Here is a 57,671-nt window from a genome sequence, read left to right on the forward strand (position 1 = left end):
GCCAGCTTCCCAAGCTGGACGTCGCCGGTTCGAGCCCGGTCGCCCGCTCTGTGAGGAACAACGTTTTGGGTTTGGCGCCGAACGTCCAGTAAGGCGCTCGAAACGCTCCGGTGCGAGGTCGCGCCGGGGCGTTCTTCGTTTTGATAGGGGCGTCTGGGGCACACGCATCCCGCCCGCTCGTTACTGTGGTACACGTGCCAGAATGAACCGTCGGCTCAGCACTCGCCGGTCGTACGACCGCCTTTCGATCCCTCCCGTGGAGTCGTCGCCATGAATCCCTTTGGCATTCTGCTGGGCCTCGGTGCCCTCGCGCTTTCGTTGCTGACTCCCGCGCGCTCCGAAGCGCAGGGCTCAGCGCATGGGGCCAACGTCCAGGCCGCGGTTTCGCGCGCGACTGGCGCGCGCCTTGTTCCGTTCGCCGATGTCACCGACTCGCTGCGCCTCTACTATGTGGGGCGCCCAGTGGGGTGGGAGCGCTATACGTGGGCAACTCACGACGAAGGGACGCGACTGGTTGCGGACTTTGACTACGTCGACCGCGGTCGCCGGAATCACATGGGCGCGACGCTCTCTCTTGGCGCCGATATGCAACCGCAGTCACTCGAGGTTGCGCGCGTGACCGACAGTGCGCGCACCGTGACGGTGCGGGTGGATGTGCAGGGCGATCGGGCCACGGTGCTCCATAACGGCGCGATCACGCAGGCCACGTTGCCCGCTGTCTCGTTTGCGCTCGCGCCATATCAGCCCGTGTCGCAGCATCTGGCGCTCGTGCGGTATTGGCTGTCGCATGGCCGTCCCCTGCGTCTGGCTGTGGTGCCTGGCGGTCCGCTGAACGCGGTCACGATCAAGCGCAGCGGCCTCGACACGCTGGCGAGCGCGGGCGCGCCCCTTGTGCTCACGCGGTATTCCATCGATGGCGTGGTGTGGGGACTCGAGCATCTCTGGCTCGACGCCGATGGCCGATTGGCGATGTTCGCCTCCGCCGCTGGTGGACTGTCGTTCAAGGCGGTCCGTGCCGCGTTGGTACCGAGCGTGGAAGCGTTGATGGAAGTTGCGTCCCGTGCCGCCATGGTGGATCTCGTTGCCGTCTCGCACCGCACGTCGCCCATCGCGCGCGGCGCCGTAGCGTTTGTAGGGGCCACGCTCGTCGATGGCACTGGGAGCGCCGCGGTACCGAACGCGACGGTGGTGGTGGTGCAGGGACGGATTGTGGCGGCGGGCCCGAGTGCGGGCATCACGGTACCTGTCAACGCTAGACGCATTGATGTGCGCGGCAAGACGATCATTCCCGGATTGTGGGATAGTCACGCGCATTTGCATCAACTGGAATGGGTGCCCGTGTATCTCGCCGCAGGCGTGACGACCGTGCGGGATATGGGGAACGAACTGGCCTTTCTCACCGCGTTGCGGCGCACCGTCACGTCGGGGCGTGCATACGGCCCGACCATCCTCGCGGCCGGACTCATCGACGGCCCGGGCCCGAACGCGTTTGGCGCGCTGAGTGCCGAGACGCCCGACGAAGGGCGTGCGATCGTGCGACGGTACCACACCCTCGGCTTCGAGCAGATGAAGCTCTACTCGTTGCTGTCTCCTGCCGTCGTGGGCGCGGTGTGTGATGAAGCCCACAAGCTCGGGATGACCGTCACCGGACACGTTCCGACATCGCTGACGCTCCTGGCCGCGGTGGATTCGGGGATGGATCAGGTGGCCCATCAACCGATTCGCGGTGAGCTTGGGAGCGACTCCCTCCAGCGCACGATTGCGTATCTCGCGCGCAAAGGAACCGTGGTTGATCCGACGTCGTCGTGGGGCGAAATCGGAGGACATGCGCAGTCGGAGCCGTTGCAAAGTTTTCAGCCGGTCACTGCGTTGCTGCCCGTGACCTTTCTGCAATCGCGCGCTGCGGGATGGGGCGTTGCCGGATCCGATACCGCCGCCGCGCACAGTCGACTGGCCAGATCACTCGCCGTGACCAAGGCGCTGCACGATGCCGGTGTGCCCATCGTTGCGGGTACCGACGAGGGTGTTCCAGGGTTTAGCCTCTATCGCGAACTTGAACTCTATGTGAAAGCGGGATTCACTCCGATGGAAGCGTTGCGTGCTGCGACCGCGATACCGGCACGAGCCGCGCACATGGCGAGTGAGGTTGGCACGGTAGAGGTCGGTAAGCGCGCCGATTTGCTGGTGCTCGACGCCAATCCGCTCGACAACATTGCAAACATTCGCACTGTCCGTCTGGTGATGGCGCGCGGTGTGGTATTCGAGAGCGCGGCGCTGTTTCGCGCCATCGGGTTTATGGGGGCACGCTAAGTCCATTGGCACGAGTCCCGCTGGGCCGAGGACCACGCGGTGGTTCGCGTTGCGCGCGCTCGCTACGTCTTACCGCCGCACCGGCACCGGAAACACCCGCCCCTCAAACACCGTCCCCCACACGGGGATGTCTTTGAGCGTGATCGGATCCACCACAAATGGATCGCGATCGAGCACGGTGAAGTTCGCAATCTTCCCCACGGCGATGCTCCCCAGATCAGCTTCCTTGCGCCACGAGTAGGCCGCTTCAATCGTGATGCCGCGCATCGCGTCCATCACCGAAATCCGCTGCTCCGGCGCCGCCACCCGCCCGCTCGCCGTGACGCGGTTCACTGCGCTCCAGGCGAGAAAGAGTGGATCGGAGGGAGCTATCGGTAAGTCAGAGTGAAAACTCAGCGGGATGCCGGCGTCGAGCACCGACTTGGCGCGCGACATCACATCCGCGCGCGCACCGCCGAGACCCACCTTGGTGTATTCGTCGGCAAAGCCCACGGGGTAGTACGGATTCGCGCTCACAATTGCGCCGACGGCTTTAATGCGCTTGACCTGCGCTTCGGTGCTGTTTGCAAAGTGCACGATCACCGTGCGGTGGTCGGTGCGCGGATGCTCGCGTTGCAGTTTTTCGAGCACGCCGAGCACGACGTCGAGGCCACCGTCGCCGGTGACGTGAATGTGCAGTTGATAGCCGGCATTCCAGTACAGGCGTGCACGCTCCTCAAGTGCCGCCGGCGTCATCATCCACTCGCCGCTGTGGCCGTCGAGGTAGCCGTCCTTCATTTGCATCAACTGCGACACAATCGCACCGTCCGCAAACAGTTTGATGGTCTTGGGAAAAAAGCTCACTTTTCCCTCAGGCGCCATCGCCACTTGCCGTTCGGCGTCGGCAATGGCGCGCTCCACGGGAATTCCGTTGTCTACTTGTTGCCGCGCGTCGGGAAAGAAATACGAATAAAACGGCGTATCCTCGGCGCCGAGCATGAACTGATACAGCTTCCACATCTCCGGCGTGACAATAATCCCTGGTTCGTTGAAGGCCGTGACGCCGCGCGCGTGGAGCATTGCAATCATCTGCTTGAGGCCGGCGGTCACGCGGAAAGGCGCGGCGAGCACCTTGAGCGCGGGCGCCATAATAAGATTGGTGCCGCTCTCCCACCAATGGCCCTGCGCCCAGTCGTACATCTCGCTCGCGCGGCCGTGTCCGTGCATCGACGAATCGGTGAGCCCAAGCGCGTTGATGGCGGCGCTGTTGAGATAGAACTCGTGCACCGACCGCTGCCAGATCAAGATGGGGCGCGTGGTGCTAATGGAATCGAGAAAGGCGCGGCTGATTGGCCCATGCCAGAGCGCGTGATAGCCCCACGAGGTGAGCCAACGTGTGGTATCAGTAAACGCCACATGCGCCGCGCGCAGTCTCTCGCGATACTCGGCGGGCGAACGTGCGGCTTTATACGTTCGGGTGGGCAGCACCCAGTCTTCCGGCGCGATGATCTCGGTGGTCATCGTGAGCGCACCGAGAATGGGATGCAGGTGCTGGTCGATGAATCCGGGGAAGACGGTTTTCTCGCGGAAGGTGGAGTCCACTCGGTACGCGCGCGCGCCGAGCGAGCGGCGTACGGCGGCGAGCGATCCTACGGCAACAATGCGCCTGCCTGCCACCGCGACAGCCTGCGCCGTGGGAGCGGCGCGTTCCATGGTGTGAATCTGCTTCGCAATAAAGACGGTCACGGAGTCTGGCGCCGGAGCAACCGACTGCGCGAGTGTCGGTGATGAGGCCGCGAGGAAGTACGCCAGGCCGATGGTCAGGCGCGTGGTCGCCGTGTGCACACAGAAGTTTCCGAGAGTTGTCATTCGTGGAATGTGGCGAAACTGCGTCAATATTTCGACGGCTGCTGTCGGCCGCGGTCGCGCCGCGGGACAATATGCCCTCGTTCAACCATTCCGGCGGGCCAGCTACCGAACAGATGATTCCCCAATGTAGGGGAACGACTGATGGCAGGTGACTGCGGCGATGCGTACCCTGTGTGGGGTCGCCTTCCGCGCCCTCAACGCCGCGCCATGACTGGAACATCGCCACTCAGTTCGCCACTCTCACGCTGGCTTGGCTCGTCTGGCAGTGAGCTGCCGATGGATGCAGAGCGCGTGCGTCTGCTGGCGACTGGCCTCGTGGTGGCAGAGCCCGGCCGATGTGTGCAGTGCGGTATCTGCTCGCACAACTGTCCTTCTGGCATCGACGTGCGCGCCGTCGCCCGCGTTGCAGGAGCGGTCACCGACGCACGGTGCGTGCTCTGCGGGAGTTGTGTCGCGCGCTGCCCGCGCGGAACGCTGAGCTTTACCCTGTTGCGGCGTTGGACGTGACGCGCCGCCACGTGCTGGTGGGATCGGGCGTAGCGGCATTGGCGGCGGCTGAGTCAATTCGGCAGGCGGATAGTCGCGCGGTCATCACCATGGTGAGCGCCGAGGACGTGCCCTTTTATTCGCGTCCCGCGCTGGCGTATCTGCTGACGAACGAACTGCCCGAGTCGCAGCTCAGTATCCGGTCGGAGCGTGAGGTTGCGGCGTTGGGAATTGATCGCGTCACCGGGATTGCCGAAGGGCTGGATGCGGCCGCTCACGAACTCGCGCTTTCTGGCGGCCGTCGCATTTCGTACGATCGGTTGCTCATCGCCACCGGTGCGGCGTCGATTCAAGCGGACTTCCCGGGTGCTGAGCTCGATGGCGCGGTGCACGTAGACGGTTTGAGCGAGGCGCGGGATTTTGTGACGCGCGCACGGCGCGCGCGCGCGGCAGTGGTGGTTGGAGGCGGGAGTACGGCGATTGAGCTGGTGGAAGCCCTGCATGCCTGCGGTGTGGAAACGCATTACCTCATGCGCGGCTCGCGCTACTGGTCAAAAGTGTTCGACGCTGTGGAGTCGGCGATCATCGAGGCACAGCTGATCGAGCAAGGCGTGCAGTTGCATCGCGGCTGCACGGTGCGGGAGGCGGTGGGTGCGAAGGGTGTGCTCACCGGCGTCAATACCGTTGACGGCCGTCATATTCCCTGCGACCTCCTCGCCGTAGCGGTGGGCATTCGGCCGCGGCTTGAGCTCGCGCGCGCTGGAGGAGTCGCCACGGAGCGCGGCATTCTCACGAATGAATATCTCGAGACCAGTGCGGCCGATGTGTATGCCGCTGGTGACGTGGCGCAGATATACGATCCCGTGACGCGCATGGCGCAGCTCGACACGCTCTGGGCGAGCGCGCTCGCACAGGGCACCACCGCCGGTCTCAATATGTCCGGCGTTCGCGTGGCGCATCGCAAACGGGCGCCTATGAACGTCACGCGCCTCGGCGGCATCACGGTGACGATTGTCGGTCAGGTTGGGGCATCCGACGATCCGGACCTGCTCACCCTCACGCGCGGGCAGAGTGAACGCTGGATGACCGACACCGACTCCTGGAGCGTAAGCGGAGCCCGAACCGGCGATCGCCTGCGGGTGATTGTGAGTGGACGCGTTATTGTTGGCGCCGTGGTGGTGGGTGACCAGCGCGTGTCGCGACCGCTCGCGCATCTCGTCGGCGAAGCGGTCGACATCTCGCAGTTGCGCCCTATGCTCGACGCCAATCCCAACGACGCAATGGATTTACTGCTCTCTTTCTGTGACGCCCATGTCAGCGACCGAACCGCGGACCACTACTGAGATGATCGGCGGCCTCGGGGCCGCCGTTGTCGCGACGCTGGCGTTCGTGCTCTGGCGCGAACGGGCCGTGCATTGGGCGAGTGGCTGGACTGGCCACGCGCTCGGAGTACTGGGCGTGGCGCTTATGCTCTGGGCGGGATTCGGCTACACGCTGCGCAAGCGACGGGTGGCCGCCGGCTCCTCGGCCATGCGGACGTCGATGTGGACCCATATCATTGCCGGACTCGTTGGCCCCTATCTGGTGATCCTGCATTCGGGGTTCGCGTTTCGCGGACTGGCTGGCGTGCTCGTGCTGGTAATGGTGCTCGTGGTGGCCAGTGGCGTCGTGGGACGCGGCGTGTTTACCGCTGTGCCGCGCCAGGTCACGGCGGGCGACGCCGTGCGCGATGCGATGCTCGACGCCGAAATTGTGAAGCTCGAAACGCGAACCGCCGAACTCACGCGGAGCGGCGAGGATGATCCGGCCGTGCGAGCGCAGCTCCGAATTGAGATGGTCACACTGGAGCATGAACGCGAACATCTGCGCCGTGTGTGGCGGGCTCGCGGTGCGGCGGTGGTGTGGCGACGCCTGCTGAGTGTGTGGTGGCTGTTGCACGTGCCGCTGAGCATGGCGCTCTGGGTTCTCGCCGCCGCGCACATCGCGGGCACCTTGTATTACGCCACCCTCTCAAGGTAGCGGCGAGCATGCGCGGATCTCTTGTGTCGCGGTTGAGTCTGGTGGTCGCCATGATTGCGCTCGCCGGCGTGGTGGCGGCCTTCGCCTCCAATGGCGGCAGCATGTTCTCGCCAGGCGACCTACGCGGCGCCGACAGTACACCAACCGTGCTCGGCGGGGTGACGTCGCATGCGGAACTCAGCGGGCGGTGTGGATCCTGTCACGCGCGGCCGTTGAGCGCGCGTCCGATGAATGCCCGATGCCTCAGTTGCCACAGTGATATCCGCACGGCGATCGCCGACAGCACCTCGTTGCACGGTAGCGTGACCGACGTGAACCGCTGCACGATCTGCCATACCGAGCATGCGGGCGCGTCAGCGCCGAACGCCAGCCTCGAACGCTTCCGAGGTGTTCACGGACGGCTGGGCAGTGGCACGTTCCCGCTCGACGGGGCACACGCCAAGACCAAGTGCAACGCGTGCCACCGCAAGGCGGGAGACCGCGCCGGTTTTGGCAACGCGCCCAAAAGCTGCATCGGGTGCCATCAAGAGAAGGACAAACATCGCGGCCAGTTCGGCGCGGATTGTGCCGCGTGCCACAACACCAGCACGTGGGGCGGCGCGAGTTTTGCTCACGAGGCATTCCCCGTGAACCACGGCACTCGCGGCACGAATGCGTGCAAAACCTGTCATGAGAATCCGAACAACTACAAACAGTACACCTGCTACAACTGTCATGCCCACTCACCCGCGCGCGTGAAGGCGCAACACAGGGAAGAAGTGGGGACCGAGAATCTCGATGACTGCGTACGCTGTCACCGCGGTGGCCGCGGCGAGGGACGAGAGCACGGCGAAGGTCGGGAGCGCCACTAGCGGAGCACTTATCGGTCGCGTGGCGGCCCCATCCGGCCTGACGCACTATCTCCACCCGGACCGCCCCCACCTCGCATCCCGCGCATTCCGCCGCGGCGGTTGGCGCGCAGCGAGTCGGCCTTGGTCCGCTGTGCTGGCGTGAGCACGCCGTCGATCTCGGCGCGCGTAGAATCCATAGCGGCGCGCATAATGTCTCCGGCGGATTTCATCACCGAGTCAACGCGCGCGCGACGTTTGGTAACGATCTCCTCAACTTTGGCGCGCTGCGCGTCAGACAGATCGAGACTGCCATACACACCGCCCAGTCCACCGCGACCGCCTGGGCCACCAAGACCGCCAGCGCCGTCGGGGCCACCAGGGCCACGGTCCCCGCGGCGCATGAATCCGCCCATCCCACCACGCGCGCCGCCCATCATGCCGCCGGGGCCACGACCCATCGGGCCACGCAGTTCGCGCATGCGGCGAATCACCAAGCGCTCGGTTGCGCCTCCGGCCACCGCGCCAGCCAGGAAGGCCAGAATGAGCAACACGGCTGCCTGCGACTTGGCGCCGCCGAGTGCATTGAGCCCTACCTTCATTGTGGCACTCCTTCGCCGAGCAGCGCGTCGGCCGACGAGGTCGAAAGCAGCAACGTGCCCATCGTAGAACTTGTGCCTAAGGCGTCGGCCACTTCGTCGGACGCCAGTTCAATTTCGGCTGCACTGTCCACGCGTTCGCTCCGTAGCGCGGCCACCGATACGATCGTGATAAGCAGCAGCGCCGCGAGCAATGGCGCGCGCCACTGAAACAGCTGCGTGAATGGCGTTGTCTTTCCCGCTCGGCGGCGCGCCATCACCGCCGTGGCGGCAAAGCGCACCTGCGCCACGCGTCGCTCAAATGCTTCAGCCGGGAGCGTGGGGTCAATGGAGCGGAAATCGATGGGGTCTTCAGTCATGGGTGTATTCCCGGAGTAACGGCGTGCCGAGCTCTTCTCGCAAGCGCTTGCGTGCCACAAACAGGTGCTGCCGCGATCGAACTTCTGTCATCTTGAGCGCCTCGGCGATCTGGCCGTGGGTCCAACCTTCGAGATCGTGCAGCAACACGACTTCGCGTTGCGTGGGATTCAATACCGCGAGTGCCACTTGGAGCCGGTCCCCGAGTTCCGCTGTGGTCGCATCGTTGAGTGGAGAGTCTGGCGCTTCGGCAATCTCCGGCAACAGTTCCAACGTTTCGCGAACCTTGGAATAACTCCGATGGCTGAGGGCTCGATTGCGCACCACCGTCAACAGCCAGGGGGCCACGCGTCCGGAATCACGACAGTCCTCCAAACGGTCCAACACCTTCACAAAGGCATCCTGACAGACATCTTCGGCGTCCTGCCGATTCCCAACCACGCTCATCGCCACTGCAAATGCCGCTCGGTAATACCGCCGAACTAGCGCGTCGGCGGCATCGCTGTCGCCGCCGAGGGTACGCGCGACGAGGTCGGCGTCGGAGAGAATAGGTTCTGGATTCGACACTGACATCCAATTGACGGGGTGCACGGGGGAAGTGTTAGAGCGCGGGGGGCGGGACGGTCCCCTGCGAACCTCCGGTGGGGTATTTGAGCCAGTGGCGCTTTGGGAGTAGCTTTCCAGACGAGAACGGTCTCTCTGAGCCGTTTTTCCGCCGGCCCCCCCCTGTTAAACAACGAATCCCCCTTCGTGCCCGGTACGAATACCCCCTCTCTCGGCCTCGATGCCGCCGAGCCCGCCACCTCGCGCTGGATAGCGCGCGGGGTGAGTCGCCACATTGCGACGCTGACGGTCTTGCTCACCGGCATCGGGCTTGTGGACGCGCTCGGCGCGCGCATCGACCGTCGCGCGTATGCCCTGATGGCGCTCTGGATGGCCGTGACGCTGGTCGTCGGGGGGTGGGCGGCCAAGCCACTCAGCGTCTCGACTCGATTGCGCCGGTATGCGTTCTCGCTCGTGCTCGACGTGTTGTTTCTTGGATGGTTGTACCTCGTACTGAACGCCGCGCAGTTCTTGGGTGCCCCGTTCTTTGTGTACAGTGCATTAGTCGCGATGGCCACATTGCCTCGCCGTGGCGCGATCGCGGTGGGAGTTCTGGTCGTGGCGGTATACTCGGCGGTCGTGCTCGCCGAGGTGTCTGGGCTGGCGACGGTGGCGTCGCCTCTGGGGCTACCGTCCCTGCGCGGGAACTATGGCTTTGCGATGACGTCGATCATTGCTGCGTCTGGGGTGATCGTCATGCTGATGGTCCTGCAAGGGCGATTGATGGATACCATTCGCTCGGCGGAACTTCGTTTTCAAATGTTGGTGCGCGCCGCGCCCGATATGGTGATGACCTTTGACGTCAACGGGAAATTTGTTGATGTGAACGAAGCCACCCTGCGGCAGTCCGGCTACACCTGGGAAGAGATCAAGCGCCTCCCGAATACGAGTTTCTTCCCGCTCGAGGATTGGCCGAAGGTGCTGGACGCGCGCGCTCGCAACTTGCGTGGCGAAGTGGCCGCGATGGTGGTGCGCTATGTGCGAAAGGATGGCGAAGTGCGGTGGGTGGACCTCACTAGTTCGCCATTTCAGCATTCGGGGCATATCGACGCGGCGCTCGTGATTGCGCGCGACATCACCGAACAAAAACGGCAAACGGACGTCATGCGGGCGAACGACGAGCGATTCCGGCTGATTCTCAGTTCCGTGAAGCTCAGTTTCTATACGATTGACCTCGCGGGACGAGTGTCGGCGCTGTACGGGGAGTGGGCGCGCCGTCATCCAGAGCACGTGGAGCGCATGGTCGGGCAGCGCGCACCGGAGATTTTCCCGGATGAGACGGCGGCGCTGCACGAGGCAGCCTTCGACCGCGTGCTTGCCGGTGAGGACGTGACCCTCGAATTCACCATGACGATGCCGGGGTCGACTGAGCCGCGATCATTCCGCACGACACTCGCGCCGCTACGTGATGCCGATGGCCGAGTGACGGGCGGAGCGGCGGTGTGGGCGGACGTCACCGAGGCGGTAGAGGCAGAACGCGATCGTGAACAACTTCTCGCGCGGCTCGCCGAGGCCGAGCGGCTCGACTCACTCGGTCAGCTGGTGTCTGGTGTGGCGCACGAACTGAATAATCCGCTCGCGGCGATTCTCAGCTTCACCGAGGATTTGCTGGATGATGTACGCCCCAACGACGATCGGATGGCGCTGCAGGTGATTCAGTCGCAGGCGCTCCGGTCGCGCACGATCGTGCGCGACCTGTTGACCTTCGTGCGGCAGGGCGATCACCGTCCACGCAAACTTGATTCACCGGGTCATGTGCTCGAAACGCTGTTGCGCGCCGTGCAGCCGGGGATGAACACACAGGGCGTACGGTTCACGGCCACCGTAACAGACGGTGACACGCCGCTCGATCTCGACCGCGCCGGATTTGAGCAGGTGGTCACCAACCTGCTGACGAATGCCGCGCACGCGGCTGGCGCTGGTGGAGCGGTGCGGTTGCACGCGTTACGAGAGGGCGATGCCTTTGTGGTGCGCGTGGAGGACACGGGCTCGGGGGTGGACGCCGAACATTTCGCGCGCATTTTCGATCCCTTCTTTACCACGAAGCCGACCGGTCAAGGCGTGGGGCTGGGATTATCGGTTTCGATGGGCATTGTGCGGGCGCACGAGGGCTCGCTCGAAGTTGAGAATCTTGCCGCCGAGGCGGGCGGGGGTGCTCGCTTCACGATGCGTATTCCCGTGTCGTCGGATCCGGCGCCGATGATTCCGGCACGGTCGAGTCGCGGGATGCCGGTGGTGCGCGAGTTGACGCTCGAGTCCACGCCTGGGGCGTTACCGGTGCGCAAACCCAGTTTGTTGGTGATCGATGATGAAGCACCGATTCGCGCTGGCCTCCGGCGGTATTTTGAGCGGCGCGATTGGATCGTGGATGAAGCCGTGGACGGTGCGGAAGCGCTCGGCAAGTTGTCGCGACGAGACGCGGTGGTGCGGTTTGACGTGGTGTTGTGTGATCTCAAGATGCCCGGTTTCTCTGGGCAGGAGTTGGTCGAACGGCTTCAATCAGAGTCGCCGGAGATGCTCCGGCGTATGATCATCTCAACGGGTGACGCGATGGCCCGCGACGTGATTGATTTTCTTGCTGACGTGCAGGTGCCGGTGCTCGAGAAGCCGTTTGAGTTGGTGACGTTGGAGGAGCTGGCCAATAAGATTCTTGGCGCCGTAACATCGCCGGTCGCGAGCCCTGGGGCTCCTAGCCAGTGACCGTGGCAGGTAGCCCGACTGTAACGGTCGGGCCCCATGGGCTGGCAACGATGTTAAAGGATGGTGCGTATTCCCTCCACGGCGAGTAATTTCCCCGCTTCACTCGTAGCATGGTGGCGGCCGGCCTCTCAGGTGTGAAATCGAATGGCATTCCGAAGCTCCACAACCGTTAGACTGGTTATGGCCGAGTTGGCGTGTGCGGCAACGCTTGCGGCCGGTATTGTTGCGTGCGCCCCTCCATCGACGGTGGGCGGCGTGCCGGCGACGGCGGTGTCACCCTCTAGCGTGTGGAAGGCGCCGGCCGACGCAGGGCGAGCACCGGCGGCAGTCGCTGCGGCCGCGACTGCGGCGCAAACACCAGCGGTACCGGGCGTGCCACTTTCGCAGTTGACACCCAACTCGGCGCCGCTCGGTTTGGCCGATGTCGTCTCGCTTTCCCTCGCCAACAACCCGCAGACCCGCGCCTCGTGGGCGACGGCGCGTGCCGCCGCTGCCACGTATGCGTCGGCGAGTGGTCGTTGGTTGCCCACGGCTTCGATTGATGTGGTCGGTGGGCCGGCCAAGGCGATTTCGTCGAACCCTGCTCGCGTTCCTACCGATCGTACCACGACGACGGCCGCTCTCTCGGTGCAGTACCTGCTCTGGGATTTCGGCGCCCGCGGTGGCGCGCAGGCCGCGGCACACGAGGCACTGTTTGCCGCCGACTTTACGCATAACGCGACGGTGCAGGCCGTGGTCCTCGCGGCCGAAGGGAGCTACTTCAACTATCAAGCGAGCCGCGGGTTGTACGACGCCTCGCAGCAGACGGTGCGCACGGCGCAGACGAATCTCGCGGCGGCGGAACGGCGCCACGATGTTGGTCTCGCGACGATTGCCGATGTGTTGCAGGCGCGTACTGCACTCGCGCAGTCACAACTCGCCGCGCAGACGGCCGATGGCAATCAACAGGCGGCGCGCGCGCAGCTCGCGCTCGCGGCGGGGTTGCGTGCCAATGTGTCCTTCGATGTGGTGGCTGACACCGGCGCGGCGCCGGTGGTGGCGCTCGCCGAGAATGTGGATTCGTTGATTGATCGCGCGATGCGCGATCGTCCGGATGTGTCGGCGGCGCGTGCGCTCGCGCGGCAGAGCGAAGCGCAGGTTCGCACGGCGCGCTCGAACACGTTGCCCACGGTTTCACTCGGTGGCAGCACTGGGCAGGCGTATTCGAACAATCCCGCGCTCGAGGGGAAAACCTTCGCGCTCACATTCGGCATGTCGGTGCCGCTGTTTACCGGCACATCGCGTGACTACGACCTCGCCGCGGCCAAGGAAAATGCCACGGCGGCAATTGCGAGAGCGTCGCAGGCGCAGCTGTTGGCGGCGGCGCAGGTGTACACGTCGTACCATGCGTTGCGCACCGCGACGTTGCGCGTGTCGACTGCTGGCGAACTGCTCACCAGCGCCACGCGCTCAGAAGAAGTGGCGCGTGGGCGGTATGCCGAAGGTGTTGGCAGTATTCTCGATTTGTTGAGCGCGCAAAATGCGCTTGCCGACGCGCGCGCACAGTCCGTGCAATCGCGTTGGACCTGGTACCTCGCGCTCAGCCAACTGGCGCGCGACGTGGGCGTGTTGAGCCCGCGTGGTGATGCGAATCTGACCCTGCGCCCCGATACCACGGGGAGAAACCGATGAATGTGATGAAGCAGTCCGTGCCGCGCGCGCTGGCGGTGGTCGTGTTGGCGCTCGTAAGCAGCGCGGCCGCGTGTAGCAAACCGCCCGCTCCTACGAAGCCGCCGGTGCCGGTGACGGTGGCCACGGCCGAACGAGGCGCCGCGCCATATCGCGTGAATGCGAACGGCATTGTTGAGCCGCTGCAGGCGGTGTCGGTGCAGTCGCAGGTGGGCGGCGTGCTCAAGAGCGTGCTGTTCCGCGAAGGGGACGAAGTCAAGGTGGGGCAGGTGTTGTTTGAGATTGACCCCATTCCGTATCGCGCGGCATTGCAGCAAGTGCAGGCGGTGCTCGAACGCGATCGCGCGCAGTACGAGAATGCCAAGCGTGACGCCGATCGCTACGCTGCGCTTGCGCAGCGCGACTTTGTGACGCGGTCGCAGGCCGACCAGGCGCTCTCGAATGCTGCGGCGCTCAAAGCGGTGCTCTCGGCGGACGAAGCGAATGTCGCCACGGCGCAGTTCAATCTCGACAACGCCACGGTGCGCGCGCCGGTCGCCGGCAAGACCGGCAGTCTGCTCGTGCGACTCGGGAATCTTGTGCGGCCCGGTGCCTCCACGCCGCTCGTAGTGATCAATCAGATTCACCCGATTCTCGTACGCTTCTCGGTGCCGGAGCGTGAGCTCGCGCTGGTGCAACAGTATTCGCGTAGCGGGGCACTCAAAGCCTTTGCGTTGGTCGGCGTTGGCAGTGCGACCACGGCGATTGAGGGCGCGCTGAGTTTTGTCGATAACGGGGTGGATACCACCACCGGCTCCGTGACGCTCAAAGCCAAGTTCCAGAATGACGAGAACCTGCTCTGGCCTGGGCAGTTCGTGCCGGCGCAGTTGGAGTTGTTTGTCCAGAACAGTGCGGTGCTTGTACCGAGCGCCGCCATTCAAACGGGGCAGGATGGCCTCTTTGTCTTTGTGCTCGACAAGGACGGCAAGGCGCAAATGCAGCCTGTGACCGCCGGACGCGCCGTGGGCGATCGTACGGTGATCGATACCGGACTGAATGGTGGCGAGCAGGTGGTGGTGGACGGTCAGTCGCGGCTCTCGGTGGGCGCGAAGGTCGAGGTAAAAACTGGCGCCGCCAAGACTGAGGGGAAGGCGGACGCCAAGTCCGACGCCAAGTCCGACGCCAAGCCCGACGCCAAGCCCGACGCCAAGCCCGACGCCAAGCCCGACGCCAAGCCCGACGCCAAGCCGAAGGGCGGCGCGAAGTGAACTTCACCGCGCTGTTCATTCGCCGGCCGGTGATGACCACGCTCCTCAGCGTGGCGGCACTCGTGTTTGGCGCGCTGGCGTATACCAAGCTGTCGGTGAGCGATCTGCCGACGGTGGATTTTCCAACGGTCACGGTGAGTGCGTCGCTCCCAGGGGCGAGCCCCGAGACGATGGCCTCGGCCGTGGCGACGCCGCTCGAAAAGCAGTTCACGACGATCGCCGGGCTCGACAACATGACGAGCACCAGCGCCCTCGGCTCCACGTCAATCACGCTGCAGTTTACGCTCGACCGAAACATTGACGCCGCCGCGCAGGACGTGCAGTCGGCCATCAGTAAGACGCTGCGTGAGTTGCCGCCTGGCATCATTCCGCCGTCGCTGAGTAAGCAGAACCCGGCCGATCAGCCGATTCTGTACATGAACTTTCGTTCCAAGACGCTGCCGCTCTCGCAGCTCGACGAACTGATTCAAAATCAAGTCTCGCAGCGCCTCTCCACCGTGAGCGGCGTGGCGCAGGTCTCGATTCTCGGCACGCAAAAGTATGCGGCGCGCGTACAGGTGGATCCGCGCAAGCTCGCGGCGCGCGGTATCGGCATTGACGAGGTGGCGTCCGCTGTTTCGAGTCAGAATGTGAATCTCCCCACGGGCGTGCTCTGGGGGCCGACCAAGGCGTACACGCTCAACGCCAACGGTCAGCTAGTGAACGCGGCGCAGTTTCAGGAAGTGATTGTCGCCTATCGCAATGGCGCGCCGGTGCGGCTCAAGGATGTTGGCCGCGTCGTGGACGATGTGCAGAACAGCCGTCTCGCCGGCTGGTTCAAAGACACGCGCGCCATTTCGGTTGGTGTGCAGAAACAACCGGGCACGAACACCGTGGAAGTGGCCGACGCCATCAAGGCCATGCTCCCCAAGATTCGTGCGCAGTTGCCGCCGGCGGTGGAGTTTGAAATTTTCTACGACCGGTCGCAGGGCATTCGCGAGTCGGTGCACGACGTGAAGTTCACGCTAGGCCTCACGGTGGTGCTCGTGGTGCTCGTGATTTTCATGTTCCTGCGCAATGTGTCGGCGACGGTCATTCCCAGTTTGGCGCTGCCGATGTCGCTCGTGGGCACGTTCTCGGTGATGTACGCGCTCGATTACAGTCTCGACAACTTGAGTCTGATGGCGCTCACCCTCGCGGTGGGGTTTGTAGTGGACGACGCCATTGTGATGCTCGAGAATATTGTGCGCCACATGGAAATGGGAAAGAAGCCCATGCAAGCCGCGCTCGACGGCGCGGCGGAAATCGGGTTCACGATTTTGTCCATGACGGTGTCGCTCGTGGCGGTGTTTATTCCGCTGCTGTTCATGAGTGGTATTGTGGGGCGCTTGTTCCGCGAGTTTGCGGTGACCATTGCGGTGGCGATTCTCGTGTCGGGTGTGGTGTCACTCACGCTCACGCCCATGCTGGCGTCGCGCTTTCTCACAGAAGAGCGCCTGCACGGCAAGAAGAACTGGTTGCTGGATGCCTTTGAAGCGCTTTATCAAGCGGCATTCCGCGCGTACCGCCGGTCGCTCACTTGGGTGATGCAGCATCGGCCGATTGCGCTGGTGGCGTCGGCGGCAGCGCTCGTGATGACGGCGGTCGCGTTCCAAATGGTGTCGAAGGGATTTTTCCCCTCGGAAGATCAGGGCCGTCTCACGGCGAGCACCGAAACAGCGCAGGGCACGTCGTACGAAGAGACGGTGCGCCACCAGAAGGAGGTCGTGCGGCTCGTGCTGCAGGACACCGAGAATGTGGACGCGCTTATCTCGAACGTCGGCACAGGGCAGGGTGGCACGTCCGGCACCGCCAACCAGGGCCGTTTCACGGTCCGGTTGAAGCCGCGGGCCCAGCGCAGATTCTCGGCTGACGAGTTGATCCCGATGTTGTCGAAGCGCACGCGCGGCGTGCCGGGCATGGCCGTGTATTGGCGCAATGAGCCGGTGATTCCGATTGGCGGCCGTACCTCCAAGGGGTTGTATCAGTACACGTTGACGGGCGCGGACCTTTCGGCGCTCTACAAGGCGGGGCAGGACGTTGAGCAAAAGCTCAAAACGGTGCGCGGCGTGACCGACGTGACCACCGATTTGCAGATTGCCAACCCGCAGGCCAGTGTGGAACTCGACCGCGACCGCGCGGCGCTCTACGGCGTAACGCCGGAGCAGATTGAGCAGGCGCTGTACAATGCGTACGGATCGCGGCAGGTGTCGACGATCTACACGGCGAACAATGAATATTGGGTGATTCTCGAGTTGCTCCCCGATTTTCAGAAGGATCTGAGCGCGCTCGACTTACTGTACGTGCGCGCGCGCAACGGTCGGCTCGTGCCCCTCTCGAGCGTGACGCACGTCGAACGCAAGCTTGGCCCGATGCTTCTGAATCACACGCTGCAGCAGCCGAGCGTGACGCTGAGTTTCAATCTCGCGGCAGGCACGGCGCTGGGCGATGCGGAAGATGCGATTGTTGTGGCCATGCGCGGGGTGATTCCCGATGGCATATCGGCTGGCTTCTACGGCGCGGCGCAGGTGTTTCAGGAGACGCAGAAGGGACTGCTCGTGCTGTTCGTGATTGCGATCTTCGTGATTTACATTGTGCTCGGCGTGTTGTACGAGAGCTTTATTCACCCGCTGACGATTTTGAGCGGCATTCCCTTTGCGGCATTTGGTGCGTTGCTCACGTTGTTGCTGACCCGCACGGAGCTGACCGTGTATGCGTGGGTCGGCATCATTATGCTCGTGGGGCTCGTGAAGAAGAACGCCATTATGATGGTGGACTTTGCCACGGACGCCGAGCGGAAGGGGAAGGGTGCGTTTGACGCGATCTTTGAGGCGTGCATGGTGCGGTTCCGGCCGATCACGATGACGACGATGGCCGCGCTGGTGGGGACGTTACCCATTGCGCTGGGCAATGGCGCGGGGGCGGAGAGTCGTCGTCCGCTCGGCATTGCGGTGGTGGGCGGACTCGCGTTCTCGCAGCTGATTACGCTGTATGTGACGCCAGTGGTGTATACGTATTTTGATGATTGGGTCACGCGAAAGGCGCGGAAGGCCGCGCGTGATGGTGTCGTGGTCGCGCATGGCGCGCCAGGCGCGGATACGTCGGCAGTGATCTCGTAGGCGAAGGATTTCCCCCTCACGGAGTTGATGGATGATTGCGTATGGTGCGAAGGAACTCGCGGCGTCTTTTCGGACGGTGCGGAAGAACACGGTGCAGGCCGCTGAGGAAATTCCTGAAGAGCATTACGACTTTGTAGCGGCGCCGGGCGGTATGTCGGTGCGCGCGATGCTTTCGCATATGGTGTGGGGGCCGCAGCTGCATCTCGACTTTCACCGCACGCGCCGCATCACGACGCTGCAGGGCTATGACTTTGGCGCGCTGATGGCGCAGGCGCAGGCCTTTATGAAGGAGCCGCGGAGCAAGGCGCAGATCATTGAGTTGCTCAAGACGGACGGCGAGGCCTTTGCGCAGTGGATGGAAGGTTTGAGCTCGGAGTTCCTGAACGAGACGTATACCGACCCGATGGGTGCGAACCCGAAGTCGCGGTTTGAGAGTCTGCTGGGCGCCAAGGAGCATGAGATGCACCATCGCGCGCAGGTGATGATGATGTCGCGGATGGTGGGTGTGGTGCCGCATCTGACGCGCGTGGGGCAGGAGCGGGCGGCGGCTCGGGCGGCGGCGGCCGCCGCCGCGGCGGCAAAGCCGACCCCCTAGTTGAAGGGGGGCGTGCAGGGTACTAGGTTTATCAGACTGTCCGTGAAAGCGGCGGACGGGACGTAGCGCAGTCCGGTAGCGCACCTGAATGGGGTTCAGGGGGTCGCGGGTTCGAATCCCGCCGTCCCGATTTCTGTAAGTGATTGTGGGACTTAGAGAACGGCACTCCTCATGCAGGAGTGCCGTTCGTTGTTCTTCCTGCTGTGCCCGTTTTCGCACCCGTTTCTACGCTCTGCACACGGGGCTCCGATCCCGTCCGAGTGCCTACAGTCCAAGGCGCTTGGCGAGATCGGCAGACGTCCGCTGAACGGAGTCGTCGCATCTCTCAAGCATCTTCTGATCTCCGCCGTCCTCGCGAACGGAGGAGAGTACCTCTGCAAGTGCCTCTCGGACGTTTCTTACGACGCCGGACGCGAGCTCGACTGCCCGATCACGGGGCAGGCGAAACTCCCTCGCTGCCGCTGCCAAGCTTGCTTTCGTGAGAGCTTGCGGCAGAGTAGTGCCGCCGAACGAGAGTGCGAACGTCTTGTCGAGGTGTTCGTAGTTGGCCGTCACGACCACATCATACGCGGGAGAGAGCCGCACCTGATCGGGCGCTGCGTAGACGACGCTCAGGTTCTTTGCGTGACCGTCGTAGTTTCCCATCGCGGCGTTCGCGACTGCCCATCGGTAGAGGTTCTCGCGATCCTCTAGCGGATTGGCGCTCCAGCGTTCCAAGACCGCAACGAGATCTTGATACGTTGGCGCTCCCATCCCCGCGTACTTCGCTCGTGACGCGCGCCCGGTGACTTGACAGCCATCCTCTGCGTGCAAACGATGGACTTGCCCGTCGTCGCGAACCTCTCGGTCGAAGCGAGCAGACTCATGGCAGTCACCTGCTATCGCGCAGCGCGAACTGCTCGCTGTCGGGACGCCGGCAGCCTGCATGAGTCGCATTCCTACAAGTTCCGCCTCCAGCACGCCAGGGAAGTTGTTGTCGGCGCGTTTGACCACAACCGTCGTGGGCGCACCGTTCTTCGGCAGCTTGTACTCAGGGGCGACTCCTCCCACCGGGGGCATTCTCCACAGTGCGAGTTTCGGTTGCGCGCCTGAGAGTGACGCACGATCGACTGCTTGTCGAAGTTGACCGGCCGCGCCGGTGAACGCGGTGTGCAACGTCTCTGCGACACACGGTTCGTATGAGGCCTTCTCAGGACGCTCCATCCCTTCAGGCCACAGGTGTAGCGCGCCGGCGCAGTCCCCGGCGACGACTCCGAGAAGCCCAACCGTGTCGCTCACGTCGTGTTTGGTGGCTTGCCCGAGCGTTCGTCTGAGGTTCCCCTCAGGCAGCAGGTTCTCGAATACCGCTTCAGCATCCGGGCCGACGTACGGGCGCTTGCGCACTGGACATCTCACGCCCACCGCATACCGGCGATCTCCATCGGCGACGACGTCGGCATCATACATAAACCGTACGTCACCGTTCAGGGCGGTATCGAGCACACCCACGCGACGGTCGTCGCGCCAGACCACTAGCTTCGTCATTAGTTGGTGCTCCCGAGGTACTCCTGTAGCGAACGCTTGGGATCACGCGGGACGAGCACGACGTCGAATCCAAGATCCGCCAGCACGCCGAGGGTCAGATTCAGTTGGGATCCGCCGGTGCCTCTCTCGAGGTCCCCCAACATGGTGAGGCTGACTCCGAGGCGTCGTGCCGCAGCATCTTGGCGTCCGAGGTGTTGTGCGCGGGCTAGTCGCACAACGTCTCCGACGTCTATTGGGCTGACGACGCAGAGGCCGCGGCGCGCTGTGTCTGGCGACGGGAGGCGCATTCGGTCGAGCACTGGTGCTTTCCGTCGTCCCATTGAGAAATCCTCTTTATATGTGCTAAAAGTAATATATATCGCTTAGTCTAAGTATATATCTTATAGGGGATATACGGAACTGTCAACAGTAATAGTTGCTAAAGAACAAATATAATAGACTAAGGCATTATAGCTGTTATAGCATATATAAATCATCAAACCAGAAGAGACCTCCGCGAGGTTGCGGCAAGACAGCGAAAGCGGCGGAGCCTAGCAAGGGGAAGGTGTTCCACGCGCGGGAACGTCTTGTCGGTTGGGACCGTGCCGTCCATCGGATCTCGCAAGTGTTGCTTGTCGAATCGCAGTAGGCCAGGCGTTGCAGCGCAACGACTTAGCGAATCTCGAAAGTTCGTGCTTTCGATTCGCTCCCATGGGGTTCAGGGGGCCGCGGGGTCGAGTTGGGGGGCAGTCATGCATGGGGCAAAATGTTCTGCCCCGACAACGACAAGGACTACCCCAACGCAACCACCGACCCTGATGCAGCGGAACAGTCCACTGGAGTTCACCTTCACCCTCAAATATCAGATCAGCGGCGATGACGCCGACGCAGACGCGTTGGTGGAGCGGCTTGCTGCGGCGGGCTGCGAAGATGCGGTGGTCGGCATTGGGCAACCTGGGCGGCTCGCGTTGGAGTTCACGCGAGAGGCGCGTTCCGCCGAGTCAGCAATTCGAAGCGCGCTAAAAGATGTTCGTCGCGCGATTCCCGCCGCACGCCTCATTGAGGCGGCGCCAGATCTTGTGGGATTGACGGATGTGGCCGAACTCGTTGGGGTCAGCCGCCAGAATATGCGGAAGCTCATGCTGACACACGCGGGCGCCTTCCCGCTGCCGGTGCATGAAGGAAGCGCTGCCATCTGGCACTTGGTTGACCTACTCTCTTGGCTCCAGTCGAAGGCCGACTACCCAACCGACCGAGCGGTTCTGGATGTGGCAGGCGCTACGATGCGAGTGAACATTGCCAGGGATGTTCAGCGGCTCGGTGGCACGACCTGAAGCGTTGCGCCATACTACCTCGTGCGCAGTGGGCGGTCCTGAAGTGTGCTGACCGTCCCCGCTCACGAGGCAGAAGTCCCCGCTTGACGTTCGCCCACCAGCCGGATGGCTCCGGAGTGTCATCATGAGCGAAGCACCGCGCGATGGACTCAGTCGGCGCGCGTTCGGACAACTGCTCGGCGCGGCGGCGTTGGCCGGCGCATTGCCGGGAATCGCGGCCGGCGCGCCGAGCCCCATTCCTTTACCCACCGATAAATCCATGCACCCGAATACTGTTGCGGGCGACGAGCTGTGCGACCTCACCGCCGTCGAGCTCGCATCTCGCATTCGCCACAAACAGCTATCCGCACGCGACGTGATGGCCGCGCACCTCGCGCGCATCGAACGGGTGAATCCGAAGATCAACGCCATCGTGACGCTCGTCGCCGACCGGGCGATGGCCGACGCGGCGAAGGCCGACGAACTCCAGGCGCGCGGCGGTACCCTCGGCGCGCTGCACGGTCTGCCGGTGGCGCACAAAGATCTCGTGAATACCGCCGGCATTCGCACGACGTTCGGATCGCCGATGTTTCGCGACAACGTGCCCACGGTCGACGCGCTCTTCGTCACGCGCACGCGTGCCGCCGGCGCCATCATGGTGGGCAAGACGAACACGCCGGAGTTTGGCGCGGGGTCGAACACGTTCAATCCCGTATTCGGCGCGACATACAACCCGTACAACCTTTCTAAAACGGTCGGCGGCAGTAGCGGTGGCGCGGCTGCCGCACTGCGTTGCGGGATGGTGCCGATTGCCGGCGGAAGCGATACCGGCGGGTCGCTGCGCAATCCGGCCGCGTTTACCAATGTGGTGGGGTTTCGCCCAACACCGGGCCGCGTGCCGGATGACGATGGATCGTGGTCTCCGCTCTCCACCAATGGACCGATGGCGCGGACCGTGGCCGATGTGGCGCTCTTCTTGAGTGCGCTGGTGGGGCCGCACGGCCCCGATCCGCTCTGTATAGATGAGGATGGCGCTCAGTTCCGTGCGCCGCTGGCTCGCAGCTTCAAGGGCACTCGCGTCGCCTGGTTCAAGAATCTGGGTGGTGTGCCGTTCGACTCCGAAATCACGCGTGTGGTGAATGCGAACCGTCTGGTGTTTACCGACCTCGGGTGCGTCGTGGAAGAAGCCGAGCCGGACTTCAGTGGGGTGGATGAGGCATTCCCCATTCTTCGGCACCTGTCGTATCACTCGAGTTACGCGAAGATGGCGCGGGAGAATCCCACGCTGTTCAAAGCGACGGTGAAGTATGAGATTGCCGAAGCAGAGCGGAACACGGGCGCCGATGTGGCACGCGCCATGGCGCGACAGGCCAAGATGTCGCTCGATGTGGCGCGCTTCTTTGAGCGGTACGACTATTTCGTGCTGCCGGTCACTCAGGTGGAGCCCTTTGACCTGACCACGGAGTACCCGATGACGGTGGCCGGCGAGTCGATGCCGACCTACATCGACTGGATGCGTTCGTGCTGGTACGTGTCGTTCATGGCCTGTCCGTGCATTTCCGTGCCGGCGGGGTTCAGTGCGAGTGGACTGCCGGTGGGACTGCAGATTGTGGCCAAGCGGCGTGCGGAGTGGGCGGTGCTGCAAATGGCGCATGCGTTTGAGCAGGCGACGCTGCATGGGGCGAAGCGTCCGGTGCTGTGACGTTTATTCCCTCAGCACCGGCATCGGATACACCGCCGCATCCGCAACTGGGTCGTTAGGACAACGCGTCGGCGACAGCCGCCGCAACATCGGTCGTGGTCGCGGTTCCGCCGAGGTCGGGCGTGCGCGGACCGCCTTCATGAACCACGCGCTCGATGGCGCGAACAATGCGGTCGTGCGCGCTCGTCATGCCGAGATGGTCGAGCATCATCGCGCCGGCCCAGATGGCTCCGATGGGATTGGCGATGCCACGCCCCGCGATGTCTGGCGCCGAGCCATGAATCGGTTCGAACATGGAGGGATGCTGACGCTCGGGGTTGATGTTGGCCCCAGGCGCAACACCAAGACTGCCTGAGATCGCCGCGCCGAGATCGGTGAGAATGTCGCCGAACAAGTTGGACGCTACGATCACGTCGAGCGTGTGCGGATGCGTGACCATGCGGGCGGCCAGCGCATCGACGTGATACTTGCGCCATTCCACCGTGGGATAATCGGCCGCGACCGCTTCCACGCTCTCATCCCAGAGCACCATACTGTGCTGCAGCGCGTTCGATTTTGTAGCGCTGGCTAGCAACCGTCGCGGACGACGCGCGGCAAGTTCGAACGCGTAGCGCGCAATGCGATCCACGCCGCGTCGCGTGAACACGCCGGTCTGCTCGGCGACTTCATTCGACGTTCCCGCGTGCAACCGTCCGCCAAAGCCGGCGTACTCGCCCTCGGAATTTTCGCGGACACATACCATATCAATGTCAGCCGGCAAACGACCAGCCAATGGACCTGGCACGCCAGCCAAGAGGCGCATCGGACGAAGATTGACGTACTGGTCGAACCGCTGACGAATGGGGAGGATGAGTTCCCACACCGAGACGTGATCGGGAACGCCAACGGCTCCGATGGCGCCGAGGTAGATCGCGTCGAAATCCTTCAGCCGATCCAGCGCGTCCGCGCTCATCATGGTGCCGGTGCGCTGATAGAACTCGCAGCCCCAAGGGAACAGCTCGAACTCCAAGGTGCGCGACTCCGCGCGCACGGCCTGACGCAGCACGTCGATGCCGGCCGGAATCACTTCTTGGCCAATGCCATCACCAGCAATGACCGCTATACGGTAGCGCTTCGATTGAGTAGTCATAGGGAGTGCTTACATGCCTGGCGGTGTAAATCTTCCGTCCTGTGCCAACCATCCGCCATCGGCGTAGAGGATAGTACCGTTCACGTAGCTCGCCGCATCGGACGCGAGGAACAGGGTTGGGCCCACCATTTCTTCCGGCTGCGCCCAGCGGTTCAACGTGGTCTTGGCAGCATAGGCGTCGTACCACTCCGGCTGGTTCTTGATCTGTGCCGTAAGCGGCGTCTCCGTGACGCCCGGGCCAACGCAGTTGACGCGCACGCCAAACGGACCGAACTCACAGGCCGCGCCACGCGCGAGCTGCAGGATGCCGGCCTTGGTGGCCGCGTAGACAGACTGTCCGGGTTCGACGACCAACGAACGAATCGACGAGAAGAGCACGATGCTGCCGCTGCGTTGGGCCACCATAATGCGACCCGCCGCGCGAAGCACATTGAAGTTGCCGGTGATGTTCACGTTCAGCACGCGGTTGAGTTCCTCGTTGGTGTAGTCGAGGATCTTCTTGCGCACGTTGATCGCGGGCGTGCAGATCAGGATGTCGAGCTTGCCGTGCGCGGCCACGATTCCGTCCAGCGCCGCGTCCACCGAGGCTTGATCGGTGATGTCGATGACGCCGCTGTGTACGCCGTTGCCGATTTCCGCGGCGGTCGCCGCCGCTGCCTCTGCCTTGACGTCGAGGCAATAGACGATGGCGCCCATATCGGCGGCGCCTTTGACGACGGCAGCGCCAATGCCGGACGCACCACCAATGACGGCGGCGACTTTTCCGGAGATGCTAAAAATTCCGTTGCTGGACATGGTACGTGCGTTACCGTGATGAAGATGGCGATCCGGCTTTGCCCGACGCGCTCGGGCTGCCTAGGATGCGCCTGATGGCATACGTAATGAGGAACGCCGAGATTGCCGCCGCCAAACCGCCCATCGCGGGTGTTACGCCTGCGAGCGGCTTGCCGCCGTGCAACAGTTGGAAGGCACCGACGACGAGCGTGCCGCTCACGATTGATGCCAATGCTTCGGTCGACGTCGGGCGATCGCTGAGCAGGCCCGTCACAATCGGCACGAAGAGTGTTACGCCCATAATCGTGTAGAAAATACTGAGCGCACTCACCACGCCGGCTGCCACCAGCGCAATCCCAATGCCCATGGCGCCGGCGAGCATTGCGGTGATGCGCGTGACCCGCAACATCTGCTGATCGCTCGCGCCGGGGTTGAGAAAACGCTTGTAGAAGTCCTGCGCGAGCGATGTGGTGAGCGTGAACAGCACCGCATCGGCGGCGCTCAGCTCCGCCGAGAACACGGCGGCCAGCCCCAACGCGCCGACCGCAACCGGGACGCCTGACACCAGCAAGATGGGCAGGGCGAGTTCTGGTTGCGGCAGATCGGGAAAGCGCACGCGGGCAATCATGCCGAGCAACACCGGCACAAAAGAATACGCGCACAGCGCGAGTGCGTTGAGCCCCACGCCGATTCGAACGGATCGGTCATCGCGCGCGCCGTAGATTTTTTGCAAGAGGCCTGGTGCGACAATGAACGCAGGGCCCAGCATCGCGAGATACACCAACCCTGATGAGCCGCTATGCCACGGATTCCAGTAGTCGGCGGTGGGCTGCAGCGCACGCACGGCACCCCAACCTCCCGCCGCGGCCAGCGCGACAGGAATGGCAATGGCAAAACCAACCACCTTCACGGTTAGCTGCACCACGTTCACGTACGCCGAGGCGAGCAATCCACCAGCGGCGAAGTAGATGGTGATCAGCACACCGGCCAGAATGCAGCCCCACGTCTTGGGCACGCCGGCGATGACGTACAAGATCCACGAGATGGCAATGAGCTGTCCAGCCAGAATGAACACCGATCCAATCCAGAGCAGCGCCGCAATCACACTGCGCACGGTTACGCCGTAGCGGAACTCGAGGTATTCGCCCACGGTGTGCAGCCCGCGCGCCGCTGCGACGCGGCGAATGGCTGGGCCGATCCAGAAGGCGAGCACGAGTGAGCCGAGGCCCGCCGAGAGCACCCACCAGATTGCTGCCAGCCCGTTCTGGTAACCCAACCCCGTGGCGCCAACGGTGGATCCCGCACCGATGTTGGCGGCCAGCATGGTGCTAAAAATCAGTCCTGGGCCGAGTGAACGGCCGGCCACGAAAAAATCTCCGGAGCTCCGTACCCGTCGTGAGATCCACGCTCCAAGGCCCAGCTGCGCAGCGGAATAGACGAGAATGAGGACGAGATAAGAGTGCATGATGGGCGTCGGAGAGAGGGTCGCCCATCGTGCAGGAGCGAGCCAACAACGAGTTATCTTGATGCAACGTATATGAACAAACAACTCCTTGACAAGCAAAATGCAAAGCTGGACATTCGGCCCATGAAATTGGCTGCTCGTGACCTTGATCGTGTACTTGCTGCAATCGATGAAGCAACCGAAGAGATGGTCGACTTCACGGTTGCGATGCTGCGCGTACCCACCGTAAACCCGCCAGGCGATGCGTACGAAGAGTGTGCGCGGCTCATCGGAGCCCGCTTAGGCGAGTGCGATTTTGCCGTGGATTATCCGGTGGCTGACACGCGTCCTGAGCACACGGCGACGCACCCACGCATGAACGTCGTTGGCTTGCGGCGCGGCCGCACCGACCGGCCATTGGTGCATCTCAATGGCCACTTTGACGTCGTCCCCGCTGGGGCAGGTTGGACGATGGATCCGTTTGGCGGCGTGGTGAAGGACGGCCGCATTTACGGACGCGGGTCCAGCGACATGAAGGCCGGCATCACTGCGGCCGTCTACGCTGCAGAAGCAATTCGCCGCGCCGGAATTCCGCTCGTGGGCTCTGTTGAGATCAGCGGCACGGTCGATGAAGAGAGTGGCGGCTTTGCGGGCATGGCGTATCTGGCACAGCAAGGCCGCGTCAGCGCCAGTCGAACCGACGCCGTCATCATCACAGAACCCACCGACACCGATCGCGTGTACATCGGGCACCGTGGCGTGTACTGGTTTGAAGTCACCACACGCGGGCGCATTGCCCACGGGTCCATGCCGTTCCTCGGCGTGAACGCCATTGAACACATGGGTGTCATTCTCGACCGAATGCGTCGCGAACTGATGCCGGTGCTTGGGGCTCGGACGACTGCGATTCCCGTGCAGCCGCTGGGCGCGCGGCATGCCACACTCAACATCAACGGCATTGGGGGCGGGCAATCTGTGGATGGCATTCAGACGCCCTGTGTTGCCGATGTGTGCCGAGCCATTTTCGACCGCCGTTTTCTGGTGGAGGAAGGCTTCGACGCGACGCGCGCCGAGATTGTAGAGTTGCTTGAGCGCGCGGCTCGCGAAACGCCCGATCTGTTCTATGAGTTGCGAGATCTGATGATCGTGCACCCGGTGCAAACACCGGACGGCGCATCCGTGGTGTCAGCGCTCGATCTCGGGGCGCAGCATGTGCTTGGTCGCCAGTTGCTCAAGGCGGCCAGTCCTGGAACGTACGACCACAAGCACGTGGACCGGATTGCCGGTGTGCCCAACTGTGTAGCGTATGGCCCTGGGATTCTCGATCTCGCGCATCAGCCAGACGAATATTGCACCGTGGCCGACTTGGTGCAGTCCACGAAAGTACTGGCGCTTGCTGTGCTCGAACTGACCGGCACGCTGTAAAACGTAGTCGACTCGAATATTTGCTACGGGTTCGTGACGTTGGCATTCCTCAAATGCCACGTGCCGACGCCGTATGCTACAACGGATTTCCCCCCGGGTAATGCTGTTTCAAACGAACGCTTCTCGGCACGTACCCTCAACGAGGTTTCCATGCAACGACGTTCTCGATGGCCGCTTGTATTTCTCACCGTGTTGGCCGCGCTGTGGCCGGCGACGCCAGCACTGGCGCAATCCGGCGGAATCGTTGTCGGTAAGGTGACGGACGATCGCTCCGGCGTACCGCTGGCTGGCGCGCAGATCATCACGGTGATTGACGCAAAAGACCGCGTCGCTCGGTCCGACCAGGAAGGTCGCTATCGTATGGTGGACGTGCCGGCGGGGAGCCGGACCATCACGGTGCGTATGATCGGCTATGCCGTGAAGACGACCACCGTCACGGTCGCCGCGGGGCAGACCGCGACGGTGAACGTGGCGCTTGCCGTACGGCCGCTCGACCTCGACGCGGTGGTCGTGACTGGCCAGGGCGGTGAAATTTCCAAGCGACGTATTGCCACCACGGTGGACGTGGTGAGCCGAGAAACGATTGAAGCCTCGCCGGCCAAGCGGTTGGATGAGCTGCTTCAGACCACGCTGCCCGGCGCGCAGGTGCGCATGACGTCTGGCCAGGTGGGCACGACGTCCATTATGCGTACGCGTGGCGTGACGTCGGTGAGCAACAACTCCACGCCGGTCATCTATGTGGACGGCGTGCGTATGGACAACCTCAACACCATCGCGACGCTCGGCATGAACGTCTCGGGTGTGCGTGCGCAGGGTGCGGCCACCAGCGCGATTGCCGACCTGCCGATGGACAACATCGACCGTGTGGAGTTCATCCCCGGCGGTGCGGCCACGACGCTGTATGGGTCGGACGCCGCGAACGGCGTGCTGCAGATCTTCACCAAGCGTGGTACCGCTGGCGCCCCGAAGATGTATTTCGAGGTGCGCGATGGGTACGACACGCCGCAGACGCAGTTCGATTTCTTCAAGGCCACGAAGGACCTCATGTACCGTAATGGCCTCTCGCAGCAGTACTCAGCGGGGATCGAGGGCGGCACCAACGGATTTACTTACAGCCTGTCCGGGAATGCGCGGGCGAGCGAGACGCAGCGCGTGTACGGCGACAACTCGGCCTTCGGTTTCCGCAGTGCGGTCGGCGCCAACGTCGGCGCGAAGGGGAAGTACCAAGGCTCCTTCTCGTACAATGAGACGGACACGCCGCGTTTCCGCAACGGCAACGCGGGTGGCTACACCTCGCTCTGGGTGCTGGAGTCGGGCCGCTCCTCGGCCTTCGGTTTCAACAACAACATCGACAGCCTGAACGCCACCGACGCGGCCGCGCTCAAGAAGTTTGTCAACGACGCCGAGCGGCTGCAGAACAACCGCGTGTTCACGCGCTCGTTCCAAACGTCGCAGCGGCTCGACTTTGACCCGATGCCCACGGTCAAAACCCACATCACGTTCGGGCTCAACAACCGCTTCAGTAAAGAGCGGGCGATTGTCACCAATGAGTTCCTGATCGCCACGAAGTCGTTCCCCGCTGGGACGACCGACCGCGGATCGATCTCGAATTTTGAACGGTCCTACAACGGGTTCACGCTCGAAGCGGGCGCGCAACACAGTGCCTCGTTCGGCAGCGATCTCTCGGTGATTTCGTCTGTCGGCGCGCAGCTGTTCCGCAACGACGACGTGCAGGTGCAGTACACCGCCACGAACGTGCGCGACGGGCAGGAGACGCTGGCCGGTGCCGGCGTGTCCCAGTCCACGGATTTGGCGTACCGCGTAGCGAACTACGGCATCTATGGGCAGAGCAACATCAGTTGGCGTGAGAAGTACACCGTTGAAGTCGGGCTTCGCGTCGACAAGAACACGGCGTTTGGTGCGAACACCGGCGCGCAGACCTACCCGAAGATCGGATTGGTCTGGGCCCTGGGGAACGAGGAATGGCTGCGGAAACTGATCGCCGACAAGTACCTGTCGGATGTTCGCTTGCGCGCGGCCTACGGTGTGGCGGGACAGTTCCCGCAGCCGTTTGCCAACGACCGCACGGTTGCGATCAACTCGTTCAACGGCCAGCAGGCGGCGACGTTCGGTCAGCCGGGCAACCGCAACCTGAAGCCGGAACGTACGGGCACCACGGAAGTCGGTGCCGATCTGTCGTTCTTGCACGAGGCCATTACGATGGGCCTCGGCTGGTACTCCTCGCGCACGGTGGACGCCCTGCTCAACGCGCCGCCGTCGCCCTCGACTGGTGAAGTCAGCCAGATCACGAACGTCGGCGAGATCGCGAACAACGGTCTTGAGCTGCGGGCCACGGCCACGCCGCTGAACACGCCGATGTACCGTTTGTCGATCAACGGCTCGTTCAACACGCTCCATAACAAAGTGATGAAGCTTGGTGGTACGCCGCCGTTCGCCATCAGTGGCTACGGCGCCAGCACGGTGCAGGGCATGGTGCAGGAAGGGTACCCCGTTGGATTCTTGCGCGGTGCGAACGCCATCTTTGATGCCACCGGCAAGATCACCGAGATCAAGCAGCTCGCATATCTCGGCAAGCCGATGCCCGACAAGTTCGGCAGCTTCGGCGCGCAGCTCGGTATTGGTTCGCGCTTCACCTTGAGCGTGAATGCCGACTACCAGTTCGGCGGACAGACGCAGTCGTTTGACCGCGCCTTCCGCTACCTCTACGGCGTGTCCGGCACCGACGGCTATGTGCCGGCGGCAGCGCTCGCGCAGGCGCCGTTCAACGGAAGCCGGGCAGCGATCTGGCAGCAGGTGATGAACAAGTGGGTGGAAAACTCGGACTACGTGTCGTTCCGCACGATCACGGCGGACTACCGCGTGCCAGAAAAGTTCCTCCCCCGCGGAGCCAAGGATATGCGGATGTCGTTCTCCGTCACCAACCCGTGGCGCTGGGCGGCCTCGAGCTTCGATCCTGAGACCGACTTGTCGTCGGCACTCACGCAGGGTGGTGCGGCGGTGGGCGGATACAACTACGCCACCGAAAGCAGCCCGCGCAGCTTTCTTCTCACACTTCGCTTCGGATTCTGATCATGCGCCGACATAACTTGCCGCAGGCCATGCGCCTGCTTGCGCCGACGCTGGCCGTCATCCTTGCCGGTGCGTGTAGCGCGTTTCACCCCACCGATGTTAAGAACCCCAACCTCACCGACCAGCAGTTCCTCGGCACGCCTGCCGCAGGCGCCGCGTGGTTGCGCGGGACGCAGCGTCAGTATCTGACCACGCTCAACAGCGTGGTGCAGAACAGCGAGCTCGTCTCGGACAATTATTTCAACAACTACACCACGAACAACCAGCAGTTCGACGCGCCGAACGTGCTGTACATCGACCCGGAAGTCACCTCGATTCAGAACTCCATTGCCCGCTTGCGCTACATGGCAACGTTCGGACTCGACAGCGTATTTCCGCGTGATCCCCTGGTGACGGCCAACGACAAGGCCGAAATCACCTACTATCGCGGTGTGGCCTCGCTGTGGGCGGGTGAGATGTATGTTGGACTGCCTGCGGTCGCCAATGGCGAAGTGGTGGATTGGAAGACCCACCTCAACAGCGCCATCGCCGATTTCCAACAGGCCCGCACCTTGTCGACGGACGCCGTCGCGAAGAACAGCTACACGCTGGCTCTCGCGCGCGCGTACCATCGCCTTGGGAGCAAGGCCTTGGCGGTGCAGGAAGCCACGGCATTGCTGGCGGCGAACGCCACCTTTATTCGCAATGCGACGTTCGATCCGATCAATGGGCCGAACAATGGCATGCAGGGTGTGCTGACCAGTTCGGTGAACAACTTCCAGCCGTTGCCGCGTTTGGACTTCCTCGATCCCAAGTATCCGAACCGCGGTACGACGGTGCAGAGCCCGATTGCATTCGCCAAGGCTGAGGAAGCGCATCTCATTATTGCCGAAGGGTTGCTGTCCGATAACAGCCTGCCGGCAGCGAAAGACCGTCTGAAGCTGCTGCTGACGTTGGTCAAGTCGCGCACCGTCGAGATCGTGGACAGTCGTCTGCAGCTTCGTGGGCGCGCCGGTGGCAAGGTGGTGTACCCCAACACGGCCGACACCAAGGTGTCGTTCGCGCCTGGGCAGCCGCTGGTTGATGGCTTTGTGCTCGCTCGGACTGCTACCACGTCGGTGCCGACGATCTCGGGGACGTCGGTGACGGCCGCGCAGATCGACGCTGCCTCCACGGTTGACGACGGGTACTATCTCCTGTATCTCATGCGTCAGGAAATCTTCCTGGCCGAAGGCCGGCGCATGGCTGACCTCGGCATTCGCATGCCGGTAGCGCAGACGGAAATCATTGCCAACAAAAAGACGGCCGATGGCCAGCCGTACACGTTTGCTGTGATCCCGTCGTTCATTCCGACGGCGTTTGGCATGGACGGCTTTACCTATGATGCCACGGCCAAGACCGCGATCATGAAATACGACATGAACCGGGTGCTCGTGCAGAATAAGACGGCGACCCAAATCTTCCCCTTCAAATGAGCCACGGCCTCTTCATGACGTCTTTGACGCAGAAGGCCACCACCCGCCCCGTGACGGGGCGGTGTGGTGGTCTGCGGGCGATGGTGATGCTTGTTCCAGTCGTGGCCTTCACGGCCGCCTTGCACGCGCAGCAGACGCAGCCGCCGGCCGCTGCGCGTCCGGCTGGACAGGCGCCCGCACGCATCACACAGGTTGGCCCTGGGCCGACCAACTCGATTACCGATGTGCCGGGTCTTCTCGTTGGGCAGTACTCCAAGTTTGGCGACGGGTACCGGTCGGGCACGACGGTCATCCGCACCGAGAAAGGTGCCACGGCCGGCTACAGTCAGATGGGCGGCGCGCCTGGCACCAAGGAAACCGATCTCCTCAAGCCGGGCGGACAAGTTCGTGCTGTGCAAGCCATCATGCTGAGCGGCGGGAGCGCGTTCGGTTTGGACGCTGCGACTGGCGTGATGAAATGGATGGAAGAGCACGGCTTTGGAGTGCCCGTGGGAGCTGGCGTAGTGCCCATCGTACCAGCGGCGATCCTGATGGATCTCGGACGCGGTGGCGACTTTAAAAAGCGCCCTGATGCCGATTTTGGTTATAAGGCAACCGAGCTCGCTTCACGGGATGCGGTGGTGAGCGGACGCTTTGGTGCCGGCACCGGCGCCGGGTGGGGCATGGGCACGGCCAGCATCAAGTTGTCCAACGGCTACACCGTGGCCGCGTTGGTTGCACTTAATCCGGCTGGCTCGCCGGTGGACCCGCGCACCTGCTTGCCCTACGGGTTGTACCTCGAGCAGGCCAACGAGTTCAATCTCGTGCAGCCGACGGCGGCTGAATGCACGGCCACGTCTGGGGGCCGCGGTGCGCCACGGGACGGTTCCGTGGATGCGCCGTTCAATACGACCATCGCGATCGTGGTGACCGATGCTCCGCTCGAAGATCTTGAGGCAGAGCGGATGGCGGTGATTGCGAACGATGGACTGGCTCGCGCGATTGTGCCGATTCACGGCATTGGCGATGGCGACACGGTGTTCGGGATGGCCACGACGCCACCGAGCCACAACCTCACCAACCAGGAACTCGGCGCCATTTTCAATGCGGCCGCCGATGCGTTGGGACGGGCGGTGATTCACGCCGTGGTCGAATCGAAGCAGCTGGGCAATAGTCGCGTTGGCTACTGCCAGCAGTACCCGAGCGCGTGCGTCAAGCGTGTCGGCTCCGGCAAGTAGCTGGTGCCGTAACTCTACTTATTAAAGGAATACATCGTGATCCGTCTTACTCGTGGGATTCTGGCCACCATCCTGCTGACGGGCGCGACGCTTTCGGCTCAGAGTGCGCCTCGCCCCCTCGTCATCTACTTTGTAGATGTCGAGGGCGGCCAGGCGACGCTGATTAAGACACCAGCTGGCGAAGCGTTTCTCATTGACGCCGGTTTTCCAGGGGGCAGTGGCACCTTTCAGTCGAAGCCTGGTGCCCCCGAGGCGGCGCGCGACGCACAAAGGATTTTGGCCGCCGCGCGTGACGCTGGCCTCACGCAGATCGATCACCTGATGCTCACGCACTATCATGCCGATCATTTTGGCGGCGTGTTTGAGCTCGCGCAGTTGCTGCCCATTCGGCACTTCATCGATCACTCGGCGCCCAGTGCGGAGGCCGAGGTGGTAGTGCCGGGGACGCAGGCGCTGTACGACGCGTATCTCGCGTTGCGCGCCACTGGTACACACACCGAGCCCAAGCCCGGCGACCATCTCGCGATTAAGGGGCTCGACGTCGTCGTGGTGTCATCGGTCGGCGAGGTGCTCGCGGCGCCGCTCGACGGCGCAGGAGCGGAAAACCCAGCGTGTGTAAGTGGAGGCGTGCCCGCGCAGGAGAAGACGGAAAACCCGCGCTCCACGGGAATCCGGCTGCAGTATGGAAAATTTCGGTTCTTAGACATCGGGGACCTCAGCGGCCCGCCACAGTATGCGCTGACTTGTCCGCGCAATCTGATTGGCGAGGCCGATGTGTACCTGATTGCGCACCACGGCGGCGCTGACGGCGCTGATCCAGCGTTCTTCGCCGCTGTGAAGCCGCGGGTCGCCGTGTTCGATAACGGGCCTCGCAAGGGCGCTCAGGCGCCAACGTTTGCCACAATTGCGAAGATGCCAGAGGTTGACGGTTGGCAGCTGCACCACTCGCTCAATCGGGACGTGATCAATCTCCCCGAGGAGCGCATTGCCAATCTCGACGAGTCCACCAGCGCGTGGATTAAGGTCACCGCGCAGGCAGACGGGTCGTTTTCGGTGACGAACGGCCGTACGGGGCAGACCAAGGCCTATCCGCGCCGATAGCGTTGATCTGGACTATTTGATCGTCGGACGAATAATCGCCATGCGCGACACGGTGAATTCCTCGGCGGCAAAACGCGGACCTTCGCGGCCAATGCCAGAATCTTTCACGCCACCGTAGGGCATGGAATCGGAACGGAACCCTGGGACTTCGTTCACGACCACGCCGCCTACTTCCAGCGTGTTCAATGCGGCAAAGGTATTGGCCAGCGAGGCCGTAAAGATGCTCGCGTGGAGGCCATACCGAGAATCGTTGACCAGGGCGAAGGCCGCGTCAATGTCTTTGACTCTGCGTACGCACATGACCGGTCCAAAGATTTCCTCGCTCCACACGAGGGCTCCCGAGGGCGGTTCGATAATGACCGTGGGCTCAAAAGCCCCGCCGCTGAGCGTGCCGCCGTGGGCAATCACCGCGCCGGCGGTGACCGCTTGTGCAATCCAGTCGGCGACGCGCGCTGTACTTGCTTCATTGATGAGCGCCGAAATATGCGTGGCGGCATTGCGTGGATCGCCAACCACCACAGCGGCCAGATGTTTCTTGAGTGATGCAATGAAGGCATCGGCCACGCTTTCGAGGACGATGACGCGTTGCACCGAGATGCAGGCTTGGCCGGAGGCGTAAACGCTGCCGCGCACGGCGGCGCCGGCGGCGGCTTCAATGTCGGCACTCGCGTCCACGATGAGCGCCGAGTTTGACCCCAGCTCCAGGAGCGTTTTACGCGGCGCGGCCAATTTAGAAATTGCATGACCGACACCGGCCGAGCCGGTAAAGGACACGGCGCCGACGCGAGGATCGGAGACCAGTGTGGCGCCAACGACCGCATCGCCGGTGACGAGTTGGACAATTCCTTGAGGAATGTCCAGCGTCGCTGCGATTTCGCGCATCATGTGAATCATCCACAACGTCGCGAGCGGTGTTTGTGGCGCGGGCTTAATGATGACAGGGCAGCCGGCCGCGATTGCCGGAGCAATCTTGTGAGAGGCCAACAGCAGTGGATAGTTGAATCCCGTGATACCAATGATGACGCCGATGGGTTTTCTGACCCAAAACCCGACCATGCCTTCACCGCTTGGCAGGAGATCCAGCGGGACCGTTTCCCCGTGCAGTCGTGACACTTCACCCGCTGCTGTCTCGAGCGTCAGAATCGTGCGAGCGACTTCTACCACGCAATCTCGATGCGGTTTACCGGTTTCCAAGACGATCAGGTTCTCAAATTCCGCACGGTGCGCGGTGAGCGCCGCACAGGTGCGCGCCAGCAACTCCTTCCGCGCATAACTCGAGAGTGCTCCGACTTTCAGGCGAATGGCTAACGCATGATCGAGCGCTGCATTGGCATCGTCTTTATCGCCGACGGGACCATCACAGATGCGCGATCCGTCGAATGGAAAAATGACCGGCGCGGTGGTTTTCGTAGCCTGCCAAACATCTCCAATGGGAAGCCCAGTTGGAAAGGATGGAGTAAAAAGCGACATGGAGATTCCTGTAATATTGAAATGAATCGTCCGGAGTTTTCCGGAGATAATGACGGATAAGTGCCCCCACCTCCGCTGTGGTGGTCTGGGCTGTTGTATAGTGCGCGTTGCACGCCACGCGCGGCAAGTAGCGCGGTGGTCACCGCAGGCGGTTGTGCTGGGTCACTATTTCGGCTTTGCGTGCGCGAACGCGATTGTCTTCGTCAGCAGCACTAACCGGTGTGCTCTTAGTTCCACCGCAATCCGCGAAGTTGATCCAAATTTAAATTCCCGCCCGACAACACGGCCACCACCTTCGCTCCCTTCGGCAACTTCACCAGCCCTCGCATCAACGCCGCGACAGGCGCAGCGGCCGCACCTTCCACGACGAGTTTGCAACGCTCCATCACCCAGATCATGGACTCAAAGATCTCGGCGTCCGGGAGTGTGACAATCTCATCCACAAAGCGCTGCGCCACGGAGAAGTTCAGGTCGCCCACGCGGCGCACGCGCAGGCCGTCGATCACGGTATTGCACTCGATCGTCGTGACCGCCCCGGCCTTGAGCGAGGCCTGCATGGCCGGTCCGTCTGACGATTCCACACCAATGACGCGAATGGCGGGGTTGAAGCTCTTCACGGCCATCGACACGCCCGAAATCAGTCCGCCGCCGCCAATGGGCACCACCACGGCGTCCACCTCCGCCCAGTCCTGCACAATCTCGAGCCCCACGGTGCCTTGACCGGCAATGAGTTGTTCGTCGTCAAACGGGTGCACGTAGGTGAGCCCTTCGTCACGCACGAGCTCCTTGGCCTTCTCGTTCGCTTCGTCCCAGATGGTGCCGTGGAGCACCACTTCGGCGCCATAGTCGCGCGTGGCGGCGATTTTCGATGGCGTGGCGTTGGCGGCCATGCAGACCACGGCACGAATGCCGTGAATGCGCGCGGCGAGTGCCACGCCCTGCGCATGATTGCCGGCAGATGAGCAGACGACTCCGCGTCGTTTCTGCTCCTCAGGCATGAGCGCAAACTTGTTGAGGGGGCCGCGAATCTTGTACGAGCCTACCCGCTGGAAGAGCTCGGCTTTGAGGCGTGCGTCGAAGCCGGTTGCCTCGCTCAGCTGCCGCGAGGTGAGCAGCGGCGTGTGCTTGATGTGCGGAGCAATGCGGGCGCGCGTTTCTTCAAAGTCGCGCAGGGTGAGCGAGAACATCGGCGGGCCTCGTGGTGGGGCGGGGGCGAATGGTGTTGCGGAGCCGTCCGCTGGCATTACGCAGCAGAGTGGCTGTTGATCGGACGGTGGGTGCCCCAAGATGCGGTGTTCTCTCAAGAGGCACTAGTAGAGACGCGCCACCCGATGCTGCCGTTGAGCGTGGCCGTGCTTAGGCGGCGGCTCGCACGTCCGTCCGGCTGGCCCGGGGTCGACTATGCCGAGCGCAGGTCGATGGGAATGGTTCGCCGGTGCAGCATTTCCGGATCCACGAATCGGCTGGCGTGATCGATGTCGAGTCCCACGATTTCGCCGGCGGCGTCCACGTCAGCGACCACACCGGGTGCCACCTCAACGACGTCCGCGCCGGGACGGTCGATGAACAACACATACAGGGAGTCGGTGGTGCTGTCGTAGCTCAGCTTCATCGATCTGGTCTCCTGAAACGGCAGTCCGGAAAAGCGTTATGGATCGTCTTGCCGTGCGCGCGACCAGAATCTTGCGTCGCGGTGACTTCTCGCGGAGCCACTCTGTACCTATCTCGCCGCCCCCGCCCGCATCACGGCCGTCAAATCCCGCAACTCAAACGGCTTCCGCAAGAACCCGGTTGCCCCGTCGGCCAGCAAATCTCGCGCCGTCTCCGAAATCTCGTATCCGCTACAGAGCAGAATCCTGAGGCGCCCCTCGCGCAATGAGCGGAGTATGGGGAACGCTTCGGCGCCGCCCATTACGGGCATGCCGAGATCGAGCACGACGGTGGTGATGTTGTCGGGGTGGTGCGTGGCAATGTCGATCGCCTCGCGGCCGTCGCGCGCGGTGATCACGTGATAGCCGAGTGACTCGAGCATACGGGTGCCCGTGCTGAGGACCCATGGTTCGTCGTCTACAAGCAGCACCGTTTCGACGTTCGCTCGGCGCCGCACCGCGTCGGCAACACCCTGCGCGTCGGACGCGGGAAAGGTGATCACAAAGCGCGACCCCTCGCCGGGGACGCTCGTGACGTCTATCTGCCCGCCGTGGTTTTTCACGATCCCGTACGTGGCGGCCATTCCGAGCCCGCGGCCTAAGAATTTTGTCGTGAAGAAGGGCTCAAAGACATGCGCCAACGTTTCGGGCGTCATACCGCATCCGTTGTCTTGGACGATCAGTCGCACACAGGCGCCATTCGGCATCGCAGTGTCGGAGCACCACTCTGTCGCAATGCGCACGATGCCGACGTCGTCTACCGCCTCAACCGCGTTGATGAGGAGGTTCATGACGACCATGCTGAGTTGCGTGGCGTCCGCGCGGATGGTGACGGGCGTTTTCGAGAGCGTCGCTTCCAGTTGCACTCGCTTGGGGGCTGTGCGCTGCTGCACGCGCAGCACGTCGCGCACCACGGCGTTGAGGTCGAGGTTGGTGGGATTCACCTTGCCGCCACGCGCGAACGCCACCATTTGGTGGGCGAGCTCACCGGCGCGGCGCGCGGCGGCGGCAATCTCCTCCAGCATTTCATGCGTCTCGTCGTTGCGCGCGTGCTTGAGTAGCAGCACGTCGGCATTGCCGAGGATGGGCACCATCAAATTGTTGAAGTCGTGCGCGATGCCGCCGGCCATCGTGCCAATGGCTTCCATCCGCTGCGATTGATGGAAGCTTGCCTCGAGTTTTTTGTAATCGGTGACATCGCGGGCAATGCCAAAGAGGCCGCGTACCCGTCCCGTTTGGTCGCGGAGGGGGCCCTTGGTGGTCAGGAAGGTCCGCCGTTCGCCCGTTTTGAGCGTGAGAGACTCCTCAATCGTGGCCACGTCTCCGGATTCCAATATCTCACGGTCGCTTGTCAGCATCGCTTGGGCATCTTCCGCGGGAACCAACTCGGCGTCGCTTCGGCCGAGAATCTCCTCCACCGGGCGACCCAACGCCCGAGAGCCGGCGCCGTTCATGACCAGATATCGGCCCTCGCGGTCCTTGACGAAGACGATATCGGTGGTGCCCTCGATCACCGTGGCCAGGAGGGCGTTGGCGCGCTGCGCTTCGGCATCCGCCAGTTTGCGCACTTCGACTTCGCGCGCGAGTGCGGCGTGCGCCTCGGAAAGGTCGCGCGTGCGCTCCTCGACGCGCCGCTCCAGTTGCTCTTGGCGGCGCTTGCGATCGGTAACGTCCTGAAAGATGGCCATCGCGCCGGCGTACTTGCCGCTGATGTCTATGATGCGCCCGCCGCGCACCTGCACGTCGAACTGGCGTCCGCGTGGACGGACGACCTCCTCCTGGCCGACCAGCGATGTGCCGTCTTTGAGGCACGCCTCGAGCGGACAGTTGGCGGAGTCGGTGCACTCCAAGAGTTCGTGGCACCGTCGCCCGACCGCAGCACCTGCGTCGACTCCCACCAGCTCTTCGAGGGCATGGTTTGCCTCGATGATCCGCATGTCGCGATCGGTGACAAACGCCGGATCGGGCATCGACTCAAACGCCAGTTGGTATTTGTTCTTGGCGTTGGTGAGGAGCCGGTTCTCCTCCTGCAACTCACCGAGGAGTTCAGACTCCGTGTGGCTGAGCCACTCCGAGGAGAATCCGAGTTCGAACTTATCAAAGAACCGATAAACAATTTCGAGCGCGCGCCGACGGTCGTCGTCGGGCATCGGCGTGTCGTAGGCGAGATCGGTGAAGCATTGGCGCACGAGTTTGGAGAGCCCAAGGAACATGGCAAAGCCAACGCCACGTGCGCGGTGGGCTTTTGCTTCGTGCACGCCAAAGGAGGCGGAGGGGTTCTCTGAAAACCTCTCATCGACGTGCAACGATTCTGGCAGATCGTGTGCCTGGCAGTAGGCAATCAGCGAGTGCCGCGGCCCGTTGACAGTCATCCGCCAGTCTTCCTCGCGCGTGCTCGTGTAGCGCGTGTACTCGGCGGCGGTGGAGTATTGCATCAGGCGCGCGAGAATCCAGTCCTCGCTGCTGCCGAGGGCGTCGACGTAAGCCGTCAAGCGCGTCATCGTGCGGTACCTCCGGGGGGATGGTATCCTTGCACTAAAGGTACGGTTGGTTCGCTGAGTTTGCTGGATAAACGTTGTCGGGCAACGATGGCACGGGATTGCCAGCGCTGGCATAACTTCGAGAAGGGTTATCAATTGAGAGGGGGAGCGCCGTGCCCCTGTGTCTGCCTCGCGTAGCGGCGGCGGGAAGCTTTGCCTTCTCAGTTGGGACAGCGGCGGGCGTTGCGCTCGCGTAGAATTCGGTATCAAGCGGATGCTACCGAGGCACGATCCCACCGCGGTCACCGCTTCCCCCCACGCTCTCGGAGTGCGCAGTGACAGCTGACGCCGGCCGCCTGCTGATTGTCGACGACGAGGAGAGTTTTGGCCGCGCCCTCGCTCGGCAGTTTGAGGCGCAGGGGTTTGCCGTGTGGGTGAAGACCGACGGCGCCGACACGCTCCTCGAATACGAGACCATCGCCCCTGACGTCGTGATTGTCGACCTCGCCATGCCAGGGTTGGATGGGCTGCAGGTGCTGGCTGGTATCCGGCGGCAGGACACCGCGGCGAGCGTCATCATCCTGAGTGGGGCGGTGGATGTCCGCACCACGGTACGCGCGCTCCGTGCCGGAGCTGAGGATGTGCAAACCAAACCGCCGGAGTTTTCGGTGCTGCACGCGGCGGCAATTCGCGCGGTGCAGCGATCGCGATCGCTCCGGACGCACCGTGCTGCGAATACGCAGATCAGCGATCCCTACGGGTTCTTTGACGACTCGCCCGCGATGCGACGCGTGGTGCGACTGGTGGAGCACCACGCGCAGAGCACGCCGCCGGTGCTCATCGTTGGTGAAGCGGGGACGGGGAAGCAGGTGGTCGCCGAGATGTTGCATCAGCTTTCGACGCGGGCGGGGCGCCCGTTTGTGCGCGTGCCGTGCGGGCGGCTCGACGAGCGGGGTCTTGAGGCCGTGCTCGTCGGGAGCACGGCCAAAGCGGGTGGGCGTTCGCTGTTGGAGCAGGCGGCGGGTGGCACGTTGTTTTTTGACGGCGTGACGGTCATGACCGCCGCGTGTCAGTCGTTGCTGCACGATGTGTTCGCGGGCCGCACGGGCGGGGCAGAGGGGATGCCGCGCGACATGCGATTAGTGTGCTCGACCAGTCGCGATCTCTCCGGAGATGTGGAGTCCGGGACCCTGCGCGCGGATCTGTTTCAACGCATGTCAGTCCTGACGATTGCGATTCCCGCGTTACGGAGTCGGAGCGAAGATGACTTTGCTCGCCTTGCGGCTCGCATGATGCAGGCGCAGCGCTTTGCCCTTGGCCGTGGGCCGCTGCGTCTGGATGAGGCGGCGCTGGAGCTCCTCCGTCAGGCTGACTGGCCGGGGAATGTCCGCCAGTTGCATCATGTGCTCGAGGAGGCCTGTGTGGCGGCACTCGACTGCGAGGTGCTGGAGCCGATGCATCTGCGCGGCGTGCTGGCTCGCGAGGGATTGGAAGACGTTGGTGTGTCCACCGATTCGCCCGACTATTCGCTCGAGGCGATGGAGCGCCTGCACATTGCGCGCGTGCTCGCCGCGAGTCGGGGACGTCGGACCACCGCGGCCAAACTGCTTGGGATTACGCGCTCGACGCTTTACAAGAAGTTGGCAGAGTACGGCCTGGACTAGCTAAAGAGCTCGGGTTGCTCGGTGCCGTCGAGGAGCGCGCGGATTCTGCCGGCGAGGGCCTCAATAGAAAACGGCTTGCGGATGATGTTCGCTGGCGCCTGTCGTACGCCGTGACTGGCGAGCACATCGGCCGAATAGCCACTCATGAAGAGGCACTGCGCATTCGGAAAGAGTGGTGCGAGCGTCGTGGCGAGTTCGAGGCCGTTGAGTTTGGGCATAATCACATCGGTCAAGATCAGGTGAATATCCCCGCTATGCTCTCGTGCCAACCGGAGCGCCTCGGCGGGACCGGCGGCGCGGAGCACACTATAGCCTAATCCTTCGAGCGCGCGGGCCACGAGTTTGAGCACGGCGGGTTCGTCTTCGACAACGAGAATGGTTTCTTTGCCTTGGCGCGCGGGGGCGCCGAGTCCGGGCACCACGGTTCCTGGTCTTTCCTTGAGTGAACGGGGGAGGAAGATGTCGAATCGGCTCCCGACGCCAGCTGTGCTGGAGACCGTGATGCAGCCGCCGTTCTGCGCAACGGCCCCGTAGACAGTCGCTAATCCAAGCCCGGTGCCTTCACCGACGGCCTTGGTGGTGAAGAATGGTTCAAAAATACGGGCCATCACGTCGGCGCTCATCCCACAGCCGCTATCGCTCACGGAGAGGCGCACGAACGGACCCGGCGCGGAGAGCGCATGCGCCGCACAGAAGGCCGCGTCCAGGTCGACGTTCGCGGTGGTGATGGTCAGCGATCCGACGTCCGCAATGGCGTCGCGCGCGTTGACGCACAAGTTGGCCAATATTTGATCGAGCTGCGATGGATCCATGAACACTTGCCCCAGCCCAAACTGGGGTTTCCACGTGAGCTGAATGTCTTCGCCGATCAGGCGCTGGAGCAAGCGCAGGCCGTTGGTGATGATCTCGTTGACATCGATCACCTGAGGAAGAACGGTCTGTTTCCGTGCGAAGGCGAGCAGATGCCGCGTGAGGTCGGCGGACCGTTTGGCGGCCTTGTGAATCTCGAGGAGATCGCCGTGCAGCTGCTGCGACGGGTCGAGTTGCGCCAACGCCAGTTCGGTGTGTCCGAAAATCACGCCGAGCATGTTATTGAAATCGTGTGCGACGCCGCCGGCGAGCCGGCCCACCGATTCCATTTTGAGCGACTGTCGGAGCTGTTCCTCCAGCAAACGCCGCGCCGTGATGTCCTGTTTGATCGCTATGAAGTGCGTGACCGTGCCGTCTGAGCCGCGGAGCGGCGTAATCGTGCACTCGACATTGTACTGCGTGCCGTTCTTGCGCTGGTTCAGCAACTCGCCTGTCCAGGTGGATCCGGAGAGGATAGTGTCCCACATCTGGCGATAGAACTCTTGGCTTTGTGCGCCGGAGCGCAGGAGGCTACCGGGCGTTCGTCCAACCGCTTCTTCGGCGGTGTAGCCGGTTAACACGGTAAACGCGTCGTTGACGCGCAGGGTGATCCCGTCGCGGTCGGTGATGAGGATGGCATTCGCTGCTGCCTCAAGGGCGGCGCTCTCGAGGCGCCTCGTTGCCTCGGCTTGTACGCGCTCGGTAATATCGCGGCAAACCACGTACGCACCCGTGTACTGACCCGCTGCGTCGTATTGGAAACGCGCCTCGTCCTCACGCCAGATGTAGCTCCCCAGCTTGGTGCGTACCCGGTACGAGTAGCGGAGTTCGTTCTCTTTGCGCGCGATGGCGGCGAAGATGCTCGCGAAGACGCCGTGATCCTCTGAGTGCACGCTTTCGCGGACGTCCGCCGCCGAGCGGGCGAGTTGCTCATCCAGCGTGTAGCCGAGCTGACGGAGGTAGGCAGGGGACGCGTAGGTGATGCGCTGTTCCGCATCGAACACAATGATGCCGTCGGATGTCCGGTCGGCGATGAGGCGATACGCCTCTTCGCTCGCCCGGAGGGCTTCTTCCACCGTTTTGCGGTCAGAAATATCGTGGTTGGTGCCAATCAGACGGAGCGGCGCGCCCGACGCGGCTCGTGAGGCCACCACACCACGGCTCAACACCCAGAGCCACTCACCGTTCTTGCAGCGCATCCGGCACTCGGTGGTGAATAGCGACATGCCCGGGTCCTGAACGGCGCGCACTGCGGCGAGGGCGCGCTCGAGGTCGTCCGGGTGTATGCGGCTGAGCCACTCGTCGCGCTCGCCCCCAACCTCATGCTCAGCGTAGCCGAGCATGCTTTTCCAGCCCGCGCTAAAGAAGATCTTGCCGGTGTCGAGGTTGGCATCCCAGAGCCCGTCGCCGGAGCCCTCGATAGCAAAACGCCAACGAAATTCGCGGTCGCGAAGTTCGTTGAGTTCCTGCTCGGCGGTGCTGTGGGAAGTCATCAAGTATGGGGGCTTCCTTCATATAGTAGGGCGAAGGGCAGGCACCAACAAGGGTTTGGGCGGCGCAGATGCGCGTGCGAGCGCGAAGCGCAAAAAGTGTCCGATAATCAGACACAATTTCAGTGAACGTGAAGCGCCGGAGTGGACCGCCGATACCCAAAACATTCCGTGTCCGACGTCGCATCACGCGACGGCCGCCCTTTACGTTGGTTGGAGGATGTTGCCATGCAGTGGTTCTTGGATCTCAAGATTTCGAAAAAACTGTTGATCGGGTTCGGGTTGAGCGTGGTGATGGCGCTCGTCGTGGGTGGCCTGGGCATCTCGGGCATCAAATCGGTGAGCGCAGCGGATGATTTGGTGGACTCCCGCGTGACCGTGCCGCTGGCCGACCTCGCGGAAATCTCGCAGCTGCAGCAACGCCTTCGCATCAATGTGCGCGACATCATTATCGCGACAACAGCGGAGCAGTCAAAGACATATCACGACCGCTTCACGGCGATCGAGCATCAGGTGGATAGTCTCTCCGCCGTGTTCAAGGCGACGATTCTGACCGCCGGGATGAAGGAGATTTACGCAGAGTACGAAAAAGCTACCGAGGCGAATACCGTGTCGCAGAAAGAAATTCTGGCGCTCGCCGACGCTGGCAAGAAAGCGGAAGCGATTGCGGAAATGCGCGGCCAAGGATTCAAGACGGCCAAGGACCTTGAGGTCGTTACCGACAAACTGCGCGAAGGCAAGTTGGCCCTTGGCAAGGGGTTCTCCGCCGACGGCGAAAAGGCCGCCTCGCGTTCCGAGATGCTGATGGGCGGAGCGTTGCTCGTCGCGCTCATCGTCTCGATTCTCCTCGGCATGTACATCTCCAAGTTGATTGCAGGCGGCATTGAGCGCGTAGCGGTGCGGAGCGAGGACATGCGGACGCGCCTCATTGCCGGGCTGGCACGCGTGGGCGACGGACTTGCTCGCGGTGACCTCTCCGCGAGGGTCGATGAAAAAGTGTTGCCGCTCCCCGTGAACTCCAAGGACGAGATGGGGCAGCTCGCCACCACGGTGAACGCGATCATCGAAGATGCGCAGCATCTGGCGGTGTCGTTCTCTGCGGCGACCACCAAGCTGACCGCGGTGATTACGGAGATGAACGAACTGATTCGTCACGCCAACGACGGCAAGCTCGATGTGCGCGGCGACGCCCGGAAGCACGAGGGTGTGTACCGTGAGCTGCTCGAAGGCGCCAACTCTATGCTCGACACGCTGGCCCGCCCATTGCGCGACACGTCTGCGGTGCTGTCGGCCGTCGCCGCGCGCGATCTGACGGCGCTGATGGAAGGCGACTATAAAAACGATCTCGCCGAGCTGAAGGCAGCGGTGAATGAAGCGGTGAGCAACCTCGATCGCACGATGACCGAAGTGGCGTCGGGTGCGGAGCAGGTGGCGGCGGCGTCGTCGCAGGTGGCCACGGGGAGTCAGGCGTTGGCACAGGGCACCTCACGACAGGCGAGCGCGCTCGAAGAAGTGAGCTCGAGCCTCGCGGAAGTGAGTTCAATGAGCAAGGCGAATGCGGCGAGTGCCCGCGAAGCAAAGGTGATTGCCGACGGCGGGCGCGCCAGCGCGCACAAGGGTGTGGAAAGCATGCAGCGCCTGAGTGAAGCCATGCAACGCATCAAGGGGAGCTCGGACGCCACGGCGAAGATCGTCAAGACAATCGACGAGATCGCGTTCCAAACCAATCTGCTTGCCCTCAACGCGGCCGTGGAAGCGGCGCGTGCCGGCGACGCGGGGAAGGGCTTTGCGGTGGTCGCTGAGGAAGTGCGCAGCTTGGCCATGCGCTCCGCAGAGGCGGCCAAGAGCACGTCGGCGCTTATTGAAGAGGCCGTGCAAAATACGGCGACAGGCGTAGGGCTGAACGCGGAAGTGCTCGCCGCGCTGGCCGACATTGACCGCCAGGTGAACAAACTCGGCGAGATGATGGAAGAAGTCAGTGCCGCGAGTGCGCAGCAGACCGATGGGGTGGATCACATCAGTCGCGCGGTGAACGATATCAGTCAGATCACGCAGGAAGCCGCAGCGAACTCCGAGGAATCGGCGGCCGCATCGGAAGAGATGAGCGCACAGGCCGCGCAGTTGCAGGGGTTGGTGGGCGAGTTCACGCTGGCGTCTTCGGCGAAGGTGCAGCGTTCCGCGATTCGCTCGCCTGCGGCGGCGCGTAGCGCCTCACCCACACGGCGTGCCGCGCCGAGCTACGCCAAGAGCAACGGCAATGGCAACGGCAATGGACACACCCCAAACCGAGTGTCCGCTGCATTCGCCTCCGCGGTAAACCCCGCTGACGTGCTTCCGTTGGACGAGTTCTAACTGCCTTCAAGCGTGACGGGGATTGGCACGATCCGCCAGTCCCCGTCACCCCTGACTTCTCTTACCGGGTTTCTCCAGTGTCTGCTACAGCAACGCTTCCCACGCCGGCCGCCGCGCGCTGCGCTGGCAAGTTCCTGACCTTCAAGTTGGATGCCGAGGAATACGGCATTGAGATTCTCAAGGTGCAGGAAATTATTGGCTCGATGGCCATCACCACGGTTCCAGGCACGCCGGCGTTTATCTGCGGTATTGCCAACCTTCGTGGCAAAGTGATTCCGATTATCAACCTGCGTCGCAAATTTGGGATGGAAGACATCGATGCGACGACCGAGTCGTGCATCATCGTCGTGCAGGTGCGTGGCGTGTCCACGGGCCTCGTGGTAGACCGCGTGTCCGAAGTGGTGAACATCGCCGGCACGGACGTCGAAGAAGTGCCCGAGTTCGGCGCGGATGTGGATACCACCTTTCTGATTGGCGTTGCCAAGCATGCGGGGCGCGTCAACCTGCTGCTCGATATTGACCGTGTGCTCTCGTCCGCCGATGTGGCTGATGTGGCCGCGATCACGAGTGCGGCGGCCGAGGGATAGCCATCGCGTGTTGGGCAGTGCGCTTGCGAACGGAACGGCGGTGTGGCCATCGTAGAGGATGCCTCTCTCCCTCTGCCATCGGCACATGCGCCGTTCCGTCGTTGTGTTTGCCTGTGCTGTTCTCCTGCTCGGTGCGGTGGCAGGGTGTGCAACGGCCCCGGCCAGTGCCCCGGCTCCAGCGGCAGCGCCCGCGCGAACGCGCGCTCAACAGGCGCGTGACTCGGCGGCCGCCGAACGAACGCGCAATGACTGGGCTGGGCTCAGGCGCTATGCCACGGAGAATGCCGCGCTCGGCGCGCCTGCGCCTGGCGCCCCGCGCGTGGTCTTCTACGGCAACTCAATCACTGAAGCGTGGGCGCCGTCCTTTGCCGCACAGTTCCCAGGCAAGCCGTACATCGGGCGCGGCATCAGTGGACAGACGACGCCACAGCTCCTCGTGCGCTTTCACCAAGATGTGGTGGCGCTGCACCCTGCGGTTGTGGTGATTCTCGCTGGGACAAACGACATTGCCGGCAATACGGGGCCGTCCACGATTGAGATGATCGAGAATAACCTGGCCGCGATGTTGGAGATCGCGAAGCAGCATCAGATTCGCGTGGTGCTGTCGTCGGTGTTGCCGGTGTTTGACTATCCCTGGAAACCCGGTCTCGAGCCGGCGCCCAAGATTATGGCGCTCAACGCGTGGATGCAGCGGTATGCGGCCGATATGGGCGAGACCTATCTCGATTACCATAGCGCGATGGCCGACGCGCGGGGCGGGCTACCGCTGACCACATCCACAGACGGCGTACACCCGAATGCGGCGGGCTACGCGATGATGGCGCCGTTGGTCGAGGCGGCCATCGCCAAGGCGCTCAGCGGGCGCTAGGGGCCGCTGAGCCTCTCGGAGGAAGCAGGATGCTCTGATCCACCTGCGCGATCTGCGTACGACCGCAGAACGCCATGGTGAGGTCGAGCTCCTGATGGATGATCTCGAGCGCCTTGGTGACGCCCGCTTGACCCATGGCGCCCAGTCCAAAGTTGAAGGCGCGCCCGATATACGTACCGCGCGCTCCGAGGGCGAGGGCCTTGAGCACGTCTTGCCCCGAGCGGATGCCGCCGTCCATATGCACTTCAATGGACGAGCCCACGGCGTCGACAATGGCCGGCACCGCGCGAATGCTCGATTCTGCGCCGTCGAGCTGGCGACCGCCGTGGTTGCTCACAATAAGCGCGTCGGCGCCGGAGTCTGCGGCGCGTCGGGCGTCTTCAACGTCCTGAATGCCCTTGAGGATGAGCTTGCCTCCCCAGAGTTTCTTCACCCACTCGACGTCGGCCCAGTTGAGCGTGGGGTCGAGTTGCTGCGCCGACCAGGTGGCGAGCGACGTCATGTTGTCTATGCCTTTGACGTGGCCGATGATGTTGCCGAACTGACGCCGCTTTGTGCCGAGCATCCCCATGCACCAGCGGGGCTTGGACATCATGTTGAGCACGTTGCGCAGTCCGAGATGCGGCGGCACCGAGAGGCCGTTGCGCGCGTCTTTGTGGCGCTGGCCGAGGATCTGCAGATCCATCGTGAGCATCAGCGCGCTGCAGCGTGCGGCTTTGGCGCGGTTGATGAGGCGCTCAATAAAGTCGCGGTCGCGCATGACGTATAGCTGAAACCAGAAGGGCGCGGTGGTATTGGCCGCGACGTCTTCGATGGAGCAGATGCTCATCGTACTGAGCGTAAATGGAACGCCGAAGGCTTCTGCGGCTTTTGCGGCCAAGATCTCGCCGTCGGCGTGCTGCATGCCGGTGAGCCCCGTGGGAGCAATGGCCACCGGCATCGCGACGCGCGTGCCAACCATCGTGGTGACGGTGCTGCGGTGCTCCAAGTTGACCGCCACGCGTTGGCGGAGCTTGATGTCCTGAAAATCGGTGATGTTGGCGCGAAAGGTGCTCTCGGTCCAACTCCCGGCATCGCAATAGTCGTAGAACATGCGCGGAACACGCTGTTCGGCGAGGCGGCGAAGGTCTTCGATGGTGGCAATGGCGGTCATGGCGGAGCCCAGGCAAGTCGCGATGAAGATGAGGGGGCACCCGCAGTTTCCTGCACGGAAGGGTGATTGTCAATCGGTGGCTACCGGATGACTGGTCAGTCCGTGGCAAATCGCCCATCTTTTGACGCATGACATTTGACCTTGCCAGCCGATTTCTCGACCGCTCGCGCCATTACTTGTGCGTGGAGTACCCCGCCAAGATCCGTGCAGCGTTACTGACGATTCCCGCCGACAGGCTCTGGGAACGTGCCAATGCCACGTCCAACAGTGCCGGGAACCTCGTCCTGCACTTGAGTGGCAATGTGCGCCAGTGGATTGTGAGCGGTGTGGGTGGTGCCGCTGATGTGCGCCAGCGCGACGCCGAGTTTGCGGCGGTGGAGGGTGGCGACCACGCGGCGTTGCTGGCGACGCTCGATGCGGCGTGCGCTGAGGTGGGAGCGGTGTTGTCGCGGCTCGATGCGCAATCGCTCGGCGAATCGCGGGCGATTCAGGGGCGGGAGACGACGATCTTCGCGGCGATCTACCATGTGGTCGAGCATTTCTCGGGGCACACGGGGCAGATCATCTTGCTGGCCAAATCGTACACGCCGTCGTCTGTCAAGTTTTACGATGACACCGGCGGATTGGCTCGGCCGCTGTTTTTACCGGACGGTGGCAAGGACGTGGATTAACGATGCGTACCAACTGGGATCATCTCGTTGGCATGGACGGCCGCGCCACGGTGGTGGTGACGCCGGAGTTGACGGTGCGGCATCATGTGCCGCAAATGCCGGCCGTCTACAGCACCGTGTATATGATTTTGCTTATGGAGATTGCCGCCGGCGAGGCCATTCAGGCAGGCTTGCCGACCGGTTGGGTGTCGGTGGGGGTGGATGTGCAGGTGCGTCACCTGGCGGCCACTCCGGTGGGGCGTTCGGTGACCGGCTACGCGAAGGTCACCGAGGTGTCGGACAAACTGGTGACGTTCGAAGTGGAAGTGCGCGACGGCGATCGTGTGGTGGGGGCGGGGATGCATACGCGCGCGCCGATTGAAGTGGCACGCTTTGAGCGTTCACTCAGTCGCCTGAACGACTGAGTGAACGCTGGGCGCGGCTAGAAGGTGAACGCGGTGCTGATAAACGCGAACCGTTCTTGAGCCGAGACTCCCGTTTGCCGCAGAAATGCGCTGGGAAGCACGAATGCCACGCCGCCCTGCACGGTGAGATACTTGCTGGCCGGCCACACGACGGTGAGATCGCCTTCGTCCGCGACCGCGAGTGCGGTGGAGCCACCAGCCGCGCGCAAGAGCGTGTTGGTCTTGGTGTAGACACCGTCCTCGAGCCGCACGCGCGAGAAGCGCCGGAGCGTGGTTTGCACCTGCACGGTGGCGATTGGCTCAAAGCCAACACCCACGCGGCGCTCGAGGAGATTGCCGCGCCCAAAGACGTCGGCAATGCCGGTAAAGCCGTGCGCCGTGGCATACGGCGGCTGAAAGTTGTCCGCGTGATGCAACGTGTCGGATCCAGTGCCGCTGCCGATGTCCACGCCGACCAGCAGGCTCGGCGCCCAGCGCACGGTGCGCCATGCGGTGGTCGCTTCGAGTACGCCAAACCAGGCGTCCACCGAGCGAGTCGCGATGTGGCCCCGCTGCGAGGCGCCTTCGGCTTCGAGGCTCAGCAGCGCTTTGCCGTACGGTGCGCGCCAGAGCGCCCGTGCGCCAACGGTGGTGCGGTCGTCGAGGTTGTTGCGCGTTTGCAGTTGGATTAGGTATGCCTGCCAGAGCGCAGGGCGCGCCGAATAGGAGGCTGGACGATCGCGCACTGTGGAGAGTGAGACGAGGCGGAGATGTGTGGTGGAGTCTGGGCGATCGGGCGCGTCCGAGCGGATGGCGACGACGCGGCCATCGAAGAGATCGAGTCGAACGTCGCTCGCGGTTGTCGCGCGCCAGCCTTCAAAGGAACGGCGCGAGTTGGCCCAGTCGGCAACACCAATGAGTCGTTCGCGACCGACGGCCAGTTCCTGACGGCCGTAGCGAACAAAGGAATTGCCGCGCCCAACTTCGGCGAGGAGGTTTTGCCAGTCGGCACGATCGGCTTCGTTGGTGCGCACGCCGCCCGGCAGGGTGCGATCAAACCCTTGGGCATCGCGCCCTTCGGCAAAGAGGCGGGCGTAGGTTCCGCCCGATGGGCCGACGCGCAGATCTGCGCTCAGGAGCGTGCGAAGCTCCGAGTAGTCGTCCTGCATGGACGCGCGGTCGGTGAGCTGAAAGTTGCGATACTGTATTCCGCGATACCGTGACGCGCCCGCGATGGTCAGCCACGCGGCGCCGTCTGGTAGCAACGCGATGTGTTTGAGCGCGCGCAAGTTCGGCGCGGTGCGTGCGGCCGCGGGCCAGAGCTCTTCGTAGCGGCTGACGCGGAAGGATGGATCGGCGCTCGCGCTGGCGGCCGTCCCACTGCCTTGTGCGCGAAGGATGCTAGCGGACAGCGCGACGAGCGAGACCAATCTGTACGTATTCACGAACGCTCCTGGGTTGGCGACCACACGGGTGTCTTCCGGAGTGTCGGACGTTTGTGGTGCACTTTGATGGGTGCCGTAACCGGTGGAGCGGCGCTTCTTCGCGCGGACACTCCTCAAGTTTTCTAAAGGTGCATCCGACATACCACTTTATCGGCCACAACGTGCGGCCTTTGCTGATTTCCATAATCCCAACGGTGGGAGTATCCGTGCTTGCTCAGATGCGCATTGGGCCGAAGCTGCTGCTGGTGCAAGCGATTCCGACACTCGCACTCATATTCTGTGCGGGCACACTCGCCCTGGCCCGCTACGGCGAGATGCAAAACGGCCATGCGGTGGATGCGGGCATCTCGTTGGCGAGCGCGGGTGCCGATCTTGTGCATGAACTCCAGAAGGAGCGCGGGCTCACCAGCGGATTTCTCGCGAGCGCCACGAGTGCAAGCACGGCCGTCCAGAAGCAGCGCGGGACGTCCGATGCGCGCCGCGCCCTGTTTGGCGCCAGCGGCGAGCAAGCGATGCGCGCTTCGTCTGCCGCACGGGTGGTGCCGGCCTGGCATTCCGCCACCGCCGCACTCGACTCGCTCGGTACGCTCCGTGGTGCCGTCGACCTGCGTTCTATTGATGGACCCACCGCCACCGCGGCGTACACGCGGCTGATTCAGTCGGTGCTCGCACTCGACGGCGCCACCGCGTTGCTCGGTGCCGATGCGGCGACCGCGCAGAGTTTGCAGGCGCTGCTGGCCTTGAGTGAGTTCAAAGAGCGCGCCGGTCGCGAACGCGCCATGATCAATGGCGCGCTCGTCGCTGGTCGCATGACCGCACCGCTTCGGCGCCGCTTGGTGACCAATCTCGCGGAAGCGACGCTCTTTGAAGCGCGCGCCATGGCGATGTTGGGGGAGGAGGAGCGCGCCGCGCTTCGCACCGTGATTGGTGGGCCCGAAAGTGAACAGGTGGGCGCGCAGCGTGAGCGTGTGCTCAGTGCCGGCGACAGTGCGGCGCTCAGTGGAGATGGCCCCGCGTGGTTTGCGGTGGCCACCGCGCGCATTGACCTGCTCCGCGCGAGAGAAAGCGCGGTGGCGGCCGAATCCGCGCAGCGTGCCCAGGAGTGGTCGCGTCAGGCGAAGCGGGCGTTGATTCTTACGGCGATTGGATCGTTGTTCGTGATTGTCGTCGCTGGGCTGCTGGGCCGGCTGCTGGCGGTGCGCATCTCGCAGGGCGTGCGCACAGCGGCGGAACGCGTAGCGGAGCTGCGGGCGGGCACCATCACCTCGCTCGGGTTGGGCATGCACGCACTGGCGGCTGGCGATCTGAGCGTGACCGTCGAAGCGCGCGAGCGGCCGGTACACGTGGTGGGCGGCGACGAGTTGTCGGAGTTGGCGCACGATATGAATCTCATTGTGGCTGAAGTCGGAAGCACCGCCTCGGCGTACGCGCAGTCGGCGGAAGCGCTTCGTCGGCTGACCACCGAAGTTGAGCGGCTGATTGCGGCCGCGAATGCGGGCAAACTCACCGTGCGCGGCGACGCGTCCACATCGGCCGGCTGCTACCGCGCCATTGTGACGGGACTCAATCAAACCTTGGACGCCGTGGCGCGCCCCATCGACGATGTGTGCAAGGTGATGACACGCCTTGCCGCTCGCGATCTGACGCACCAGATCACGAATCCCGCCTCGGGCGACTTTGCGTTGCTGAAGGATGCGGTGAATCAGACGAGCGATCTGCTCGGCACCGCGATGCAGCAAGTGAACGCGGCCGCGCAGGAAGTGGCGGCCGCGAGTTCCGAAATTCAAAATGGGAGCAACTCGCTGGCGATCGCGGCCACGAAGCAGGCGGCCTCGTTGCAAACCATTGACCACGGGCTCTCGGAGATTCGCCGCACCGCCAAAGACGCGACGGCGCTCGGTGGTCGCGCGCAGGATCTCGCGGCGGCGGCTCGCGCCAACGTGAGCGACGGCGTGGCGAAGATGGACGAGCTTCGCGCGGTGATGGAAGGGATTCGCGCCTCGTCGGAGCAAACGGCGCGCATCGTCAAGACGATTGACGAGATTGCCTTTCAGACGAATCTGTTGGCGTTGAATGCCGCGGTCGAAGCGGCGCGCGCCGGTGATTCAGGACGCGGGTTTGCCGTGGTTGCCGACGAGGTGCGAGCGCTCGCCCTTCGGGCGGCGGATGCCGCGCATAGTACCGCGGCGCTGATTGACGAAGGGGTCACCCACGCGAAACGCGGCGTGGCGGTGAACCTCGAGGTGACCGCCGCCTTTGTGCGCATTCGGCAGGACGCCAATGATGTGACCGAAGTGACAACGGAACTCGCGGGCGTGTCGAAGCGGGAAGAGGAGGGGCTGGTGCGCCTCGCGTCCGCGCTCGATGACTTGAATCAGGGCGTGCAGACCACGGCGGCAGCATCTGAGGAGTCGGCGGCTGCGGCGCTCGAACTCACGTCACAGGCGCAGTCACTGCATCAGCTGACCTCGGTGTGGACGGTGCGGAGTCAGCCGATGCTGGTGCGGCGGGCGGGGTGATGCGGGGATAGACCGGGTCACACGTATTGAGTCGCTCGTTGCGCACTGGTATTCTTCTGGTTCGTGATGCGCTCCCTCCGCCCCGTTCCACTGTCCCGGTGAAGACACGACATCTTGGTGACTTCTCGGCGTCTGTGCTCCTCGTTCTGAGCGTGGTCGTCGTGTCGCAGGCCCACGCCCAGAGCGCCAGCCAAGTCGGCGCGTGGGACGGCTTAATGCTCACGCCAGTTGGCGCGCTCGCACCGGTGGCGTCTGACCCTGGCGGCCTTCGCGCCGGCGACACCGCGTGGTCGTTGCGCTACGGGCGCTGGCGCTACGATGCCGACGATGTCGTGCACGATACCGGCGGTGTGACGTGGACTCGCGGATTCGCCTTCGCGCATACGCTACTGTCGCTGACGGGGGCGTATGGCTTGATCGAGTGCCCCACGTGTTACACGTGGATCATGGGCGGGATTGATCTCCAGTCCTCCCTGTGGAGCCACGCGGTCGCGGATTCCGCCGGCCGCCAGTCACGCGTCACTGCGGTCCTCGCTCGACTGAGTGCTGGAGGCGGGAGGTACCGGGGGCCGAACCCGGTCAACACCCTGTCGTTTGCCGCAACGCTGCCCATCGAACTGTCCGTTCCACTCCGGTCGCAATCCGCCCTGCGCGTGTCCGTGTTGCCAGGAGTCGGATTCGGGCATGTGGCGAGTCTGGCCTACACGGAGGGCGGCCTGCTTCCGATGATCGGCGGAGCGCTGGCGTGGTCGGTGACTCGTTCATTCGACGTGAACGTCGGCGTGCAGCGCGTGCTGATTTCTGGCGGCGTCTACCAGGTGGGGATGGCGTTGACTTGGTCGCGTGGTAATCAGCGCGAGGGTCATCCGTGATGGCGTGGCGCTTCGGCAGCCGCGCGGCAACGCTGGCGATGCTCTGTCTTGCCGCCTGCTCGCTGGACGGCATCACCTCCACGGCCGAGAGCTTTAATTGGAAGGCCGGCACGGCGTCGCACGCCCTCACGGTGGGGCCACGCACTCGCTCGTATTTGGTGCACGTGCCACCGAAGCGTCCGACGAGCGGTGGTGTGGCCACCTCGTGGCCGCTCGTCATCGTGCTACATGGGAGTTCCGGGAACGGCAAATCGGTTGAAGACATGTCCGCGATGGACGCGCTAGCGGACTCCGCGCTCTTTCTGGTGGCATACCCAGACGGCACCGGTGGGGATTTCGGGTTGTTCCCAACAGATTGGAATGCCGGCAGCTGTTGCGGCGGTGCGAATCGCGACAACGTGGACGATTTGGCCTTTGTGTCGGAACTCATCAGGCAGACGGCCACACATGTCTCGGTGAATTCCAAAAAAATATACGTGGCGGGATTTTCGGCCGGCGCACGGATGGCGTATCATGTGGGCTGTCAGTTGAGCGCAACGGTCGCCGCCGTTGCCGTGGTGTCCGGAAGCTTAGTTGATGGCGGGTGTACGCCCGCGCTTCCGATGCCGCTGATTGCTATGCATGGGACCGACGACCCTGAAGTCGCGTACGATGAAGACGCCCCTCCACTGCACGGGGTAGCGCCGGCCACGGCGTCAGCCTTGCCGCCGTCCGTACGCTACTGGACCGCGCTCTATACATGCACGGGCGGCACCCGCACGCCCACGACGCAACACGTGACGCAAACGCGCTTTACCAAGTGTACGACCGGCACCGACATCGATTTCTATTCTATTGATGGCGGCACGCACGGTTGGCCTGGCGGGCCGGTGGATCCAGGATCCGCGCCTCCCATGAGCGAGATTCGCGCGTCGTTCCTGATTTGGCAGTTCTTCGCGAGGCATACGCATAAATGATCACGCATCGCACGTGCCGAGCCGGTACGTCGTGGCTTCGGCGGGGGACCGTTGGAGCACGCTGGGGTGCTTCGCTGATGCTGTTCGCGCTGGCGGGATGCTTTCGTCCCGAACCCGCGCCGTACACCGCGCGCAATCCGGCGCTCGCTGGCTTTCCGCTCTTCTTCTATCCCTCCGCTGTTCCGAACACTCCGGCAAAAGCCTTCATCTTTTTTGTTGGCAACGACATCGGGTTTTGGGGCGCGCACCAGGAACTTGCCAAGCGACTCGCGGGTGCCGGCTATCACGTGGTGGGGTTCGACACGAAGAAGTTCTTTGATCACCTGCCAGACGCCGACACGCTCCGCACCTCACTCTACCGCGACAGTGTATCGCTGATGCTCGACTTGGCGCGCCGCGAGCTCGGTGCGGATTCGATTCCCGTAGTGCTGGCCGGACATTCATTGGGCGCTGAGGTGGCGAGCTGGATCGCCGTGCACGCGCCGCCGCCGCGCCTCTCGGGCGTGCTACTCATCAGCTCGCGGAGTCGTGGCCACCTGCGTGCGACGATAACCGATATTGCCAATCGCTCGGCGCCGAGTGAGCCCGGTAGTTTTGCCGTGGCAGAGCAGATTGCCGCGCTTCCACCAGCGGTGCGCGTGGCCATCGTGCGCGGCACCGACGACCGCTTTCGCACGGCGGATGACACGTTGCGCGCCGCCGGTGGCACCCGCGTCGACAAATGGGCGGTGCCATGGGGTGGGCATTCGATGTCGAATATCCTGCTAGCGGGGCCGTTCGTGGAGCGGGCGCTGGCGTGGACGCTCGCGCCGCGTTGACGGCTACTTCGTAATGACGCCGCGCAGTCCGCGCGACACGAGCGCGGAGACGTTGGTCAGGATGCGGGGCAGTGCGATGCCGCCGCGCGACGCAAGGTAACGCGGCTCCCAAATGGGATCGAACTTTTGCTTGAAGCCGCGCAGCCCCTGAAAGTTGTAGAAGTTTTCGGTGTGCTTGAACAGCAACGCGCCCACGCGATTCCAAATCGGCGCGAGCTGTCTGTTTTCGAGCCCCGAGAGCGGGGCCATACCGAGGTTGAAGTGATCGAACCCGGCGTCGCGCCCCCACTGCATCATCTGCACGAACAAATACTCCATCGCGGCTTCGGGCGCCTGTGCGGTGTAGCGCATCAAGTCCACCGTCAGCTCTTCGTGATGCGCGCCCTCCCAGAGGTTGGCAAAGGCCACAATCTGACCGTCGCGTCGAATGACGGCAATCGTGGTGCTGCTCAGATACCGTTCATTCCAAAATCCGAGCGAGAATCCTTTCTCTCGCGTGCCACGGCTCTCCAGCCATTCGTCCGACACGCGCTTGAGGTCGGGGAGGAGTGGGAGAATGCCGGCTCCCTGATGTACCTCAAAGCTCGCGCCCTCGGCCTCAGCGAGGCGCACGCTACGACGGAGCCGCCGCCGCGATCCGCCGTCGAGGTTGAAGTCGCGGAGTGGCACGCGTCCTTCTTCACCCAACTTGAGCAGCGTCAAACCCATGTCGAGGTAGAGCGGAAGATTGTGCATCCGTACCTGATAAAACGCCGTGGCGGCGCCATGGCGATCCGCGAGTGCGCGGAACTCCCACGCGAGTTCTTTGCGATGGCGCGGCGAGCCCACCGGGTCACCCATGGCGACAAAACTTCCGCCCTCGGCGCCATACATGACGAACGCAGACTTGTCCTCCGA

At 63.3% G+C, this 57,671-nt stretch carries 44 protein-coding genes and 1 tRNA gene (1 of these 45 running past the window's edge); 28 read left to right on the forward strand and 17 right to left on the reverse strand.

Features of this window, described 5'->3' with window-relative positions:
* The first annotated feature begins 270 nt into the window (after positions 1 to 270).
* A complete protein-coding gene (locus tag NTZ43_08265) occupies positions 271 to 2,310 on the forward strand; it encodes an amidohydrolase family protein (GenBank protein ID MCX5767198.1) in 2,040 nt (679 codons plus the stop codon).
* A gap of 69 nt (positions 2,311 to 2,379) precedes the next feature.
* Here the strand turns inward: NTZ43_08265 and NTZ43_08270 are convergent, their stop codons facing one another.
* The gene (locus tag NTZ43_08270) at positions 2,380 to 4,158 is read right to left on the reverse strand and encodes an amidohydrolase (GenBank protein ID MCX5767199.1); all 1,779 of its coding nucleotides are present in this window, start codon (positions 4,156 to 4,158) and stop codon (positions 2,380 to 2,382) included.
* A gap of 207 nt (positions 4,159 to 4,365) precedes the next feature.
* Here NTZ43_08270 and NTZ43_08275 point away from each other — a divergent pair, with 207 nt between their 5' ends.
* Genes NTZ43_08275 through NTZ43_08290 form a run of 4 tightly spaced genes read left to right on the forward strand, consistent with a single transcriptional unit; the run spans position 4,366 to position 7,514 of the window.
* Entirely contained in the window at positions 4,366 to 4,665 is a 300-nt protein-coding gene (locus tag NTZ43_08275; protein ID MCX5767200.1) for a 4Fe-4S binding protein, read from the forward strand.
* A complete protein-coding gene (locus tag NTZ43_08280; protein ID MCX5767201.1) occupies positions 4,662 to 5,987 on the forward strand; it encodes an FAD/NAD(P)-binding oxidoreductase in 1,326 nt (441 codons plus the stop codon). Before NTZ43_08275 ends, NTZ43_08280 begins: the two co-directional genes overlap by 4 nt.
* A gap of 1 nt (position 5,988) precedes the next feature.
* Positions 5,989 to 6,663: a hypothetical protein gene (locus tag NTZ43_08285; protein MCX5767202.1), complete on the forward strand. Its 675-nt coding sequence runs from the start codon at positions 5,989 to 5,991 to the stop codon at positions 6,661 to 6,663.
* 8 nt (positions 6,664 to 6,671) lie between these two features.
* Positions 6,672 to 7,514 (forward strand): cytochrome c3 family protein, encoded by an 843-nt coding sequence (locus NTZ43_08290; GenBank protein ID MCX5767203.1) that lies wholly within the window; start codon positions 6,672 to 6,674, stop codon positions 7,512 to 7,514.
* An 8-nt stretch (positions 7,515 to 7,522) separates the two neighbouring features.
* Here the strand turns inward: NTZ43_08290 and NTZ43_08295 are convergent, their stop codons facing one another.
* From NTZ43_08295 to NTZ43_08305, 3 genes are read right to left on the reverse strand one after another with little or no spacing between them, the layout of a single operon-like run.
* Entirely contained in the window at positions 7,523 to 8,092 is a 570-nt protein-coding gene (locus NTZ43_08295; protein MCX5767204.1) for a hypothetical protein, read from the reverse strand.
* On the reverse strand, positions 8,089 to 8,448 hold the full coding sequence (locus NTZ43_08300; GenBank protein ID MCX5767205.1) for a hypothetical protein: 360 nt from the start codon (positions 8,446 to 8,448) through the stop codon (positions 8,089 to 8,091). Before NTZ43_08300 ends, NTZ43_08295 begins: the two co-directional genes overlap by 4 nt.
* Entirely contained in the window at positions 8,441 to 9,013 is a 573-nt protein-coding gene (locus NTZ43_08305) for a sigma-70 family RNA polymerase sigma factor (GenBank protein MCX5767206.1), read from the reverse strand. Before NTZ43_08305 ends, NTZ43_08300 begins: the two co-directional genes overlap by 8 nt.
* A 183-nt stretch (positions 9,014 to 9,196) precedes the next feature.
* Between NTZ43_08305 and NTZ43_08310 the strand changes: the two genes are divergently transcribed.
* The 6 genes from NTZ43_08310 to NTZ43_08335 all read left to right on the forward strand — a co-directional run bounded on the left by NTZ43_08310 (position 9,197) and on the right by NTZ43_08335 (position 18,526).
* Complete coding sequence (locus tag NTZ43_08310) at positions 9,197 to 11,749, forward strand: PAS domain S-box protein (GenBank protein MCX5767207.1); 2,553 nt, start codon at positions 9,197 to 9,199, stop codon at positions 11,747 to 11,749.
* Between the two features lie 270 nt (positions 11,750 to 12,019).
* Positions 12,020 to 13,420 carry a TolC family protein gene (locus tag NTZ43_08315; protein ID MCX5767208.1) on the forward strand — a complete coding sequence of 467 codons (1,401 nt, stop codon included), beginning with the start codon at positions 12,020 to 12,022 and terminating at the stop codon, positions 13,418 to 13,420.
* 5 nt (positions 13,421 to 13,425) lie between these two features.
* Entirely contained in the window at positions 13,426 to 14,664 is a 1,239-nt protein-coding gene (locus tag NTZ43_08320; GenBank protein MCX5767209.1) for an efflux RND transporter periplasmic adaptor subunit, read from the forward strand.
* The gene (locus NTZ43_08325) at positions 14,661 to 17,801 is read left to right on the forward strand and encodes an efflux RND transporter permease subunit (protein MCX5767210.1); all 3,141 of its coding nucleotides are present in this window, start codon (positions 14,661 to 14,663) and stop codon (positions 17,799 to 17,801) included. Before NTZ43_08320 ends, NTZ43_08325 begins: the two co-directional genes overlap by 4 nt.
* A 31-nt stretch (positions 17,802 to 17,832) precedes the next feature.
* The gene (locus NTZ43_08330) at positions 17,833 to 18,396 is read left to right on the forward strand and encodes a DinB family protein (GenBank protein ID MCX5767211.1); all 564 of its coding nucleotides are present in this window, start codon (positions 17,833 to 17,835) and stop codon (positions 18,394 to 18,396) included.
* Positions 18,397 to 18,452: 56 nt separating this feature from the next.
* Positions 18,453 to 18,526: transfer RNA gene (locus NTZ43_08335), tRNA-Pro, on the forward strand.
* 134 nt (positions 18,527 to 18,660) lie between these two features.
* Here the strand turns inward: NTZ43_08335 and NTZ43_08340 are convergent.
* Together NTZ43_08340 and NTZ43_08345 are read right to left on the reverse strand one after the other, a co-directional pair.
* The gene (locus NTZ43_08340) at positions 18,661 to 19,920 is read right to left on the reverse strand and encodes a HipA domain-containing protein (protein ID MCX5767212.1); all 1,260 of its coding nucleotides are present in this window, start codon (positions 19,918 to 19,920) and stop codon (positions 18,661 to 18,663) included.
* Positions 19,920 to 20,240: a transcriptional regulator gene (locus NTZ43_08345; protein MCX5767213.1), complete on the reverse strand. Its 321-nt coding sequence runs from the start codon at positions 20,238 to 20,240 to the stop codon at positions 19,920 to 19,922. Before NTZ43_08345 ends, NTZ43_08340 begins: the two co-directional genes overlap by 1 nt.
* Positions 20,241 to 20,735: 495 nt before the next feature.
* Between NTZ43_08345 and NTZ43_08350 the strand changes: the two genes are divergently transcribed.
* Together NTZ43_08350 and NTZ43_08355 are read left to right on the forward strand one after the other, a co-directional pair.
* Entirely contained in the window at positions 20,736 to 21,233 is a 498-nt protein-coding gene (locus tag NTZ43_08350) for a DNA-binding protein (protein ID MCX5767214.1), read from the forward strand.
* 259 nt (positions 21,234 to 21,492) lie between these two features.
* Complete coding sequence (locus NTZ43_08355; GenBank protein ID MCX5767215.1) at positions 21,493 to 22,914, forward strand: amidase; 1,422 nt, start codon at positions 21,493 to 21,495, stop codon at positions 22,912 to 22,914.
* Positions 22,915 to 22,969: 55 nt separating this feature from the next.
* On the opposite strand, the gene NTZ43_08360 is transcribed toward NTZ43_08355, so the two are convergent.
* From NTZ43_08360 to NTZ43_08370, 3 genes are read right to left on the reverse strand one after another with little or no spacing between them, the layout of a single operon-like run.
* Positions 22,970 to 24,043 (reverse strand): tartrate dehydrogenase, encoded by a 1,074-nt coding sequence (locus NTZ43_08360; protein ID MCX5767216.1) that lies wholly within the window; start codon positions 24,041 to 24,043, stop codon positions 22,970 to 22,972.
* 9 nt (positions 24,044 to 24,052) lie between these two features.
* Complete coding sequence (locus NTZ43_08365; GenBank protein MCX5767217.1) at positions 24,053 to 24,838, reverse strand: SDR family NAD(P)-dependent oxidoreductase; 786 nt, start codon at positions 24,836 to 24,838, stop codon at positions 24,053 to 24,055.
* 10 nt (positions 24,839 to 24,848) lie between these two features.
* A complete protein-coding gene (locus tag NTZ43_08370) occupies positions 24,849 to 26,183 on the reverse strand; it encodes a sodium:solute symporter family protein (GenBank protein ID MCX5767218.1) in 1,335 nt (444 codons plus the stop codon).
* 222 nt (positions 26,184 to 26,405) lie between these two features.
* On the opposite strand from NTZ43_08370, the gene NTZ43_08375 reads away from it, so the two are divergent.
* From NTZ43_08375 to NTZ43_08395, 5 genes are all read left to right on the forward strand, one after another.
* On the forward strand, positions 26,406 to 27,686 hold the full coding sequence (locus NTZ43_08375) for an acetylornithine deacetylase/succinyl-diaminopimelate desuccinylase family protein (GenBank protein MCX5767219.1): 1,281 nt from the start codon (positions 26,406 to 26,408) through the stop codon (positions 27,684 to 27,686).
* A gap of 150 nt (positions 27,687 to 27,836) precedes the next feature.
* Positions 27,837 to 30,776: a TonB-dependent receptor gene (locus tag NTZ43_08380; protein ID MCX5767220.1), complete on the forward strand. Its 2,940-nt coding sequence runs from the start codon at positions 27,837 to 27,839 to the stop codon at positions 30,774 to 30,776.
* 2 nt (positions 30,777 to 30,778) lie between these two features.
* Positions 30,779 to 32,230 carry a hypothetical protein gene (locus NTZ43_08385; GenBank protein ID MCX5767221.1) on the forward strand — a complete coding sequence of 484 codons (1,452 nt, stop codon included), beginning with the start codon at positions 30,779 to 30,781 and terminating at the stop codon, positions 32,228 to 32,230.
* 14 nt (positions 32,231 to 32,244) lie between these two features.
* Complete coding sequence (locus NTZ43_08390; protein MCX5767222.1) at positions 32,245 to 33,447, forward strand: P1 family peptidase; 1,203 nt, start codon at positions 32,245 to 32,247, stop codon at positions 33,445 to 33,447.
* 36 nt (positions 33,448 to 33,483) lie between these two features.
* Positions 33,484 to 34,548, forward strand: a complete 1,065-nt coding sequence (locus NTZ43_08395; protein ID MCX5767223.1) for an MBL fold metallo-hydrolase — start codon at positions 33,484 to 33,486, stop codon at positions 34,546 to 34,548.
* 12 nt (positions 34,549 to 34,560) lie between these two features.
* Here NTZ43_08395 and NTZ43_08400 read toward each other — a convergent pair whose 3' ends face one another.
* The 4 genes from NTZ43_08400 to NTZ43_08415 form a co-directional block, all read right to left on the reverse strand.
* Positions 34,561 to 36,018 carry an aldehyde dehydrogenase family protein gene (locus NTZ43_08400; protein MCX5767224.1) on the reverse strand — a complete coding sequence of 486 codons (1,458 nt, stop codon included), beginning with the start codon at positions 36,016 to 36,018 and terminating at the stop codon, positions 34,561 to 34,563.
* A 227-nt stretch (positions 36,019 to 36,245) separates the two neighbouring features.
* Positions 36,246 to 37,205, reverse strand: coding sequence for a threonine/serine dehydratase (locus NTZ43_08405; protein ID MCX5767225.1), 960 nt, complete (start codon positions 37,203 to 37,205; stop codon positions 36,246 to 36,248).
* A gap of 212 nt (positions 37,206 to 37,417) precedes the next feature.
* The gene (locus NTZ43_08410) at positions 37,418 to 37,630 is read right to left on the reverse strand and encodes a DUF2283 domain-containing protein (GenBank protein ID MCX5767226.1); all 213 of its coding nucleotides are present in this window, start codon (positions 37,628 to 37,630) and stop codon (positions 37,418 to 37,420) included.
* Between the two features lie 108 nt (positions 37,631 to 37,738).
* The gene (locus NTZ43_08415; protein MCX5767227.1) at positions 37,739 to 40,168 is read right to left on the reverse strand and encodes a PAS domain-containing protein; all 2,430 of its coding nucleotides are present in this window, start codon (positions 40,166 to 40,168) and stop codon (positions 37,739 to 37,741) included.
* A gap of 314 nt (positions 40,169 to 40,482) precedes the next feature.
* Between NTZ43_08415 and NTZ43_08420 the strand changes: the two genes are divergently transcribed.
* Complete coding sequence (locus NTZ43_08420) at positions 40,483 to 41,811, forward strand: sigma 54-interacting transcriptional regulator (protein MCX5767228.1); 1,329 nt, start codon at positions 40,483 to 40,485, stop codon at positions 41,809 to 41,811.
* Here the strand turns inward: NTZ43_08420 and NTZ43_08425 are convergent.
* Complete coding sequence (locus NTZ43_08425; protein MCX5767229.1) at positions 41,808 to 44,153, reverse strand: PAS domain S-box protein; 2,346 nt, start codon at positions 44,151 to 44,153, stop codon at positions 41,808 to 41,810. The genes NTZ43_08420 and NTZ43_08425 overlap by 4 nt on opposite strands.
* Before the next feature lie 225 nt (positions 44,154 to 44,378).
* Here NTZ43_08425 and NTZ43_08430 point away from each other — a divergent pair, with 225 nt between their 5' ends.
* The 3 genes from NTZ43_08430 (at position 44,379) to NTZ43_08440 (ending at position 47,957) form a co-directional block, all read left to right on the forward strand.
* Positions 44,379 to 46,502, forward strand: a complete 2,124-nt coding sequence (locus NTZ43_08430) for a methyl-accepting chemotaxis protein (protein ID MCX5767230.1) — start codon at positions 44,379 to 44,381, stop codon at positions 46,500 to 46,502.
* A gap of 77 nt (positions 46,503 to 46,579) precedes the next feature.
* Positions 46,580 to 47,089 (forward strand): chemotaxis protein CheW, encoded by a 510-nt coding sequence (locus tag NTZ43_08435; protein MCX5767231.1) that lies wholly within the window; start codon positions 46,580 to 46,582, stop codon positions 47,087 to 47,089.
* An 85-nt stretch (positions 47,090 to 47,174) separates the two neighbouring features.
* On the forward strand, positions 47,175 to 47,957 hold the full coding sequence (locus NTZ43_08440) for an SGNH/GDSL hydrolase family protein (protein MCX5767232.1): 783 nt from the start codon (positions 47,175 to 47,177) through the stop codon (positions 47,955 to 47,957).
* Here NTZ43_08440 and NTZ43_08445 read toward each other — a convergent pair.
* Entirely contained in the window at positions 47,944 to 49,110 is a 1,167-nt protein-coding gene (locus NTZ43_08445; GenBank protein ID MCX5767233.1) for an alpha-hydroxy acid oxidase, read from the reverse strand. The genes NTZ43_08440 and NTZ43_08445 overlap by 14 nt on opposite strands.
* A 128-nt stretch (positions 49,111 to 49,238) precedes the next feature.
* Here NTZ43_08445 and NTZ43_08450 point away from each other — a divergent pair, with 128 nt between their 5' ends.
* Positions 49,239 to 49,781, forward strand: coding sequence for a DUF1572 family protein (locus NTZ43_08450; protein ID MCX5767234.1), 543 nt, complete (start codon positions 49,239 to 49,241; stop codon positions 49,779 to 49,781).
* Between the two features lie 2 nt (positions 49,782 to 49,783).
* Complete coding sequence (locus NTZ43_08455; protein MCX5767235.1) at positions 49,784 to 50,185, forward strand: thioesterase; 402 nt, start codon at positions 49,784 to 49,786, stop codon at positions 50,183 to 50,185.
* 17 nt (positions 50,186 to 50,202) lie between these two features.
* Here NTZ43_08455 and NTZ43_08460 read toward each other — a convergent pair whose 3' ends face one another.
* Positions 50,203 to 51,609 (reverse strand): alginate export family protein, encoded by a 1,407-nt coding sequence (locus tag NTZ43_08460; GenBank protein ID MCX5767236.1) that lies wholly within the window; start codon positions 51,607 to 51,609, stop codon positions 50,203 to 50,205.
* Positions 51,610 to 51,815: 206 nt separating this feature from the next.
* Between NTZ43_08460 and NTZ43_08465 the strand changes: the two genes are divergently transcribed.
* The 4 genes from NTZ43_08465 (at position 51,816) to NTZ43_08480 (ending at position 56,774) form a co-directional block, all read left to right on the forward strand.
* Entirely contained in the window at positions 51,816 to 54,128 is a 2,313-nt protein-coding gene (locus NTZ43_08465) for a nitrate- and nitrite sensing domain-containing protein (protein ID MCX5767237.1), read from the forward strand.
* Between the two features lie 98 nt (positions 54,129 to 54,226).
* Positions 54,227 to 55,000, forward strand: coding sequence for a hypothetical protein (locus NTZ43_08470; protein ID MCX5767238.1), 774 nt, complete (start codon positions 54,227 to 54,229; stop codon positions 54,998 to 55,000).
* Complete coding sequence (locus NTZ43_08475; GenBank protein ID MCX5767239.1) at positions 55,000 to 55,956, forward strand: polyhydroxybutyrate depolymerase; 957 nt, start codon at positions 55,000 to 55,002, stop codon at positions 55,954 to 55,956. The genes NTZ43_08470 and NTZ43_08475 overlap by 1 nt, the downstream gene beginning before the upstream one ends.
* Positions 55,953 to 56,774 carry a hypothetical protein gene (locus NTZ43_08480; GenBank protein ID MCX5767240.1) on the forward strand — a complete coding sequence of 274 codons (822 nt, stop codon included), beginning with the start codon at positions 55,953 to 55,955 and terminating at the stop codon, positions 56,772 to 56,774. The genes NTZ43_08475 and NTZ43_08480 overlap by 4 nt, the downstream gene beginning before the upstream one ends.
* Positions 56,775 to 56,777: 3 nt before the next feature.
* On the opposite strand, the gene mprF is transcribed toward NTZ43_08480, so the two are convergent.
* A protein-coding gene (gene mprF / locus NTZ43_08485) for a bifunctional lysylphosphatidylglycerol flippase/synthetase MprF (protein MCX5767241.1) crosses the window boundary here: on the reverse strand, positions 56,778 to 57,671 show its 3' portion. Its footprint extends 1,704 nt past the window's final position; the window shows 894 of its 2,598 coding nt (coding positions 1,705-2,598); the start codon falls outside the window, past its right edge; it ends in the stop codon at positions 56,778 to 56,780.

This window comes from Gemmatimonadota bacterium (assembly GCA_026387915.1).
Lineage (GTDB): Bacteria > Gemmatimonadota > Gemmatimonadetes > Gemmatimonadales > Gemmatimonadaceae > Fen-1231.

Bases quoted from the DNA above. Each gene is read 5' to 3' on its own strand.
- NTZ43_08275 (MCX5767200.1), top strand. From the start codon at position 4,366: ATGACTGGAACATCGCCACTCAGTTCGCCACTCTCACGCTGGCTTGGC.
- NTZ43_08285 (MCX5767202.1), top strand. From the start codon at position 5,989: ATGATCGGCGGCCTCGGGGCCGCCGTTGTCGCGACGCTGGCGTTCGTG.
- NTZ43_08415 (MCX5767227.1), bottom strand. From the start codon at position 40,168: ATGACGCGCTTGACGGCTTACGTCGACGCCCTCGGCAGCAGCGAGGAC.
- NTZ43_08320 (MCX5767209.1), top strand. From the start codon at position 13,426: ATGAAGCAGTCCGTGCCGCGCGCGCTGGCGGTGGTCGTGTTGGCGCTC.
- NTZ43_08445 (MCX5767233.1), bottom strand. From the start codon at position 49,110: ATGACCGCCATTGCCACCATCGAAGACCTTCGCCGCCTCGCCGAACAG.
- NTZ43_08270 (MCX5767199.1), bottom strand. From the start codon at position 4,158: ATGACAACTCTCGGAAACTTCTGTGTGCACACGGCGACCACGCGCCTG.
- NTZ43_08345 (MCX5767213.1), bottom strand. From the start codon at position 20,240: ATGGGACGACGGAAAGCACCAGTGCTCGACCGAATGCGCCTCCCGTCG.
- NTZ43_08410 (MCX5767226.1), bottom strand. From the start codon at position 37,630: ATGAAGCTGAGCTACGACAGCACCACCGACTCCCTGTATGTGTTGTTC.
- NTZ43_08375 (MCX5767219.1), top strand. From the start codon at position 26,406: ATGAAATTGGCTGCTCGTGACCTTGATCGTGTACTTGCTGCAATCGAT.
- NTZ43_08365 (MCX5767217.1), bottom strand. From the start codon at position 24,838: ATGTCCAGCAACGGAATTTTTAGCATCTCCGGAAAAGTCGCCGCCGTC.
- NTZ43_08390 (MCX5767222.1), top strand. From the start codon at position 32,245: ATGACGTCTTTGACGCAGAAGGCCACCACCCGCCCCGTGACGGGGCGG.
- NTZ43_08355 (MCX5767215.1), top strand. From the start codon at position 21,493: ATGCACCCGAATACTGTTGCGGGCGACGAGCTGTGCGACCTCACCGCC.
- NTZ43_08405 (MCX5767225.1), bottom strand. From the start codon at position 37,205: ATGTTCTCGCTCACCCTGCGCGACTTTGAAGAAACGCGCGCCCGCATT.
- NTZ43_08300 (MCX5767205.1), bottom strand. From the start codon at position 8,448: ATGACTGAAGACCCCATCGATTTCCGCTCCATTGACCCCACGCTCCCG.
- NTZ43_08295 (MCX5767204.1), bottom strand. From the start codon at position 8,092: ATGAAGGTAGGGCTCAATGCACTCGGCGGCGCCAAGTCGCAGGCAGCC.
- NTZ43_08330 (MCX5767211.1), top strand. From the start codon at position 17,833: ATGATTGCGTATGGTGCGAAGGAACTCGCGGCGTCTTTTCGGACGGTG.
- NTZ43_08360 (MCX5767216.1), bottom strand. From the start codon at position 24,043: ATGACTACTCAATCGAAGCGCTACCGTATAGCGGTCATTGCTGGTGAT.
- NTZ43_08400 (MCX5767224.1), bottom strand. From the start codon at position 36,018: ATGTCGCTTTTTACTCCATCCTTTCCAACTGGGCTTCCCATTGGAGAT.
- NTZ43_08380 (MCX5767220.1), top strand. From the start codon at position 27,837: ATGCAACGACGTTCTCGATGGCCGCTTGTATTTCTCACCGTGTTGGCC.
- NTZ43_08385 (MCX5767221.1), top strand. From the start codon at position 30,779: ATGCGCCGACATAACTTGCCGCAGGCCATGCGCCTGCTTGCGCCGACG.
- NTZ43_08290 (MCX5767203.1), top strand. From the start codon at position 6,672: ATGCGCGGATCTCTTGTGTCGCGGTTGAGTCTGGTGGTCGCCATGATT.
- NTZ43_08340 (MCX5767212.1), bottom strand. From the start codon at position 19,920: ATGACGAAGCTAGTGGTCTGGCGCGACGACCGTCGCGTGGGTGTGCTC.
- NTZ43_08480 (MCX5767240.1), top strand. From the start codon at position 55,953: ATGATCACGCATCGCACGTGCCGAGCCGGTACGTCGTGGCTTCGGCGG.
- NTZ43_08430 (MCX5767230.1), top strand. From the start codon at position 44,379: ATGCAGTGGTTCTTGGATCTCAAGATTTCGAAAAAACTGTTGATCGGG.
- NTZ43_08440 (MCX5767232.1), top strand. From the start codon at position 47,175: ATGCGCCGTTCCGTCGTTGTGTTTGCCTGTGCTGTTCTCCTGCTCGGT.
- NTZ43_08265 (MCX5767198.1), top strand. From the start codon at position 271: ATGAATCCCTTTGGCATTCTGCTGGGCCTCGGTGCCCTCGCGCTTTCG.
- NTZ43_08475 (MCX5767239.1), top strand. From the start codon at position 55,000: ATGGCGTGGCGCTTCGGCAGCCGCGCGGCAACGCTGGCGATGCTCTGT.
- NTZ43_08425 (MCX5767229.1), bottom strand. From the start codon at position 44,153: ATGACTTCCCACAGCACCGCCGAGCAGGAACTCAACGAACTTCGCGAC.
- NTZ43_08450 (MCX5767234.1), top strand. From the start codon at position 49,239: ATGACATTTGACCTTGCCAGCCGATTTCTCGACCGCTCGCGCCATTAC.
- NTZ43_08455 (MCX5767235.1), top strand. From the start codon at position 49,784: ATGCGTACCAACTGGGATCATCTCGTTGGCATGGACGGCCGCGCCACG.